The 56,539-nt window shown below is 72.2% G+C and carries 58 protein-coding genes (2 of these 58 only partly in view); 29 read left to right on the top strand and 29 right to left on the bottom strand.

All coding sequences use genetic code 11. The features are described from left to right. The 3 genes from ACI78Z_RS08250 to ACI78Z_RS08240 all read right to left on the bottom strand — a co-directional run. Positions 1-796: the 5' portion of a hypothetical protein gene (locus ACI78Z_RS08250; protein WP_457036041.1), read on the bottom strand. 533 nt of this gene lie to the left of the window's left edge; only the first 796 of its 1,329 coding nucleotides appear in the window; the start codon lies at positions 794-796; the stop codon falls past the left edge of the window. Continuing rightward, entirely contained in the window at positions 793-1,506 is a 714-nt protein-coding gene (locus ACI78Z_RS08245) for a hypothetical protein (RefSeq protein ID WP_457036040.1), read from the bottom strand. The genes ACI78Z_RS08250 and ACI78Z_RS08245 overlap by 4 nt, the downstream gene beginning before the upstream one ends. 172 nt (positions 1,507-1,678) lie before the next feature. Next, entirely contained in the window at positions 1,679-2,053 is a 375-nt protein-coding gene (locus ACI78Z_RS08240; protein ID WP_457036039.1) for a hypothetical protein, read from the bottom strand. Positions 2,054-2,245: 192 nt separating this feature from the next. Here ACI78Z_RS08240 and ACI78Z_RS08235 point away from each other — a divergent pair, with 192 nt between their 5' ends. The 4 genes from ACI78Z_RS08235 to ACI78Z_RS08220 all read left to right on the top strand — a co-directional run bounded on the left by ACI78Z_RS08235 (position 2,246) and on the right by ACI78Z_RS08220 (position 5,800). Beyond that, positions 2,246-2,881: a hypothetical protein gene (locus ACI78Z_RS08235; protein ID WP_457036038.1), complete on the top strand. Its 636-nt coding sequence runs from the start codon at positions 2,246-2,248 to the stop codon at positions 2,879-2,881. 30 nt (positions 2,882-2,911) lie between these two features. Continuing rightward, on the top strand, positions 2,912-4,321 hold the full coding sequence (locus ACI78Z_RS08230; RefSeq protein ID WP_457036037.1) for an ADP-ribosylglycohydrolase family protein: 1,410 nt from the start codon (positions 2,912-2,914) through the stop codon (positions 4,319-4,321). Positions 4,322-4,392: 71 nt separating this feature from the next. Then, positions 4,393-4,812 carry a DUF898 family protein gene (locus ACI78Z_RS08225; RefSeq protein ID WP_457036036.1) on the top strand — a complete coding sequence of 140 codons (420 nt, stop codon included), beginning with the start codon at positions 4,393-4,395 and terminating at the stop codon, positions 4,810-4,812. Positions 4,813-4,900: 88 nt separating this feature from the next. Then, positions 4,901-5,800 (top strand): carbohydrate kinase family protein, encoded by a 900-nt coding sequence (locus tag ACI78Z_RS08220; RefSeq protein WP_457036035.1) that lies wholly within the window; start codon positions 4,901-4,903, stop codon positions 5,798-5,800. A gap of 18 nt (positions 5,801-5,818) precedes the next feature. On the opposite strand, the gene ACI78Z_RS08215 is transcribed toward ACI78Z_RS08220, so the two are convergent. Both ACI78Z_RS08215 and ACI78Z_RS08210 read right to left on the bottom strand, forming a co-directional pair. Beyond that, positions 5,819-7,501, bottom strand: coding sequence for an FAD-dependent oxidoreductase (locus ACI78Z_RS08215; RefSeq protein ID WP_457036034.1), 1,683 nt, complete (start codon positions 7,499-7,501; stop codon positions 5,819-5,821). A 32-nt stretch (positions 7,502-7,533) separates the two neighbouring features. Next, complete coding sequence (locus ACI78Z_RS08210; RefSeq protein WP_457036033.1) at positions 7,534-7,848, bottom strand: DUF3303 domain-containing protein; 315 nt, start codon at positions 7,846-7,848, stop codon at positions 7,534-7,536. 136 nt (positions 7,849-7,984) lie between these two features. On the opposite strand from ACI78Z_RS08210, the gene ACI78Z_RS08205 reads away from it, so the two are divergent. Then, positions 7,985-8,503: an HAD domain-containing protein gene (locus tag ACI78Z_RS08205; RefSeq protein ID WP_457036032.1), complete on the top strand. Its 519-nt coding sequence runs from the start codon at positions 7,985-7,987 to the stop codon at positions 8,501-8,503. Between the two features lie 37 nt (positions 8,504-8,540). On the opposite strand, the gene ACI78Z_RS08200 is transcribed toward ACI78Z_RS08205, so the two are convergent. The 11 genes from ACI78Z_RS08200 to ACI78Z_RS08150 form a co-directional block, all read right to left on the bottom strand. Beyond that, a complete protein-coding gene (locus ACI78Z_RS08200; RefSeq protein WP_457036031.1) occupies positions 8,541-9,344 on the bottom strand; it encodes a class I SAM-dependent DNA methyltransferase in 804 nt (267 codons plus the stop codon). Positions 9,345-9,372: 28 nt separating this feature from the next. After that, positions 9,373-9,687, bottom strand: a complete 315-nt coding sequence (locus ACI78Z_RS08195; protein WP_457036030.1) for a DUF3303 domain-containing protein — start codon at positions 9,685-9,687, stop codon at positions 9,373-9,375. A 244-nt stretch (positions 9,688-9,931) separates the two neighbouring features. After that, the gene (locus ACI78Z_RS08190; protein WP_457036029.1) at positions 9,932-10,435 is read right to left on the bottom strand and encodes a hypothetical protein; all 504 of its coding nucleotides are present in this window, start codon (positions 10,433-10,435) and stop codon (positions 9,932-9,934) included. A 193-nt stretch (positions 10,436-10,628) separates the two neighbouring features. Further along, positions 10,629-13,481 (bottom strand): TIR domain-containing protein, encoded by a 2,853-nt coding sequence (locus tag ACI78Z_RS08185; RefSeq protein WP_457036028.1) that lies wholly within the window; start codon positions 13,479-13,481, stop codon positions 10,629-10,631. A gap of 215 nt (positions 13,482-13,696) precedes the next feature. Further along, complete coding sequence (locus ACI78Z_RS08180; protein WP_457036027.1) at positions 13,697-16,945, bottom strand: TM0106 family RecB-like putative nuclease; 3,249 nt, start codon at positions 16,943-16,945, stop codon at positions 13,697-13,699. A gap of 211 nt (positions 16,946-17,156) precedes the next feature. Further along, positions 17,157-17,948, bottom strand: a complete 792-nt coding sequence (locus tag ACI78Z_RS08175) for a hypothetical protein (RefSeq protein WP_457036026.1) — start codon at positions 17,946-17,948, stop codon at positions 17,157-17,159. Positions 17,949-18,631: 683 nt separating this feature from the next. Continuing rightward, complete coding sequence (locus ACI78Z_RS08170) at positions 18,632-19,306, bottom strand: hypothetical protein (RefSeq protein ID WP_457036025.1); 675 nt, start codon at positions 19,304-19,306, stop codon at positions 18,632-18,634. A gap of 66 nt (positions 19,307-19,372) precedes the next feature. Continuing rightward, entirely contained in the window at positions 19,373-19,768 is a 396-nt protein-coding gene (locus ACI78Z_RS08165) for a VOC family protein (RefSeq protein ID WP_457036024.1), read from the bottom strand. 285 nt (positions 19,769-20,053) lie between these two features. Beyond that, positions 20,054-21,133, bottom strand: coding sequence for an extracellular catalytic domain type 2 short-chain-length polyhydroxyalkanoate depolymerase (locus tag ACI78Z_RS08160; RefSeq protein WP_457036023.1), 1,080 nt, complete (start codon positions 21,131-21,133; stop codon positions 20,054-20,056). A 168-nt stretch (positions 21,134-21,301) separates the two neighbouring features. After that, positions 21,302-21,778, bottom strand: a complete 477-nt coding sequence (locus ACI78Z_RS08155) for a nitroreductase/quinone reductase family protein (RefSeq protein ID WP_457036022.1) — start codon at positions 21,776-21,778, stop codon at positions 21,302-21,304. Positions 21,779-22,009: 231 nt separating this feature from the next. After that, complete coding sequence (locus ACI78Z_RS08150; RefSeq protein ID WP_457036021.1) at positions 22,010-22,396, bottom strand: nuclear transport factor 2 family protein; 387 nt, start codon at positions 22,394-22,396, stop codon at positions 22,010-22,012. A gap of 323 nt (positions 22,397-22,719) precedes the next feature. Between ACI78Z_RS08150 and ACI78Z_RS08145 the strand changes: the two genes are divergently transcribed. From ACI78Z_RS08145 to ACI78Z_RS08135, 3 genes are all read left to right on the top strand, one after another. Beyond that, positions 22,720-25,182 carry a lysylphosphatidylglycerol synthase domain-containing protein gene (locus ACI78Z_RS08145; protein WP_457036020.1) on the top strand — a complete coding sequence of 821 codons (2,463 nt, stop codon included), beginning with the start codon at positions 22,720-22,722 and terminating at the stop codon, positions 25,180-25,182. A gap of 59 nt (positions 25,183-25,241) precedes the next feature. Next, positions 25,242-25,685 carry a cupin domain-containing protein gene (locus ACI78Z_RS08140; RefSeq protein WP_457036019.1) on the top strand — a complete coding sequence of 148 codons (444 nt, stop codon included), beginning with the start codon at positions 25,242-25,244 and terminating at the stop codon, positions 25,683-25,685. Positions 25,686-25,748: 63 nt separating this feature from the next. After that, positions 25,749-26,204, top strand: a complete 456-nt coding sequence (locus ACI78Z_RS08135; RefSeq protein ID WP_457036018.1) for a cupin domain-containing protein — start codon at positions 25,749-25,751, stop codon at positions 26,202-26,204. A 63-nt stretch (positions 26,205-26,267) separates the two neighbouring features. Here ACI78Z_RS08135 and ACI78Z_RS08130 read toward each other — a convergent pair whose 3' ends face one another. Then, positions 26,268-26,660: a type II toxin-antitoxin system VapC family toxin gene (locus ACI78Z_RS08130; RefSeq protein WP_457036017.1), complete on the bottom strand. Its 393-nt coding sequence runs from the start codon at positions 26,658-26,660 to the stop codon at positions 26,268-26,270. After that, positions 26,657-26,893, bottom strand: a complete 237-nt coding sequence (locus tag ACI78Z_RS08125; RefSeq protein ID WP_457036016.1) for a FitA-like ribbon-helix-helix domain-containing protein — start codon at positions 26,891-26,893, stop codon at positions 26,657-26,659. The genes ACI78Z_RS08130 and ACI78Z_RS08125 overlap by 4 nt, the downstream gene beginning before the upstream one ends. Before the next feature lie 183 nt (positions 26,894-27,076). Here ACI78Z_RS08125 and ACI78Z_RS08120 point away from each other — a divergent pair, with 183 nt between their 5' ends. From ACI78Z_RS08120 to ACI78Z_RS08085, 8 genes are all read left to right on the top strand, one after another. Further along, positions 27,077-27,322 carry a hypothetical protein gene (locus ACI78Z_RS08120; RefSeq protein ID WP_457036045.1) on the top strand — a complete coding sequence of 82 codons (246 nt, stop codon included), beginning with the start codon at positions 27,077-27,079 and terminating at the stop codon, positions 27,320-27,322. 219 nt (positions 27,323-27,541) lie between these two features. Next, positions 27,542-27,847: a cupin domain-containing protein gene (locus ACI78Z_RS08115; protein ID WP_457036015.1), complete on the top strand. Its 306-nt coding sequence runs from the start codon at positions 27,542-27,544 to the stop codon at positions 27,845-27,847. A gap of 47 nt (positions 27,848-27,894) precedes the next feature. Further along, on the top strand, positions 27,895-28,563 hold the full coding sequence (locus ACI78Z_RS08110; RefSeq protein ID WP_457036014.1) for a helix-turn-helix domain-containing protein: 669 nt from the start codon (positions 27,895-27,897) through the stop codon (positions 28,561-28,563). 145 nt (positions 28,564-28,708) lie between these two features. Further along, on the top strand, positions 28,709-29,326 hold the full coding sequence (locus ACI78Z_RS08105; protein WP_457036013.1) for a hypothetical protein: 618 nt from the start codon (positions 28,709-28,711) through the stop codon (positions 29,324-29,326). A gap of 75 nt (positions 29,327-29,401) precedes the next feature. Next, the gene (locus ACI78Z_RS08100; RefSeq protein ID WP_457036012.1) at positions 29,402-30,301 is read left to right on the top strand and encodes a phosphorothioated DNA-binding restriction endonuclease; all 900 of its coding nucleotides are present in this window, start codon (positions 29,402-29,404) and stop codon (positions 30,299-30,301) included. Between the two features lie 201 nt (positions 30,302-30,502). After that, a complete protein-coding gene (locus ACI78Z_RS08095) occupies positions 30,503-31,099 on the top strand; it encodes a hypothetical protein (RefSeq protein ID WP_457036011.1) in 597 nt (198 codons plus the stop codon). Between the two features lie 127 nt (positions 31,100-31,226). Next, on the top strand, positions 31,227-31,511 hold the full coding sequence (locus ACI78Z_RS08090; protein WP_457036044.1) for a ribbon-helix-helix domain-containing protein: 285 nt from the start codon (positions 31,227-31,229) through the stop codon (positions 31,509-31,511). Between the two features lie 69 nt (positions 31,512-31,580). Continuing rightward, positions 31,581-31,832, top strand: coding sequence for a type II toxin-antitoxin system PemK/MazF family toxin (locus tag ACI78Z_RS08085; protein WP_457036010.1), 252 nt, complete (start codon positions 31,581-31,583; stop codon positions 31,830-31,832). 38 nt (positions 31,833-31,870) lie between these two features. Here ACI78Z_RS08085 and ACI78Z_RS08080 read toward each other — a convergent pair whose 3' ends face one another. The 3 genes from ACI78Z_RS08080 to ACI78Z_RS08070 form a co-directional block, all read right to left on the bottom strand. Then, a complete protein-coding gene (locus ACI78Z_RS08080; RefSeq protein WP_457036009.1) occupies positions 31,871-32,389 on the bottom strand; it encodes an HNH endonuclease in 519 nt (172 codons plus the stop codon). Between the two features lie 58 nt (positions 32,390-32,447). Beyond that, entirely contained in the window at positions 32,448-33,368 is a 921-nt protein-coding gene (locus ACI78Z_RS08075) for a PGN_0703 family putative restriction endonuclease (RefSeq protein WP_457036008.1), read from the bottom strand. A gap of 61 nt (positions 33,369-33,429) precedes the next feature. Continuing rightward, a complete protein-coding gene (locus ACI78Z_RS08070) occupies positions 33,430-34,449 on the bottom strand; it encodes a DUF3048 domain-containing protein (RefSeq protein WP_457036007.1) in 1,020 nt (339 codons plus the stop codon). A 343-nt stretch (positions 34,450-34,792) separates the two neighbouring features. Between ACI78Z_RS08070 and ACI78Z_RS08065 the strand changes: the two genes are divergently transcribed. Continuing rightward, complete coding sequence (locus ACI78Z_RS08065; RefSeq protein WP_457036006.1) at positions 34,793-35,074, top strand: type II toxin-antitoxin system Phd/YefM family antitoxin; 282 nt, start codon at positions 34,793-34,795, stop codon at positions 35,072-35,074. Continuing rightward, positions 35,071-35,475 (top strand): type II toxin-antitoxin system VapC family toxin, encoded by a 405-nt coding sequence (locus tag ACI78Z_RS08060; protein ID WP_457036005.1) that lies wholly within the window; start codon positions 35,071-35,073, stop codon positions 35,473-35,475. Before ACI78Z_RS08065 ends, ACI78Z_RS08060 begins: the two co-directional genes overlap by 4 nt. A gap of 316 nt (positions 35,476-35,791) precedes the next feature. Here the strand turns inward: ACI78Z_RS08060 and ACI78Z_RS08055 are convergent, their stop codons facing one another. Beyond that, positions 35,792-36,229 (bottom strand): hypothetical protein, encoded by a 438-nt coding sequence (locus ACI78Z_RS08055; RefSeq protein ID WP_457036004.1) that lies wholly within the window; start codon positions 36,227-36,229, stop codon positions 35,792-35,794. A gap of 311 nt (positions 36,230-36,540) precedes the next feature. After that, the gene (locus ACI78Z_RS08050; protein ID WP_457036003.1) at positions 36,541-37,221 is read right to left on the bottom strand and encodes an NUDIX domain-containing protein; all 681 of its coding nucleotides are present in this window, start codon (positions 37,219-37,221) and stop codon (positions 36,541-36,543) included. A gap of 213 nt (positions 37,222-37,434) precedes the next feature. On the opposite strand from ACI78Z_RS08050, the gene ACI78Z_RS08045 reads away from it, so the two are divergent. The 5 genes from ACI78Z_RS08045 to ACI78Z_RS08025 all read left to right on the top strand — a co-directional run bounded on the left by ACI78Z_RS08045 (position 37,435) and on the right by ACI78Z_RS08025 (position 43,272). After that, complete coding sequence (locus ACI78Z_RS08045; protein WP_457036002.1) at positions 37,435-37,854, top strand: DUF898 family protein; 420 nt, start codon at positions 37,435-37,437, stop codon at positions 37,852-37,854. Positions 37,855-37,903: 49 nt separating this feature from the next. Then, positions 37,904-39,142, top strand: coding sequence for a hypothetical protein (locus tag ACI78Z_RS08040; protein ID WP_457036001.1), 1,239 nt, complete (start codon positions 37,904-37,906; stop codon positions 39,140-39,142). Beyond that, positions 39,139-39,798: an HD domain-containing protein gene (locus tag ACI78Z_RS08035; RefSeq protein WP_457036000.1), complete on the top strand. Its 660-nt coding sequence runs from the start codon at positions 39,139-39,141 to the stop codon at positions 39,796-39,798. Before ACI78Z_RS08040 ends, ACI78Z_RS08035 begins: the two co-directional genes overlap by 4 nt. 121 nt (positions 39,799-39,919) lie before the next feature. Next, complete coding sequence (locus ACI78Z_RS08030; protein WP_457035999.1) at positions 39,920-40,678, top strand: hypothetical protein; 759 nt, start codon at positions 39,920-39,922, stop codon at positions 40,676-40,678. A gap of 377 nt (positions 40,679-41,055) precedes the next feature. Next, on the top strand, positions 41,056-43,272 hold the full coding sequence (locus tag ACI78Z_RS08025; protein ID WP_457035998.1) for a PGN_0703 family putative restriction endonuclease: 2,217 nt from the start codon (positions 41,056-41,058) through the stop codon (positions 43,270-43,272). Between the two features lie 252 nt (positions 43,273-43,524). Here the strand turns inward: ACI78Z_RS08025 and ACI78Z_RS08020 are convergent, their stop codons facing one another. Then, on the bottom strand, positions 43,525-44,496 hold the full coding sequence (locus ACI78Z_RS08020; RefSeq protein WP_457035997.1) for a hypothetical protein: 972 nt from the start codon (positions 44,494-44,496) through the stop codon (positions 43,525-43,527). Continuing rightward, on the bottom strand, positions 44,493-44,816 hold the full coding sequence (locus ACI78Z_RS08015) for a hypothetical protein (protein ID WP_457035996.1): 324 nt from the start codon (positions 44,814-44,816) through the stop codon (positions 44,493-44,495). The genes ACI78Z_RS08020 and ACI78Z_RS08015 overlap by 4 nt, the downstream gene beginning before the upstream one ends. A 242-nt stretch (positions 44,817-45,058) precedes the next feature. Here ACI78Z_RS08015 and ACI78Z_RS08010 point away from each other — a divergent pair, with 242 nt between their 5' ends. After that, positions 45,059-48,166 carry a DUF3427 domain-containing protein gene (locus tag ACI78Z_RS08010; protein ID WP_457035995.1) on the top strand — a complete coding sequence of 1,036 codons (3,108 nt, stop codon included), beginning with the start codon at positions 45,059-45,061 and terminating at the stop codon, positions 48,164-48,166. A gap of 112 nt (positions 48,167-48,278) precedes the next feature. Beyond that, entirely contained in the window at positions 48,279-48,878 is a 600-nt protein-coding gene (locus ACI78Z_RS08005; RefSeq protein ID WP_457035994.1) for a VUT family protein, read from the top strand. On the opposite strand, the gene queD is transcribed toward ACI78Z_RS08005, so the two are convergent. From queD to queC, 3 genes are read right to left on the bottom strand one after another with little or no spacing between them, the layout of a single operon-like run. Continuing rightward, positions 48,875-49,243 carry a 6-carboxytetrahydropterin synthase QueD gene (gene queD, locus ACI78Z_RS08000; RefSeq protein WP_457035993.1) on the bottom strand — a complete coding sequence of 123 codons (369 nt, stop codon included), beginning with the start codon at positions 49,241-49,243 and terminating at the stop codon, positions 48,875-48,877. The genes ACI78Z_RS08005 and queD overlap by 4 nt on opposite strands. Then, positions 49,240-49,872, bottom strand: coding sequence for a 7-carboxy-7-deazaguanine synthase (gene queE, locus ACI78Z_RS07995; protein ID WP_457035992.1), 633 nt, complete (start codon positions 49,870-49,872; stop codon positions 49,240-49,242). Before queE ends, queD begins: the two co-directional genes overlap by 4 nt. Beyond that, on the bottom strand, positions 49,869-50,561 hold the full coding sequence (gene queC, locus ACI78Z_RS07990; protein WP_457035991.1) for a 7-cyano-7-deazaguanine synthase QueC: 693 nt from the start codon (positions 50,559-50,561) through the stop codon (positions 49,869-49,871). The genes queE and queC overlap by 4 nt, the downstream gene beginning before the upstream one ends. Before the next feature lie 115 nt (positions 50,562-50,676). Here queC and ACI78Z_RS07985 point away from each other — a divergent pair, with 115 nt between their 5' ends. Genes ACI78Z_RS07985 through dbpB (ACI78Z_RS07970) form a run of 4 tightly spaced genes read left to right on the top strand, consistent with a single transcriptional unit; the run spans position 50,677 to position 55,047 of the window. Then, on the top strand, positions 50,677-51,594 hold the full coding sequence (locus ACI78Z_RS07985; protein ID WP_457035990.1) for a hypothetical protein: 918 nt from the start codon (positions 50,677-50,679) through the stop codon (positions 51,592-51,594). Then, a complete protein-coding gene (dbpB, locus tag ACI78Z_RS07980; protein ID WP_457035989.1) occupies positions 51,591-52,730 on the top strand; it encodes a DGQHR domain-containing protein DpdB in 1,140 nt (379 codons plus the stop codon). Before ACI78Z_RS07985 ends, dbpB (ACI78Z_RS07980) begins: the two co-directional genes overlap by 4 nt. After that, entirely contained in the window at positions 52,727-53,959 is a 1,233-nt protein-coding gene (dpdA, locus tag ACI78Z_RS07975; protein ID WP_457035988.1) for a tRNA-guanine transglycosylase DpdA, read from the top strand. Before dbpB (ACI78Z_RS07980) ends, dpdA begins: the two co-directional genes overlap by 4 nt. Continuing rightward, on the top strand, positions 53,959-55,047 hold the full coding sequence (dbpB, locus tag ACI78Z_RS07970) for a DGQHR domain-containing protein DpdB (protein ID WP_457035987.1): 1,089 nt from the start codon (positions 53,959-53,961) through the stop codon (positions 55,045-55,047). The genes dpdA and dbpB (ACI78Z_RS07970) overlap by 1 nt, the downstream gene beginning before the upstream one ends. A 117-nt stretch (positions 55,048-55,164) precedes the next feature. Here the strand turns inward: dbpB (ACI78Z_RS07970) and dpdD are convergent, their stop codons facing one another. Then, positions 55,165-56,539 carry the 3' portion of a protein DpdD gene (gene dpdD / locus ACI78Z_RS07965; RefSeq protein ID WP_457035986.1) on the bottom strand. 392 nt of this gene lie beyond the right edge of the window, so 1,375 of the gene's 1,767 nt are visible here — the last part of the coding sequence; the start codon falls outside the window, past its right edge; it ends in the stop codon at positions 55,165-55,167.

The raw sequence follows: 56,539 nt of genomic DNA, 5'->3' as shown, positions 1-56,539 counted from the left end.
GCAGCGCCTCGTGAGAAGCGGCGGCCGCGTCGGCCGCCGTGTCGGCGCCGAAGATGTCCGCCGGCTGGGACGACGGCGTAGCCACCTGGGAGCGGAAGTAGGTGGCCACCCCGCCGAGGAGGACCCACGCGCCGATCATGAAGCCGAGTGCGACCCGACCGGAGCCGCCGCGTGCCTGGCGGAGGTCCTTGAGCGCCCGGCCCGCAGCGTGCATGAGGCCGACGGAGACCGCGGCGAAGGCGACGGTCAGGGTCCAGACGATCCAGTCCTGGGATGCAGTGAAGCCGGCGAGGGTCAACCGGAAGGTGACGAGGTCCCCTGCGGCGGCCAGCAGGATCAGCAAGACCATGACCACGGAATGACCCCGCGACGGGACCAGACCCTCGAGTGCGTCCACGGTCGGCCGGGGGCGGCTGCGGCGCTCCCGCTTCTCGACCGACTGCGCGTCGGCCGGGCCGAGGACGCGCTTCTCGGCGATCGAGAGCTCCCGCCGTGTGCGGTCGAGACGCTCAGCGACGACGTCCGCCGCGAACCGGGCTTCCTCGGCCTCCGCCTCGAGCCGGCTGACCTCCGCCTGGGCGGCGGCGATCCGCTCGGTGCGGTCGGTGAGGACCTGCGCGCGCTGCTTGGTGCGCAGCCCCTCCAGCCAGCCGTCGAGGACGTCGCCGTTGCCGGCGTCCAGCGCTCCGGCCTGGGCCAGCGCGGCGACCTGCGCGACCACCTCGTCCCGGTTGGTGCGCGGCGCGAGGAAGGGGAGGCGGATGTCCTCGGGGTCGCGCTTCCAGGTCCAGCTCATGCGGAGGCTCCAGACGGTGCGGGGGCGGGCAGCGGGATCTCGGGCGCGGCCCAGGCGGGCAGGTCGCACAGCTCGGTGTCCCAGAGGCGGACGAGTTCCTCGCGCTGCGGGTGGCGGCGGAGCAGGGCACGCCGGTAGACGGCGGCCTTGCGGTGGGTCAGCTCCCGGGCACGCACGACGTGCGAGCGGGCCACGTCGGCGCGGGCCTGGACGGCGGCGCGCAGGTGGGCCTGCTCGGCGAGCACGTCGTCCAGCCGGCGCTGGGTCTCGGCCTGCGCGGCGCGGGCGGCGGCCACCGAGCGCTGGTGGGTGACGGCGCGGCGCTCGCGGGTCGCGGACTCCGGCAGGTTCTCCTCGCCGGGGTAGCGGCGGGCGAGCCACGCGGGCGCGGGCGGCTGCGCCACCCGCTCGACGTCCGCGGCCTGGCGCTCGAGGGTGGCACGCAGGGTGCGCAGCTCCGCGTCGATCTGCCCGAGCCGGACGTCGGCCGGGTCGGTGTCGACGAGGCAGGCCGTGCGCTGGCGCTCGCAGGCCTCGCCGTACTCGGCGACGAGCTCGGCCAGGACCGGCGTCGAGGCGACGCCGACCCCGACCGGCAGGCCGGCCCGGCGGTCGGCGCGGGCGTACCAGCGCAGGCGCAGCCGGGTGCTCCACGGGATGCGGAGGGTCCGGTATCGACGGTCGATGCGCTGGGCACCGGTCAGGGCCACGCTCCACTCCCCCTGTCGAGCCTGTGCGGGGACGGGCTGTGGTGCGGCGTCCCCTCCTCCCGGGTGGACGTCGACCGGTGGTCGGTGACGCCGCGTCACGGGAGGCGATCGGACGTTAATGGGGGGTTGCTCGTCGGGGACCGTCGTGGCGGGGCCGCCTCACCCCATGTGGTCAGGCGGAGCGGCAGGGGTGCGGTGGGTGGTCGGCCGGCTGCAGGGAGAAGACGGAGGCGGCGTCCCGCGGCCAGGTGCGCAGGAAGAGCAGGCCGTAGCGCTCGTTGAGCAGCGCGTCGGGTCCGGTGGCGCCGGCGAGGTCGAGCAGGCGGCCGGGATCGTGGTTGCGGTAGCGCCGCAGTCCCTGGCCACAGGCGACGGTGAGCACGTCATCGACGGCGCCCATGACGACGACCGGCGTCCAGGCGCTGTCGGGGCTGTTGTCGCAGAGCAGCACGTGCGTGGGGTGGACGCCGTGGCCGGCGGCGTGGCTGGTGCAGCGGGCCGTCCGGCTGGTGCTCGCGGCGGTCGGCTCGAACTCCCGATCGGTCACGGCCTGCTCCTGTCCTGCGGTGCCCCCGGTCGCTCGCACCGGCTGGGGACAGCACAGCACCGGACGGTTGCGCCGCGCGCGCCGGAGACGCCGTCGTCCCCCGCTCGCGTGGGTGACAGCCGACCCCGGTGACACAGCGTCATGCGCTGCCGCGCGTGCAGCCTCGGGGCACCCGGCGGGTACGGCGTCGACGTGGACGGGCGCACGCTGCTGCTGGGGGACTGGACGCCGGTGATCCGGGACGGCATCGACGTCCTGCGGCTGGTGGTCTTCGTCGGGGCCGGGGTGTACGCGGCCGACGGCCGATGGGGCTCGGCCGCCCTGCTCGCCGCGCTGGGCAGCGTCACCCTCGTCGCACGGCTGGTGAACCTGCCGCGGCTCTACGACCTGGCCCTGACCCTGGGCATGGCCCTGCAGGGGTTCGGCGAGACGCTGGGCCTGTACGACCGGTTCCTCCGCTTCGACGACCTGGTCCACTTCACGCTGCCGATGCTCACCGCCCCGGTGGTCTACATCGCCCTGGCCCGGGCGGACGTCGTCCCGGACCCCCGCGACGAGACGCACCTGCAGCACTACGTGGGCATCGGCGTGGTGACCGCGGCGCTCGGCATCGCGATCGGAGCGCTGTGGGAGCTGTTCGAGTGGCGGTCCGACGCCTGGTTCGGGACGGCCCTGTCGGAGGACAACGACGACACCAACGGCGACCTCTTCCGCGACACCCTCGGATCGCTCGTCGGCGCTGCGCTGCTGGTCGTGTGGGCCCGGTTCGGCTGGGGATCCGTGCGGCGCATCCCCGGGGTCAACACGCACGAGGAGGTCAGCGCCTGACGGGTGGGACCGGCGCAGCAGGATGCCGGTGTGACCCCGCGCATCCACCGCTCCTCCCGCGCCGCCGGCGCGCTGGTCGGCTCGGCCGTCGGCGACGCCCTCGGCGCGCCCTTCGAGTTCGGTCCGCCCGGGCGGTTCACCGCCCGCTTCCCCACCCCGGCCCGGGGCGCGCGCACGGAGATGTGCGGCGGCGGGTCGCTCGGGTGGGAGCCCGGGGAGTTCACCGACGACACCCAGATGGCGCTGCTGGTCGCCACCTCGCTGGTCGATCGGGGTGGCCTGGACGAGGCCGACCTGTTCGACCGGTTCCGCACCTGGGCCGCCGCCGACCCGCCGGACATCGGCACCCAGACCCGCGCCGTCCTCGGCTGCGGCCTGCCCTGGGACACCGCCGCCGCCGCGCACTCCGCGCGCACCGGGCACGCGGCCGGCAACGGCTCGCTGGTGCGCACGACACCCGCCGCCATCCGGTTCGCCCGCGACGGCCGCGCGGCCACCATGGACGCCGCCCGCCGCATCTCCGCGCTCACCCACGGCGGCCCGGCGGCCGGCGAGGGCTGCGCGGTCTTCCACGAACTGGTGCGCGTCGCCCTCGACGGCGGCGACCCGCTGGCCGCCGTCCCCGCGGCGCTGGAGTGCGTGGCCGACGAGCACCGCGCGCGGTGGGCGACCGTGCTGGCACCGGACTGGACGCCGGAGCAGGCGACCGAGTCCAACGGCGCGGTGTGGCCGACGCTCGGCCAGGCCGTGTGGGCGCTGCGGCGCAGCCGGGACGTCGCCGAGGTGCTGCGGCTGGTCATCGACCTGGGCGGGGACACCGACACCGTGGCCGCGGTCGCCGGTGGGCTGGCCGGGGCGGTGCACGGGATGGGCGGCATCCCGATCCGGTGGGCGTCCGCCGTCCACGGTCGCGTGCCGGGGCACGGTGAGCGGGTCTGGCGGCTGGCCGACCTGCAGCAGCTCGCGGCCGCGCTGGACGGCGGTGCTCAGCAGAGCTACGACCCCGGGGTGATCCCGCGGATCGGCCCGCGCCAGGTGCTGCCCGGCATCTGGGCGGGCAACCTCGACGGCGCCCGCTCCAGCGACACCAACTTCGCCGTCATCTCGCTGTGCCGGCTCGGCGACCCGTTCCCCCACCGGACACACCGCATGGCCTACATCGCCGACAACGACTCCAACGCCGACCTCGACGGCATGCTGGCCGACGTCCTCGACGACATGGCCGCGCTGCGCGCCGAGGGGCACCGGCTGCTGGTGCACTGCCACGGCGGCGCCTCCCGCACCGGGCTGGTGCTGCGCGCCTGGCTGGTCCGCGAGGAGGGGATGACGGCGGCGGAGGCGACGGCATACGTCGCCGAGCGCTGGCCGCACCTCGGTCTCTGGAACGACAGCTTCACCGCCGCACTCGAACGCCTGGAAGGTGCGACGTACCGGAACTGAAGGGTGCGACTTCGTACCAGGACTGCCGATGGAGGCCTCGACCCGTACCGTCGACACCGAGGGAGACAGTCATGGCCAAGTCAGGCAGGTTCCGCTTCGACGGCGGCGCAGCCACCTACGTGGGAACCGCTCTCCTGGGCGTTCTCATCACCGTCTGCACGATCGGCTTCTGCTACCCCTTCGCCCTCGTGCTCCGCGAGCGTTGGCGGGCCAAGCACAGTTACATCGATGGTTTCCCGCTGGTGTTCACCGGGTCCGCCACAGCGCTCTTCGGCAACTGGATCAAGTGGCTCCTGCTCACCTTCATCACCCTCGGCATCTACCTGCTCTGGGTCGGTCCGCGGATCGCGCGCTGGAAGTGGGAGCACACCGACTTCGATCGCAGCCGGACGCCGCTCCCGCTGACCGCCGTCCTGCCGGCCATCCCCACTCAGCAGGTTGCTGGCCTGCCCATGCCGGGCTACGCGCCGCTCCCGCCGGCGCAGCGCTGAGCACCAGGCGGGTGGGGTGGCGTGTTCGGCGTCTCCCACCCGCCTCCAGCGCGAGCAGAGCCACCGATCGGCGAGCACCCTGTCCTCCGTGACTGGGCCGCAGTGGCCGCGCCGGGCCGGCCGGGGTCCCGTGGTGGCGGTGGGCAAGCTGGTGGTCGACCAGGTGCTCGAGCTGTCCGCGCCCCTGGTCGTCGGCGGGCAGCAGCGGGTGGTGCGGACGACGGCAGCGGGCGGCGCGCCGGCCAACGTGACGGCGACCCTGGCGCGGCTGGGTGTGCCGTCCCGGCTCGCCGGCTGGGCAGGTGCGGACCCGCTCGCCGACGGTTTGCTGGCCGGCCTGGCCGAGCGCGGCGTCGAGCTGGCGGTGGTGCGTCGCGGCCGGGCGCCGCTGTCGACGGTGCTGGTGCACCCGGACGGCGAGCGGACCCTGCTCACCGACCGCGGGGAGGGCGGGCTGGAGCCGGCCGACGTCCGCGCGGAGTGGTGCACCGGCGCCTCCGTCGTCCACCTGGACGGCTACGACCTGCTGCGCTTCCCCGACGCGGTGCGGGCCGCTGCCTCGGCGGCGCACGACTCCGGGGTGCCGGTCAGCGGAGACGTCGCGGCGGCGACCCGGATCGAGCGCCACGGCGTCGCCGCGTACGTCGACCTGCTCACCGCGCTGCGGCCGGACCTGCTCTCCTGCAACGCCGCCGAGGCCGCGGTCCTCGGGCTGGACGGCGACCTGCCGGCCTGGGCGCCGGAGCTGATGCTGGTGCACGCGGGCTCCCGGCCGACCCGGGTGTCGACCCGGGCGGGGACGTGGGCGGTGCCGGTCGAGCCGCTGCCGGAGGGTCGGCTGCGCGACACGACCGGCTGCGGGGACGCGTTCGTGGCCGGGGTGCTGGCCGGCTGGCGGGCCGGGGCGCCCGTGCTGGACGCCGTCCGGACCGGTCACGCGGCGGCCGCGGTGGTCGCCGCGGTGGTCGGTGGCCGGCCGCCGCCCTGACCGCACCGGCCGAGGGGGTCAGGTCGCGAGCAGCTGGTGGACGAACCGGATCGCGATCGAGCCCTCCCCCACCGCCGACGCGACGCGCTTGACCGACCCGTGCCGGACGTCCCCGGCCGCCAGCACCCCCGGGATGCTGGTCTCCAGCGGCACCGGCGGGCGCCCGAAGGCCCGCAGCGCGTCGTCGCTCAGATCGGAACCGGTCATGACGAAGCCGTCGGCGTCCCGCTCGACGATCGGGGGCAGCCACTCCGTGTGCGGCGTGGCGCCGATCATCAGGAAGAGCGCGTAGGCGCTGACCCGCTCCAGCTCGCCGCTCGCCCGGTGGTGCAGCACCAGGTGGTCCAGCCAGCCGTCGCCGCCGCCGCCGCCGACGACCTCGGTGCCGGTCCGGACCTCGATGTTCGGCGTCTCCTCGACCGCGCGGACCAGGTAGTGCGACATCCCGGCGGCCAGCGACGCGGCGCGCACCACGAGGGTCACCCGCTTGGCCCAGCGGGCCAGGTGCAGAGCCGCCTGCCCGGCGGAGTTGGCACCGCCGACGACGTACACGTCCTCGCCGGACACCAGCGGCGCCTCGGATGCGGCGGCGCCGTAGAAGACGCCGGCACCGTGCAGCGCCTCCAGGGACTCGACGCCGAGCCGGCGGTAGCTGGCGCCCGTCGCCAGGACGACGGCACGACCGGCCGCAACCCCGCCGTGCGCGAGCTCCAGGACCGTCGCGTCGCGCTCGCGTCGCATGGTGGTGACCCGCTGCATGAAGGCGAACCGGGCGCCGAAGACCCACGCCTGCTCGTACGCCCGGCGGGCGAGGTTGCCGCCGGTGATGCCCCGCGGGAAGCCGAGGTAGTTGCGGATCGAGGAGCTCGCCGTGGCCTGGCCGCCGAGGCCCCCCGAGTCGATGAGCAGGGTGCGCAGCCCCTCGGAGGCGCCGTACACACCCGCGGACAGGCCCGCGGGCCCGCTGCCCACGATGACGAGGTCGTAGAGGTCGCCGTCCGGTTCGACCGTCGTCCCGGCGGCCCGGGCGATCTCGACGTCGCTGGGGTCCTCGAGCACCGACCCGTCGGGCATCACCATCACCGGGAACCGGCAGTCGCCCACACCGTCCAGGAGGCGCTGTCCCTCGTCCGAGTCGGCCAGGTGGAACCGGTGGGGCATGGCGCAGCGGCCGAGCACGTCGCGCAGCTCGTAGGCCCGGCCGGCCCAGGTCTCCCCGATGACCTCGACCGTGTGCGGAGCGGAGCGCTGCGACTCGGCCCACTCGAGCAGGAAACCGGCGACGGCCTGGTGGAACGCCTCGTCCCGCGGCGGTGCCGGGCGGACCAGCCAGTGGTCGATGCGCCCGCGCGCGATCGACTCGAGGACCCCGTCGGCGGTGTCGGGGTCCCCGACGTGGGCGAAGGGGACCAGCAGCGCTCGCTCGGCGTGCGGGAACAGGCGGCGCACCTCGGCCAGGAGCATGGTCCCGGGTGCGTCGCCGAGCACCTCACCGGCGAGCACGAGGGCGACCTGCTCGCCGTCCGCCGCCAGCTGCTCCAGCGTGGCGAGCGCCTCGTCGGCCGAGCGCAGGCAGCAGACGCGGTAGTCGCGCTCGTACCGGCTGCGCAGCTCCCCCTCGAGGTCGGCCAGCCGGTCCGGGTCGTCGTCCACCGCCACCAGCAGCGGCCGGCTCGCACCGGGCCGCTCGGATCGCCGCACGGTCATCGACCGTACGAAGGGGACGACGCCCGTCACCAGGCTCGAAGGTCCCTGCCCGCCCTGCACCACCCGCTGTCGCGCGTCCGGGCGGCGACGGCGTCCGTTCCCTCGACCACCTGCTCGACCACGACGGAGTGGGGCCCGTAGGCGGCGGCGAGCTGCTCCAGGTCGGCCGGCTCGTCGGTGTCGACGACGGCGTACCCGCCGCGCCCGACGCTGCCGACGAACACGTGGAAGGTGAGGCTCCTCGGCAACACCCCCATCGACTCCAGGACCCGCTCCTGCGCGGTGTGGCGGTCCGCGACCGATCCGGTCGGCCGTTCCCGCCAGGTGACGACGTACCTCATGTGGTTCTCCCCCTCGGCTCCCCGCCCAGGCTTCCGAGAGACGGAGCGCTGCCGGAAGGGGACGACGCCCCTGGACGAACGACGGTCGCGCTGGGCGAGGCGTGTCCTCCGACCGCGAACGGCTGGAGGATCGGGCATGGCCTCGACCGGCGACCGCCCGATCCTGCTGCTGGACGTCGACGGGGTGCTCAACGCGGCCCGCCTGGACCTGCCCGAGGGCTGGGAGCGGGGCGTCTTCAACGGGTACGTGCTGTCCTGGGACCCGACGGTCACCGCGCGGCTGCGGGAGCTGCACGAGTCCGGTCGGGTGGAGATCCAGTGGCTGACCACCTGGACGACGGACGCCGACCGGCTGCTGGCCGAGCCGATGGGGCTCCCCCGCGGGCTGGTGACCCACGCCCGCGCCGACGCGGTCCCGACCGGGTTCGCCGGGTCGTTCGGTGGCCGCGCGGGCTGGTGGAAGCTGGCCGCCGCCCGCGCGGTCGCCGAGGCCGAGCCGGACCGGCGGATCGTGTGGATCGACGACGACCTGGCCGCGCAGGCGGCCGACACCGGGGACTGGCTGGCCGCCCATCCGCACGTGCTGGTGGTCGCCCCGGACCTCTTCGTCGGGCTCACGCACGCGCAGCTGGACGAGATCGAGGCGTGGCTGTGACCCGACGTCCGCGGCGGACGATCCCGGACCCGGTGAGCTACCGGAGGGGCTGCTCGGCTGCGGCGCCCCTGCGATCGGCGACCGCCACCACCAGGGGTTGGTGGTAGCCGCTCTGCTCGGGCAGCAGCCACTCGGCCGACGCGAACCCCCGGTGCGTCAGCACGTCGGACAACCGGTCGCGGCGGAGGGCCCGGTACCGGGTCTCGTGCGCCGACACCGCCCAGGTCCCCGCAGCCCGCTCCCGGAAGGTGAACAGCGTGATGTCGAGGTGCTCGGCATCCGCCGACCACCGCCAGCTCTGACCGGCCCCGTGGCGGGACCCGGGTGCACCGTGGAGCGCGATGGGCACACCCGCGGGACGGGTCCGCCGCAGGTCGTCGTAGTCCCGGATGCTGGCGACGAGGACCCCTCCGTCGTCCAGGCAGGCCCGGATGCCGTCCACGGCACGCTCGAGGTCCGGGTCGGTGAGCAGGTGCGGCAGCGCGTTGTCGCAGGACACCACCGCCTCGAACGTCCCCGTCACCGCCGTCCGGACGTCGCGGACGTCGGCGCAGGCCAGGGTCACGGCGAGGCCGCGGGTCTCCGCCTCCCGCCGGGCCCGCTCGACGGCGCGCCGGCTCAGGTCGGTGCCGGTGGTCCGGTATCCCAGCGCGGCCAGGGGCAGCGCCTGCGTGCCGACTCCGCAGGTGCAGTCCAGCACGGTGGCCGGCGGTCGCACGCCCCGGGCGGCGAGCACCCGGGCGATGACCTCGCCGTGCCACTGCGCCGCCGCCCACCAGTCGGGGAACAGCAGGTGGTACTCCGCCGCCAGGGCGTCGTAGAACTCCTCGGGGCCGGTCACCGCGCCGGCCCCGGACGGTCGTCGCTCGCTAATCGCTCTGCAGGGAGTCGCGGTACTCGACCCCCCGGGTCTGGGCGGCGACGGCGTCCATCACGTTCATCACCGGTTCGACGGTGAAGGAGAAGGGCGCGTAGACGGTGGTGAGGTACTCGAGGTCGGCCGGCTCGTCGGTCTCGATGACGGCGTACCCGCCGAACTCGCCGAGGCGGACGAGGAACTGGTGGAAGGTGATGCTCGCCGGCATCTCCATCGCGGAGAAGATCTCGAGGATCCGGTCCTGCGCTGCCTCGTACTCGGCGACCGAGCCGGCCGGCCGCTCCCGCCAGGTGACGACGTACTTCATGTGCGCTCTCCCCCTCCGACGCCCTGAGAGGTGGCGAGGCTCCCGAGGACCGGAGCGGCACCGCAAGGAGGACGACGACCCCGAGCGGACGGTCGTCGCCATCTCGACGAGTCGACACAGCGCGTCCACCCGTCGATCCCGCTCCGGCGTCGGGACCGGCGCTGCCGGGTCGCTCGGCGATCCCCTCGACGTCGGCTGCGCCGGCCGCCACGTCCGTGCGACGTCGCCACGCCGCCGGATGGCGTCACTGGAGCACGTGCGGCGCACCAGGTGACGGGAGGTCCTCCTCCGAGGTCCAGGTCCAGATCGTCTCCGCCACGCCTGACGGGCAGCACGTCGGGTCGGGATCCCGGTAGTAGTACTCGGTCACGACCAGCGCGTGCTGCCTCCACTCCGACACGGACAGGGACGTGGGCCGCTGGCCGGCGTCCTGGACCTGAGGCGTCAGGATGCCGAGGCTCACCAGCTCTCCCGCGCGACTGCCGTACACGACCAGCCCGTACTCGAGGGTGCCGGCCCCCGTTCCTCCACCGTTGTCGCAGTACAGCGCCAGCGCGGCTTCGTCGGCGTCGTCTCCCAGGAGGTCGCCGTGGGACACCTCCAAGGCCGCGACGGTCACCGGGCCCCAGGTCCCGGACGTCGTCCTCGCCATCCCACCGCTCAGCGGGGTGGGGGTCGGTATGCCGCAGAACCCGGGCGGCAACGGGGCTCCGTCCCAGTCCACCTGGTGCAGGTCGCCCACCGCCACGCCGAGGTCCTCGGCGCCCGGTGCGTCCTCGGCGCTGGACGTGTTCCCGGCAGTCGCCGAGGCAACCGGGACCTCCGGCTGTCGAGGGGCTGGTGCGATTTTCGGTCCCGGGGTCGGCGCAGCGCAGGCGCCGACCGCCCACAGCAGCACCGTGGTGCCGAGGATGCCTCGCGTTGCCGGTCCCACGGTGCACCTAGCCACGACTCGAGCAGGGCGGGTCGTACGGGATGTCGGCGGGGAGGTGTTCCTGCCACTGGACCTCCGAGATGCTCTCCGACGCAGCGCACAACTGGCCGAGCAACCGTGGGACGTCGACGTCCCAGATCTGCATGTCGCCGTCGGTGGCCGCCGCGAGCAGGGTCCCGTCGGGGCTGAACGAGACCGCCGCGCCGTTGTAGACCCCGCCGGCCTCCAGGGTGGTCATCGGCGCCAGCGCAGCGGTCCGCTCCGGGCGCGCCCACAGGCGCACGGCGTCCACGCCGGCGCTGGCGAGGACGCCGCCGTCGGGGCTCAGTGCCACACCGGTGATGGCACCGGTGTGGGCGGCGCGGGACCCGAGCCACCGAGGGTGTGCGGGCGACGTGATGTCCCACGCCGCGAGCGAACCGCGGATGCCTCCGGCGATCAGGACGCCGTTCCGATCGTCGACCACGACCGCCTGGAGGTCCTCGTCCGGCCTGGACACCCGTGAGAGGACCCGAGGGGAGCCGGGATCCCGGACGTCCCAGAGCGTGGCTCCGCCTTCCCCGTCGAGCGTCACGAGCGTGCTACCCGTGCCGGCGAAGGCGGCGCCGTGCGGCGCGGCACGGGTCCCGGGCAGCTGGGCGAGGGTCCGTGCGGAGCGGTCCTCGACCGACCACAGGGACACGGCGCCCAACTGGCCGCCCACCGCGAGCACTGCGCCGTCCGGACTGAAGACGGCAAGGTCCGCCGGCTCCGCCACGGTCGTCCCATCGCTGAGGGAGCGAGGCGCCGACGGGTCGGCGGCGTCCCACAGGACGACGGGAGCCCCGCTCGCGATGACCGGTGAGCCGGGCTGGTACGCGTACGCGGCGCCGCCACCGACGGCCAGGGTCGGGAGCGCGGCACCGGGGCGGGGGTACCGGGGGTCGTCGAGGAGCCACGAATGGGCGGGGAAGCCGGCGATGACGGAGTGCCCGTCGGGCGCCCAGGCGGGCACGGCCTGGCGGCCGCCGTCGATACGGCTCGTCGCGCCGGCACGGGTCGCTCCCTGCACCGGCCAGATCCGGATCACCGACCGGCTGGTGGCGCCGGTGTCGAGGGGCGGAGCCACGGGGTCGTCGCTCACGGCCACGAGCTGCCGGGACCGGGACCCGAAGGCGACCGCACGGATCCCGGCGCTGACTCCGCGCAGGCGCTCCCCGAGGACGGGCCGGGTGAGGTCCGCCAGGTCCCAGAGCTGGGCGACCCCGGAGGAGGTCCCGACCGCCAGGACCCTCCCGTCATCGGAGAAGGCGAGGCTGTCGACACCGAACGACTCGCCACTGACCGAGTGCCGCAGCACGGGGTGCATCGGATCGGCGATGTCCCAGAGTTCGACGTCCCCCACCGGGCCGGCGAGCGCCAGGGTCTGCCTGTCGGCGGTCACCGCCGCGTACGGACTGGACGCGAGCGGCGTCACGATCACCTCGACGGGGAGGGACGCCGTGTCCACGCCACTGCCCGTCACCCTGGTCGGCGACATCAGCGTGCCGTCGTCCAGCAGCACCACACCGTCGTTCCCGTCCCCGGCCGGCACGGTCGCCAGCTCGACCGGGTTGGTCGGGTCCGCGACGTCGTAGAGCGTCGTGGCCGTGGACGCGTGCACGGCGAGGACGTCACCGTCCGGCGCGTACGCCACGCGTTGCACGCGTGGATCGGGCACCCGGAGCTCGCCCAGCAGGTGCGCCTCGGCAGCGCTGGAGACGTCGAAGATGCCGACCCGGCCGGGTCCGATCGTGGCCGCCATCCCACTCCCGGCAGGGGCGAACGCGACGTCTCCTCCCTCGGGGACCGGGTCCCGCACGGTCGTCAGCAGGCGACCGCTGTCGGTGTCGTACAACCTCAACGCGCGGCCGGAGAGGACGGCGATCAGGGGGCGGGTGGCATGCACGGCCACCGCGGGCGCGTACCCCTCGACCATGAGCTCCCGGGACATGCGCGGTGAGCGGATGAGCGCCCCGACGGACTCCTCCGTGCTGGTGAGCCGGTGGGCCTCGAGGAGGAGCTGCCGGGCCAGCGACGGGCGTTCGTCCTCGATGCTCGCGCTCTGTGCGACCAGCTGGCGCGACGTCGCCGTGAAGCGCTCCTCGATCGCTACGTTCCTCCGGTCGACGGCCACGACGGTCGCGGCGATCGCCGTGGTGAGGAGCACGAGGAGTGTCGCGATGACCGCGGTGACCACCTGACGCGTCCGCCGGCTCCGCCTGAGGTGCTCCCCGACGACCCGGTCCTTCGGCACCTCCTGGATGGACGCGAGCAGCTGCGCCGCGGCGTCGGTCAGCCGGGGATCACGGCGGTCCACGTCCTCCAGTCCGGCCATCCACCGCAGGTCCACCCAGAGCGGCTCGTCCTCGAACGCCGACCGCCACGACCCGCGCAGGGCAGCCGGCGCGCCGGCCGAGGACGCCTGCGCCCCCTCTCCCCAGTCCATGTGGCCGTCGAGGACGGCGAGGTGCAGGTGGTCGGTGCCCCGGTGCCGCAGCCACCACGTGACCTCCTCGTCCACCCAGCGGGACTCCCGGGAGGCCGTGGACGTCAGCAGGACGAGAGCGCGTGAGCTCGCCAGCGCCGACTCGATCGCGGACCGCAGGGATCCGCTCCCGGCCAGCGTGGCGGTGTCGAGGAACACGCGTCTGCCCCGCGCCCGGTACCACGGTGTGGCGAACCGCTCCACGGCCTGCTTGAGCCGCTTCGCCGCGTCCGCGTCCGCGCGGCTGTAGGAGATGAACGCGTCGTACTCGAACCGGTCGTTGACCGGTCCGGCACGCCGGTCCTCGACCGGGCGGCTCCCGGGTGCCCTGCCGTCACGGGCGACGTCGACCACCGTGGCTCTCCCCCCGAAGCCCCACACCGGACGGGGCGTCCGCCGGGTCCACGCGCCGGGCGGCCGCACGCCCGGGAGGTGGTTGGTGCATCACCTCTGCCGACATGGGGCCTCGCCGTTCCAGGAGACCCGCGGAGGCTCTCCGGTGCCGACCGCGATCGCGTCCCACGGTGCCGCAGGAGCGTCACCGAACCGTCACGGGCGCAACGGGCTGGTCATGCGACGACGGTCGCCATCTCGACGAGCCGGCAGAGGGCGTTGACCTGACGCAGCTGCTCCGGCGTCCGGACGGCGGCGTCCAGCAGCTCCTCGCTCATCACCACGACGGCCAGCGCCTTGGCGCGGGACACCGCGACGTTGAGCCGGTGCAGGTCGTAGAGGAACGAGACGCCGCGCGGCGCGTCCTCGGCGCTGGTCGACGTCATCGAGTAGACGACGACCGGCGCCTCCTGCCCCTGGAACCTGTCCACGGTGCCGACCCGCGCGCCGTCCGGCAGCGCCCGCCGGATCAGCGCGACCTGGTTGTTGTACGGCGCGACGACGAGCACGTCATCCGGACCGATCGTGGACCGCTCCCCCGCCGCGTCGGTCCAGCCGACGCCCTGCAGCGAGTGCCACAGCTGCGCCACCGCAGCCGCCTCGTCCGGGGACGCCGCCATCGACGGCTGCACGTGCTCGACGAACCGGACGGCGAGCCCGCTGGCCCGGCCGTCCACCGCGATCCGCTCCCGGCCGGCCGCCGACTCCAGCCGCCCCTCATACGCAAGGTCGGACACGAACGCGGTCAGCGCCGGGTGCATCCGGTAGGTGCGGTCGAGGAAGACGCCGCGGTCCTCGGGCACGGTCGGGTGCCCGTCGAGCAGGTGCTCCAGCGCCGAGAGCCCCGACTCCCCCGGGTGCACGGCCTGCGTCGGCTGCGCCAGCTGCTGCGGGTCGCCGAGCAGCACGAGTGAGCGGGCCGACCGCGCCACCGCCACCGCGTTGGCCAGCGAGAACTGCCCCGCCTCGTCGATCACCAGGACGTCGACCGCCTCGGCCAGGTCCGGGCGAGCCCAGAACCACGACGTCCCGCCGACCAGCGACGCCGAGCCGTCGAGCAGCCGCGAGGCCACGTCGCCGGCGTCGCGGGACCACTCCACCCCGGGCGCCCCGCACGCCTGGGACTCCTCGCACTTCTGCAGCGCCGGCCGGCCGACGGCGCTGAGCACGTTGCCGATGACCGCGTGGGACTGCGCCGTGACCCCGACCTTCTTGCCGGCGTCGAGCAGCGCGCGGATCAGCCTGGACGCCGCCCGCGTCTTGCCGCTGCCGGGCGGCCCCTGGACGGCGAGCACCTCGCCGGTCAGGGACGACCCGAGCCGGACGACGGCGTCGCCGGCCTCCTCCCCCGGCAGCCGGCGGGTGTCCGCCGGGACCACGCGGTCGAGCAGCCGCTGCCCGAGACAGGACTGCCCCGCCAGGACGGCGTCCGCGGTGGCCGCGATCGCCGCGCGCAGCTGCTCGTCGTTCAAGGGCCCCTCCGGCCCCAGCCCGCGCGGGCCCACCGGCGCCCTGGTGCTCTTCACGACCACCCGCCCGGCGACCGCGTCGAGCTCGCGCACCTCGCCGATCCGCACCCGGCTGTCGACGTCGAAGGCGGGCTTGCCGACCGAGAGCTTGGCGTCCTGCGGCGGGAAGGTGAACTCGTAGAGCCTGCTGCGCTTCTCGGTGCCGACCTCGACCGCGGCGGACAGCCCGCCGAGCGCGGTGCGGTCCTCGACGAGCTGGTCGTCGTCCAGGTCGCCGCGGCTGAAGAACTCCCACCAGCCGGGCCGGGCCTCGCGGCGGTGCCACTGCACCAGGTCGCCGAGCAGGTCGTGCCCGCGGTCCTGCAGCTGCTCGACCAGCGCCAGCTCCGCGACCTCGGCGTCCGACCGCGGCGCCGGGACCGCGATCTCGGCCACCCCCGGGCGGGGCTGCGGACCGTGCAGCGCCACCAGCTCGGCCCGCTCGCTCTCCAGCCAGTCGTGCAGCTCGCGGGTGGAGTCGACGTCGTCCTTGTTGTAGTCCTCGATCGACCGCAGCCGGGCCGGGTCGCGGTCGATGAGCCACTTCTCGTACTCGACGACGCTGCTCATCGCGTCGGCGACGTCGCCGGTGTGCGCGCGCCCGTAGAACGCCTCGACCTTCTTGATCGAGTACGACTCCCTGCTGATCCGCATCGACTGGCGGACGACGGGATAGAGGTCGACGAACCGCTCGGCCCGCAGCAGCTGGTCCAGCTCGGCCTCGCGGACGCCGTACCGGCCGGTGAGCCGCTTGAGCGCGCTGACCTCGTAGGCGGCGTAGTGGTAGACGTGCATGCCGGGGTCGGCGCGCCAGGCGTCGACGATGCGGTCGACGAGGTCCTCGACCATGCGCCGCTCCTCGGCGGCGTCGTGCGCCCAGAGGGCGGTGAAGGCGCCTCCCCGGTTCCCCAGGCCGGCGAGGTACTCCAGCCCCTCGCCGTCGCCGGCGAGCGGGTCGCCCTCGAAGTCGAGGTAGAGGTCGCCGGGGCTGGGCTCGGGGAGGCGCAGGAGCCCTTGCGCGGTCTGCGGGGTCAGCAGCGTGCGGGTGGGGGCGCCGGCCGCGCGGCCGCGGAGCTGCTCGCGGGCCTGCTCGCGCAGCCGCTCACGGGTGCCCCGGCTGATGCCCGTGGTCCTGAGGACGTCGTCGGGTGCGTCGGCGAGCTGCTCGAGCGTGGCGATGCCGGCAGCGATGAGGGCGGCGCGCTGGTCGCGGCGCATGCCGGCGACGAGGCTGAGGTCGTCGCCGGTGCGCAACTCGGCCTCGCACCTCGGCGCCCAGGTGCACTGGTCGCAGTGGGCGACCGGGATCGGCGCGGTGGGCGCCGGGTGCTCGATGAAGCCCTCCAGCCGGGCGCGGGCGCGGCGGGCGTAGGCGGCGACGTCGACCAGCCGCCACGGCCGGGTCTCGCCGTCGCCGGTGACGACGCAGATGCGCTCGGGCTCACGGCCCTGGAGCGTGGCGAGCCGGTCGGCGTAGGTGGCCATCTGCAGCAGTGCGGGCACCTTGATGCGGCGGGCGAGCTTGGCGTCGGCGACCTCGTAGGACCAGTCGCCGAGGTCGGACGGCTGTCCCACGCGCAGGAGGAAGTCGGCCTGGCCGCCCCAGGTGCCGTCGAACAGCGTCGCCTGGTGGACGACGTCGACGCCGGCCCGCATCGCCTCGAGCGTGGCGGCCTCGTTCCTGAGGCCCTGCAGCCGGACGACCTCGAGCCCCTGCTCCTCCAGCGACTCCAGGTAGCGCAGTTCGTGCGCGATGCCGAGGTCGGCGACGAGCACCGTCTGGTCGCTGGCGCCCTCGGCCGGCGGGTCGAGCCGGCGCTCGGCGACCTGCAGGTTGAGCGCGGTGAGGTGGTGGCACTCCTGGTGCCGGGTGAGGTCACTCGGGCTGAGGACCAGCCGGCCGTCGACGCGGTACAACGTCCCCCCGTGGTGCTGAGTGCAGAGCCTCAGGGACCCTGCCACGGACGACGCCGTCCCGGGACCTCCCGCGCCGAGGAACCGCTCGCACGCGCACCACAGGTGGCGTCATCTCGTGATCGCGACCGGGCGCGTCCCGAACCCGCCTCGCGACCTGCACGTAGGGTCCCGGCGTCGCGCGGTAGCGGCCGCGCGCGCTGAGGTGGTGCGCCTACGGCTGCGGTGGGCCCACGAACTCCAGACGCACCGACTCGGACTCCGTCAGGATGACGACGGCGTCCTCTCCGGCGTTCCACCCCTTGGGCAGCAGGAAGTAGCGCTCCCCCGAGCGCAGCAGCAGTCGCAGTCCTGTGTAGCGGAAGAGGTACCGGTAGTTCTCGCCGGTGAGTTCCTGGACCTCGATGCCGGTGCCGGTCCCGCCGAGGCCGAGTCGCTGTCCGCTGTACACGGAGACGTCCGCCCTGAACGGGATCTCCTCCGTCAGTTGCTGGGCCGCTCTCTCACCGGCGCGGTCTGCGTAGGAGCCCAGGACCCAGAAGAGGCCTCCCACGATGAGTCCGGCCATGGCAACGAGTTGGGCTTCTCGCCAGATGTCCAGGTCACCACCGCGCTCCGACCCGAGCAGCACCGAATAGGCGAGGAGCGCCACGCCCACCGTGATGGACAGCGGGATCCCGGGTAGCGATGGAGGGAAGGACACCTCCTCGCTGGACCGAGCGACGGCGGCCGCGACGAGCAGCGCGAGTCCGGCAGAGCTCACCAGGCGCCGGACACCTCGCCGGTAGCGAGCGGGTCTGCCCTGGAGGAACCCGATCAGCCAGGCGTGGAGGTGGAGCGCGACGACCACCAGGAAGCCGAACACCATGATCGGCCAGTACGCGGCCCGGATGCTGCGCAGCGCGTAGTCCGCGGTGGTGAAGTCGACCAGCGACGTGTCCAGGCCGAAGTACTCGAGGTAGGCCTGCGTGCGCACCCAGCCGAAGTAGTAGGCGAGGGCGGTCACGGCGCCCAGCTGGCCGACCGCGAGGACGACCGCAGCGCGGAGTCGCTGCCCGACGGTCAGTGAGCTGCCCGCATGACCGGCCGCCGCGGCGGACGTCGCGCCTGCGCCGGAACCGGCCGCCTGCGGTCCTCCACCGGCAGCCGCCGAGACAGCTCCGTCACGTCTCGTGTCACCCATGTCAGCTTCCTGGCTGCCTGACCCCCCGGAACGGATGCCTCGTCCGACGTCCGCGGAGGGCGGTGGAGTGCTAGGAACCCGTGTCCTCCGGCTCCGTCGGCGGGGGTGGCTCGGTCGGCGGCGTCGGCGCAGGCGGCTCCGTCGGCTCCGTCGGCGGAGGCGGGGGCACCTCGGGCGCCGGCGGCTCCGTCGGCTCCGGCTCCGTCGGCTCGGTCGGGAACAAGCTGACCCGCGGCGGCAGGGGGTCGCCCCCAGGAGTCTCGGGCTCGATCGTCGGCGGCGGCTCGGGGTCGGGGATGTCGTTCCCCGACCCCGCACAGGCGGTCAGCGCCAGTGCGGGGACCAGCACAGCCTCGGCGCAGAGCCGAGTGCCCTTGCCCATGCTGTGTGCTACCACACCCGGTCACCGCTCGGTCGCCGATCGATCGCGCGCTGTCGGTGAGCCGTGGGTCCGGTGACAGCGAGGAGGGGTCGGCCCCGGCGTCGGAGGTCGGGACGCCGAGGGGTCACTGACCCGGGCACGGGCGGAGGCCGAGGGTCGACTGCCCGGCCGCCACGGGTGTGATCAGCTCCTGCAGGCGGGCGGTCTCGTCGGTCGGGAACCCGTCGGCCTGCCAATCCGGGAGCTGGTCGACGATCTGACGCGCGTACCCCTGCACCACCGGGGGTGGCGGCCCCTGCTGGACGTCGAGGCACGACGCGGTCCCGGCCGGCACGGGGGGCGCTGGGACCAGGCCGGTCATCGTGCGGAACAGGGCCAGCCGGCTCGCGGTGGCGTACCGGGGGTCGAGCGCCTCACCGCTGACCACGATGGACAGCACCTGCAGGGCCGACCGCTGGCGCACGCCCTCGTCCCCCGACAGGAGACCCTGCAGCCCCTCGCGCAGCAGCGGGCCGGCCGGTCCGGCAGCGTCCGGTCGCCCCGTCAGGTCCGCGATGAGGCCGTCCACCGTCTGCGGCGGGGCCGGCGCCGACTCCTCGACGGGAGAGGGTTCGGACGGGGACGCCGGCGTCGAGGTCGCACTGCCGGTCGGGGCCGCGCTCGTCGGGCGGTCGCCGTCCGCTGCTGCCAGGGCCACCACGCTGCTCACACCCAGGACCGCGGCGGCGGTGGCGATGGCCGCCTCCCAGCGGGTCCGCCGGCGGCGTGGGGCAGGAACCGCGCGATCGAGCTGCCGCACCCACCTGAGGGTACGGGGACGGGGGTGCGTCCGGGCGACCTCAGTGACGGTCCGGTGACCGCAGGGCTAGAACGCGTCTCCGGTCCGCCAGGCCATCTCCTGCAGGGTCAGGGTGTTGCCGTCGGGGTCGGTGAGCCAGGCGTACCTGACCCCGCCGCCGACGTCCACCACCTCCCCGACGTCGACGCCGCGTCCCAGGAGGTCGGCACGGGCCTGCTCGATGTCCGCGACCACCAGGTGCAGGCCCCTGATCGCGCCGGGCGTCATGTCGTCATAGGCCGGCAGGCCGGTGCCCATGCCGATCGAGCACGCCGAACCCGGCGGCGTCAGTTGCACCACCCGCACCCCGTCTGCGGGCCGCACGTCGACGTCCTCGACGAACCCTAGCCGTTCGACGTAGAAGGCCTTGGCACGGTCGACGTCGCCCACCGGGATCGGCACCAGTTCCAGCTTCATGTCCATCGACCTCTCCTTTCTCGCACGCGGCCGTCGCCCCGCTCGTGATGCGGCGCCGGTGGGACCGTGCCGCCTGCTGCATGAGACGTTCGTGCGCGGCGTGGGTCATCGGTGACAGCGCCTCGACTCGGGCGCGTGGCTGCCGTCGCAGCACAACGCCGGCACAGGCGCAGTGACCAGCGAGTCGGACGCCGGCCTCGCAGCCACTGGACGAGGGAGGAGATCCTGGGCGGGAGTCCGGCCGTGTCCGGTGGACGACCCGACGTCCCGCCCCCCGGCGCACCGGAGGGCTCAGCCGCCGAGGGCGCTGATCATGTTCATCACGGTGGCCACCTGCGGGCCGCGCTTGGTCGCGTAGTCGACGTCCCCGGGGCCGAGGTAGCCCCACCAGTCCCAGCACCCCTTGGGGTTGCCGAGCAAGGCGTCCGGGCGGGCCTGCGGGTAGAGGACGACGAAGCGGTTGGTGTCGGCGTAGGCGTTGAGGTTGGACCGGTCGACGAAGGTGCGGCCGATCTGCTCCGCGGTCTGCTGGCAGCCGTGCAGGGCCACCACGACCGTGCACCCGGCGTTCGGCCGGGTGCAGTCACGAGGCGTGTACAGGTAGCCGGTCGAGCCCATGCCGATCGCCGCGGCACCGGTGCGGGTGACGTCGCCGACGCCGGGGGACGGCGGGACCGCGTAGGGGTCCTGGGAGAACTCGGTGACCGTGCCGCGGGGCCTGCCGGTGTTCGGGGCCTGGACCGAGCCGAACATCACCCGCAGCGACTCGGCCTGCGCGTCGTAGGGCGAGCAGTCGTTGATGTAGGGCGCCCCGGTGGCGCCGCACGCGACCGGCCCGAGCGGGCTGACCCAGCCGTGGCCGGCCGCGATGGCCGACTGGTAGGCCAGCGGCGTCCCGTAGTGGCGGTAGTAGGCGGCCAGGTCGTCGGCGACCGGGCGCTCCACCGTCGGGTCCTGGGTGCCGTGGAAGAGCCAGGTCGGCATGGTGGCGAGGTTCGCCGTGGGGTCGATCTTCCCGTCGCGCTCGTACTCGGCGGTCTTGGCGTACTGCAGCGACAGGTCGCGCGGCAGGGTCGAGTCGGCGCAGGCGTAGAGCGCGACGGCGACGTTGCCCATGGCGCACCAGTAGGGGCCGGCGGCGACGACGGCCGCGCCGTCGAAGCGGCTGGAGTACGCCACCTGGAGCTGGGTGGCCATGAACCCGCCGGAGGAGATGCCGGTGACGTAGGTGCCGCTGAGCGCCAGCCGGGGCAGCGCGGTGGGTGCCGCACCGTGCGCGGCCTGGCCGACGGTCAGGCCGGCGACGGCGAGGACGAAGGCGGTCACCAGGACGACGATGCGCCGGTGCAGTCCTGCTCGCGGACGGGTCACGGTTCCTCCAGCTCTGCTCACCGGCCCGTGACGGTGCTCACAGCGGGTCGCGCTCAAACCCCCGGTCGGGACCTCCCGGGACCGCGGCACAGGCTCCTCGTGACCAAGCGCCCGACCACACGGGAGGCCAGCGCCTTCCCGGCACCCGAGCGGTGGCCGCGACCGTGGTCACCGCCGCAGGTTGATCACCACCAGCGGTCCCGTTCCGCGGCGCGCCGACCGCGGCCAGCGCGTCGCGTAGGTCTGCCGGGCAGATCGCCACTCCGGACCGTCGGGATCCACCACTCGTGCCGTGCCCTCGCGCAGTCGACCGGCAACGCGCACGGTCACCGGCCGCGGCGTGCGGAAGTTGCGCCACCAGGTGGAGTGCTGCCAGTGCTGAGGCCGCACCACGAGGTGGTCGCCGGCGCCGGCGTACTGCACCGGCAGCACGTACTGCCGCCCGGTACGCCGCCCGGTGTAGCGCAGTTCGATCGCGGAGCCGCTCAGCAGCCGGTGCGCGCGCGACCGCAACACGGCCAGCACGACGGCATTGCCCTGCGGCAACCTCATGCGCTTCCGGGCGCGGCGCGACCACTGCCCGCTCCGCTGGTCGAGAGCCGCGATCAGTCGGTGCGCTCCGGTGGTGTCCGGCTGCCTGGCCATGCTCTCCTCCTCAGCTGTCCGTCTTCCCTCGGCCGTATCCGCTCGCGGGCTCCGGTGCCCACCGCTACGCCCGGGCCGGGGAGTCATCGATGGTGCGGAACGGACGTGCGCTGCGGTCTCCTCGCTCGACGGAGGACGTCGCAGGCCCCGCGGATACCGGCACTCGGTCAGCGCCGAGGGGTACGGCTGAGCACGCCGTCCGCTGCGGTCCGACGACAGGAGCTCTCGGGTTCAGGAGGCGGGCGCGGCCCGCCACTGGGCCCGCCAGTCCGGAGGCTCCCACGCCTCTCCGATGTAGATGGTCTCGCAGGACACCTCGTCCCCGCGGAACTCGTAGATGGCGGGGCCGTAGTTCCACGGCCCACCGTCGTGACGAGCCCGGACCTCCACCACCCAGAAGTCGTCCCGGCCCCGTACGCGGAGGACCTCCAACTCGACCTCCGCCGGGTGGATGCGCCGCCACTCCCGGAAGTTCTCCACGCCCTCGAACCGCTCCCCGGACTGAGGGAACTCCAGGACGGCGTCCTCGTGGTAGATCTCGCTCGCCCTGTCCTCGTCGCCGGCCCCGCTGTAGCGGATGTAGTGCTCCAGCGTCGCGCGGACGGCCTTCTCGTCCATGGCCCCTGATGCTCCTCGGCGCCGGCTCGCGCGTCGACGGGCGCGGACGGGCGTGGCCGCCACCGGCCGGCTGCGCCGGACCGGCGCCTGACCCCTCGCCGCTGGACGCCCGCTCCGTGCGCCCATGGCGGGGCACTCCCGTTGCCCGGGACGTCCGCCCGCGGCCCCGGACGCACCTCGCCCACCGGGCAACCGGTGCCCGAGCGGGTCCCGCCGCAGGGCATCCGCCCCTACCCTCGTTGCCCGCCGAGTCCGTGCACCGGGCCGCCCACTCAGGTCGAGCGACCAGGGCCCGGGAAGCGTGGCCGGGAGGGGTGGACGACATGGAGCGGACCACAGGGACGGCGCTCCCGAGCCCTCGCCCGCCCCGCGCGACGGCTCCCACGGTCACCCCGGCGCGCGCTGCCGCTCCGGTCGCCGGGAGCCACACCGAGGAGGAGGTCACCGGCTACGAGCGGTCCCCGAGCGACGTCCTCCGCACTGTCGTGTTCGCCGTCCTCGCGCTGCTGCTCGTCGGCCTCGCCCGCTGGGCGCGTGACGAGTTCACCGCGCTGGACGAGGACCTCGTCGCGCGGTTGTCGTTCCTGACGCCGACGGTCGGCCGGATCCTGGCCGGCGCGGTGACCCTGCTGGTCCTCGCGTCGCTCGTCGGAGCCTGGGCGACCCCGCTGGTGACGCGCCGCTCCCGGCTGCTGGGGCACCTGCTGGTCAGCGGCGTCCTCGCGGTCCTGCTGCTGGTGGGGGCCGGGTGGTTGATCGACCGGGGGGACACCGACGCCCTGGTGGCCGAGGTCGCGCGGCGCGGCGGCGTCGACAGCACGCTGACCGTGGACGGCGTCGCGGTGATGGCGGCGTCGTTCACGGTCCTGGCGCCGTTCGTGTCCCGGCGATGGCGGCGCGCCGGGGCCCGCCTGCTGGCGCTGGTCGTCCTGCTGCGGCTGCTGGTGCCGATCGCGCACCCGGGCACGCTGGCGGTCGCGCTGGTCCTCGGCGCCCTGGCCGGCTCCGGGACGCTGCTGCTGCTCGGCCGCCCCAGCCTGCGGCCGACCTCCGGCGCGGTCGCCGCCGCGCTGACCGGCAGCGGCCTGCCGCCGGCCGAGCTGGAGCCGGCGGTGGTCGACGCCCGCGGCTCGGTGCCCTACGTCGCCACCCTGCAGGACGGCGACCGGGTGTTCACCAAGGTCATGGGCGCGGACAACCGCGCCGCGGACCTGCTGTTCCGCGCCTACCGCTTCCTCCGGCTCAAGGACGTCGGGGACGAACGACCGTTCTCCTCGCTGCGCCGGACCGTGGAGCACGAGGCGCTGGTGTCCCTGCTCGTCCGGGATGCCGGTGCGCGGACCCCCCGGCTGCGGGCCATCGCCCCCGTGGGCTCCGACTCCTTCCTGCTGTCCTACGACCTCGTCGACGGCAAGACCCTCGACCGGCTGCCGCCCGAGGCCGTCACCCCGCCGGTGCTGTCCGGGATCTGGGAGCAGGTCGCCGTCCTCCGCCGGCACTCCGTCGCCCACCGCGACCTCCGCCGCGCGAACATCCTGCTCGACAGCACGGGCACCCCGTGGCTCATCGACTTCGGGTTCAGCGAGGTCGCCGCCTCCCCCGCGCTCCTCGACGCGGACGTCGCCCAGCTCCTCGTCGCGCTGGCCCTGGACGTCGGCGTCGACCCGGCCGTCGACGCGGCGATCGACCGGCTGGGACCCGAGGCCGTGGCCGCCGCGCTCCCCCGGCTGCAGCCGAACAGCCTCAGCGGCGCCACGCGGGACGCGCTCAAGCACCGCAAGGACCTCGTCCCCCAGATCCGGGCTGCCGTGTGCCGGCGGAGCGGGGTCCCGGAGCCGAGGCTCGCGGACCTGGAGCGCATCCACCTCAAGACGGTGCTCACGATCGTCCTGCTGGCCGTCGCCACCTACCTCCTCGCGCCGCAGCTCGGCGACGTGGGCGGCATGGTCGCGCGGGTGCGGGACGCCGACTGGGTGTGGCTGCCGTGGATCCTGGCGGTGTCCGCGCTGACCTACGCGGGCGCCACGCTGAGCATCGTGGGTGCCGTCCCGGCCCGGCTGTGCCTGCCGACCACGTTCGTCGCCCAGCTCGCGTCCTCGTTCGCCAGCAAGCTGGCACCGGCCGGCGTCGGGGGGATGGCCCTGAACGTGCGGTACCTGCAGCGGAGCGGCGTCGACCTGCCGGTGGCCACGTCCGGGGTCGGCCTGAGCTACGCGGCCGGTTCGGTCGTGCACGTCTTCCTCATGGTGGTCTTCGCCGTCTGGGCCGGGCAGTCGGCCTTCGGCTCCCTCCGGCTGCCGCGCCCGGAGGTCGTGCTGTGGGGGGTGCTGGCGGTCCTCGGGCTGGCCGCCGCCGCGCTCGCCGTCCCCGCCGTGCGCCGGCTCGTGGTCGGGAAGGCGGTCCCGCTGCTGCGCCGGTCGGTGGACGGCGTCGGCTCCGCCCTGCGCCGCCCCGGGAAGCTGGCGCTGCTGCTGGGCGGCGCCGCCGTGATCACCCTCGGCTACCTGGTCTGCCTCTACCTCTCCACGCGCGCCTTCGGCGGGGGCCTGGACCTGGCGACCGTGGGCGCCATCTACCTGGCCGGAGCCGCCGTCGCGGCCGCCGCTCCCACGCCCGGCGGCCTCGGCGCGCTGGAGGCCGCGCTGATCGCCGGGCTGGTCGCCGCCGGGATGGACCACACGGTCGCCGTCCCGGCGGTCTTCCTCTACCGGCTCGCCACGTTCTGGCTGCCGATCCTGCCCGGCTGGGCCGCCTTCGCCTGGCTGCGGAGGTCCGACCACGTGTAGGAGGGACGACGATGGACGGCTCAGCGCCGCGCGTCCTCAGGGCCGGCGACGGTGCGGCCATGGGGGACCCTGCCGGGGTGCGCGACCGGTTCATGATCGACGGCGCGGACGCCGGCGGCCGGTTCGCCCTCGTCCAGCACCTGTTCGGGCCCAGGGCGCTGGCCGCCCCGCTGCACCGACACCACCGGGAGGACGAGTACATGTACGTCCTCTACGGGCGCATCGGCGCGGTCCTGGGGGACGACGAGGTGGTCGGCGAGCCGGGTGACCTGGTGTTCAAGCCGCGCAACCAGTGGCACACGTTCTGGAACGCGGGCGACGAGCCGGCCGCGGTGCTCGAGCTCATCTCCCCCGCCGGGCTGGAGCAGTTCTTCCGCTGGCTCGACGGCCTGACCGAGCCGCCGACCGCCGAGCAGCTCGCCGAGATGGCCGCGCCCTACGAGTGCGACGCCGACCCGGAGGGCACGCAGCGCATCCTCGAACGGCACGGGCTGACGTTCTGACGGATCCCGGCGGGACCACTGCGGGCCCGAGGTGGCGTCCCGGGCTCTCCTCGAGGAGGAGCCATGGATGACAGCGCAGCCGCCCCCGCCCGAGGCCGTGACCGGTTCCTGATCGACGGGGAGGACACCGGCGGCCGGTTCGCCATCGTCCGGCACGTGTTCGCACCCCGGTCGCTGGCCGCCCCGCTGCACCGGCACCACCGGGAGGACGAGTTCACCTACGTCCTGTCCGGGCGGGTGGGCGCCGTCCTCGGGGACGCCGAGGTGGTCGCCGGACCCGGCGACGTGATCGTCAAGCCACGCGACCAGTGGCACACCTACTGGAACGCCCGAGACGAGCCGGCCGCGGTGCTGGACCTCGTCTCCCCGGCCGGGCTCGAGCAGTTCTTCCGCCGGCTGGATGCCCTGACCGAACGAGCGACGCCGGAGCAGCTCGTCGCGCTCGCCGCCGCCTACGGGTGCGACGCCGACTTCGAGGCAACGCAGCGCATTGCCGATCGGCACGGCTTGACGTCCTGACCGGCCAGGGACTGATCCGCCGCGCCGCTCGCCGCCCGGCCGCGTCCCGTCGCGGCTCAGCGGTCAGGTGTCCGGAAGGTGCACCCGTGGACCCGATGCGTCGGCGAGCCTCCGGTCGAGAGTCCACAGCGGGGCGCCCAGCTCCTCGGCGAGGGCCACGAAGGCGGCGTCGTAGGCGGTCAGCGTGGGGTGCAGCTCCCAGACGCGGTCGCCCAACGGCTCGAAGGGGAAGGTCGTCACGGGCAGCTGCACGAGGTCGCGGTGCGCCAGTGCGGCGGCATCCCGCCCGAGCTGCCGGGCGAGGACCGCGCGCCGGAGCACGTTCGACACCTCCACGTACAGGTGGGCCGGCGCCGCCAGGACGTTGCTCCGGAGGCCGGCGCGCGCCCACGCCCCGTCGGGGCCGTCGTCCACCAACGCGGCGACCACCGCGGAGGAGTCGACGACGATGGTCACGTGCGGTCGTGGTCGCGCAGGTCGAGGATCTCCGCTGCCGGCAGCCTGGTGCCCGTCGCCCGGACCCGGTGCTCCACCCGGTCCCACAGGTCGGCGGGGCTGGGCCGCCGGGCCAGCTCGATCAGCTGGGCGCGGACGTACTCCTGCAACGACTGACCGGCGCGGGCCGCGCGGGCAGCCAGCTCGTCGCGGATCTCGTCAGGGACGTCGCGGACGGTCATCGACACCGGCATGCATGCAGATTAGCAGCACCGGCAGCGAAGTGCAGCTCTCTCTCGCCCGGCCGACGTCTGTCCACCCTCCGCGGCGGTAGCCCGGCGGACCGCCTCGACCAGACTGCCGACGATGGACGTCGAGGCCTTCTCCCTCCCGCTGGGTGACCACCGGTTCGCGCCCACCCGGGCCACCGAGAGCCCCTGGGACTCCACCGCCCAGCACGGCGGACCGCCGTCCGGGCCCACCTCGCCGCCGACACCGCCAACGGCATCTCCGCCGAACTGCCCATCGACGGCTGGTGGTCCATCCCGCCGGGCATGAGCACCCATCTGACCCGCGAGCCCGACGGCGAGTGGGGGCACCTGGCCTGCCGCACGCAGATCGCCGCCGATGGCATCGGGCTGTGCCTCGGGACGCTCTCCGACGCCCGCGGCTCGATCGGCTAGGTGTCCCAGCCGCTGCTCGTCCAGGCCCGCTGACCGGCATGGAGTTCGTCCACGCGCTGGTCGCCCGGCAGCTCGCCGACTACCGGGCCGGGACACCGGGCACGTCCTTCGCCGACCCCCTCGAGAATCCCGCTCGGACTCGACCACGCCTGCCGGGGTGCAGGACGAGGCGGCGGCGCTGCGCGCCCCGGCGAAGCGGGTGGTCGGCTACCAGGTCGGGTGCACGGGGCCGGGAACCCGCGCGCAGAGACCGCCATCCACGTGGTGCACGGCAACCCGGTCTTGTTCTCGGCCGAGAACGGTGAGGAGGTGCAGCTGGCCGCCGAGGCCGGGGACCACGTCTTCGTCCCCCCGCACACGCCGCACCGCGAGGAGAACCCGACGGACGAGGAGGCCGTCGTCGCCATCGCCCGCAGCAGCCAGGAGGCGATCAACGATGAGCGGATCGCCGGCAGCGGATCGTCGGCACGCTGCGGGGGCGCTGCACGGCCCCGGACGCGGCAGGCGGGGTCCGCCGGGCGCTGACGGCGATTCGACTTGATGGACAGCGTCGTTCTGACGACATTGTCCGTATGGCTCTGGTGACGACGCAGCAGGCCGCGGAACGGATCGGCGCGTCCGTCCGGCACGTGCAGCGCCTGGTCGCCGCCGGGGACCTGGTGGCGATCGGCCCCGACCGCATCGACGCGGAGTCGGTGGCCCAGTGGATGGCACAGCGCCAGGGCAGTCGGCTGCGCGCGTGGGAGGAGCCGACCGCCTGGGCCGCCGTCGCCCTGCTCGAGGGCGGGCAGGCCCCGTGGCTGGGTCAGGCCCAGCGGTCACGCCTCCGATCGGTGCTCCCCGGCATCTCCGGGGCCGAGCTCGGCGCTCGGGCCCGCAATCGGGCCACGGTCCACCGGTACCACGCGCATCCGAGGGCGCTCGACCGCCTCGCCCGCGAGGTCGTCGCCTCCGGGGCGACCCAGGGCATCGGCGGGTTGACCGCCACCCCGGGTCGGCTCGACGGGTACGTCGACCGGTCCGCCGTTCAGCGGCTGGTGGAGCGGTACCGGCTGGAGACCGACCCCGCCGGCAGCGTCACCCTGCGGGCGACGGGCACGCCGATGGTCCTGGTGGCGGAGCTGGCGCACGGACGCCGGCGCGTACTGGCCGGGCTCGACCTCGCCGGATCGACGGATGCGCGCGAGCGCTCGACCGGCCACCGCCTCCTCGAGCGGGCACAGGGGGAGCTGCGTGGCTGAGGTGCTGCGACCACCGACACCGGTCGGTGGCTGGGGTCGCCCGTGGCCGGATGTCGCGGATCTGGCCGCAATCGTCCCGCCTGCGGCGTGGACGCTGATCGGCGGGCTGATGGTCCAGTTGCACGCCGTCGCTGCGGGTCTCCCGGTGGTACGTCCCACGGACGACGTCGACGTCCTGCTGCACGTCGAGTCCGGTCGGGGCCGCGCCGCGCAGGTCGCCACCGCTCTGGAGGCCCTAGGGTACCGGCTCAGACCCAGCATCGATCCCCGCTCGGGGACCGCACACCGGTTCGTGCGCGATGGCGCGGCGGTCGACCTCGTGACGTCCCGACCCGACCACTCCGTCGTCGACGTGGTCGCCGCCGACCACGCGCCGCCGCGACTGCTGGAGCGCTTCCGTGGGTACGACCTGGTGCAGGTGACGGGTGGCACCCAGGCCTTGCGCCGGACCGTGCTCGCCGAGCTGCAGATCACCGGGACGGCGCGGACGACGATCAGCGTGCCCGACCCGTTCGGCGCTCTGATCCTCAAGGCGGCCGCACACAAGGCGGACACCCGTGACCGTGAGCGCCACCTGACCGACGCCGCGGTGCTGCTGGCCTGCGTCGATCCCTTCGAGGACCGCATCCCCTCAGGGAGCGATCGGTCGCGGCTCCTCCATCTACGCACGCACCAGGCAGACCCGACGGCCCCGGCATGGCTGCTGCTGCCCCCAGAGGCCCAGCGCAACGGTCAGGCCGCCCTCGACCTGCTCTGCGCCTGAGCGGTCGGTCGCTCCCGGCAACCCGCGCATCGTGTCCCGTCCGGGCGGCACGGCCCCGTGAGGAACAGTGAGGCCGTGCCACCGAGCTCCCGGGGTGTACAGCAAGCCCTGGAACGGCTTGCCTCGCTCCGGCAACACCAGCAGGACGGGCGCCGCTCACCGCACAAGCCGCTGCTGGTGTTGCTCGCGCTGGGTCGGCTGGCCACGACCGGTTCGAGCAGTCTGGCCTGGTCAGAGGCAGAGGATCGGTTGGCCGACCTGATCGAGGAGTTCGGCCCGACGTCGAAGACCGGCCGCGCGCAGAGCGCCGCGTATCCCTTCACCCACCTCCGGTCCGACGGTGTGTGGACGCTCGACCATGACGTGCCCATGGACCGGATCGGCCCGCTGAGGGAGGGCGTCACCGGCCGGCTGGAGGCATCGCTCGAGACGGCGTTGCGCGACCGTCCCGAACTGCTCGACGAAGGGGCACGAGGTCTGGTCGAGAGTCACTTCCCGGGCACCGTCGCACCCGACGTCCTGGTGGCGGTCGGCCTGGACCCGGAGCTGCTGGAGGGTGGCGGAGCGCCGCGCCGGGACCGGCGGCGCAGCAGTGCGTGGCCGGCGGCCGTGATCGAGGCCTGGGACCGGCAGTGTGCCTTCTGCGGGTTCGACGGTGCTGCCGGCGGGGCGGTGGTCGGGATCGAGGCGGCGCACGTCCGCTGGTTCAAGCTCGGCGACCCCGACGACCTCGACAACGGCCTCGCGCTCTGCTCGCTGCACCACAAGCTCTTCGACCGCGGGATGCTCGGGCTGGACGACGACCTCGCCGTCGTGGTGTCCCAGCGGTTCTCCGCCCGCACGCCGCAGGGCCGGGCTCTGTACGACCTGCACGGGCGGCGGCTGCGGCCACGTCCGGGCACTCCCCCACCGGCGGAGCGGCACGTGCTCTGGCACCGCCAGCAGGTGTTCCACGGGGACGCGCTCGCCAGCTGAACCTGGTGTGCAGACCCTGTGGGCGACTGGATCGACAGACACCTCGTGGACCTGCACGACTTCGTCGTCATTGACGACCCGGCCCTGATCAGTGCCGGTCCCGGCTCGTCGCACGGCCGTGGCTCCGTGCGGTGGTCGAGCGCCGCACGGCTCGGGGTCCCCGGTTCCGTGGCTCGCCGGTCCGGTCCTACGTTGGACCGCGTGCGCAGACCGCTCACCCCCGAGGACGTCGAGCAGCTGTACGCCCGAGCCCGGACGCCGGAGCAGCACCGTGCCGCCGCCGAGAAGCTCGACGCCTGGGCGGAGGAGGCCCATCCCGACGACCGGGATGTCACCCCCGCCGCCCTGCTGGTGAGCGCCGGCGAGCACCTCACCGAGGCCGGGGATCTCGAGGCCGCGGTGGCCGCGTTCCGCCGGGCCGTCGCGGCCGGGCAGCACGTGCCACCCGACGTCCGCTGCTACCTGCACGGCGGGCTGCTCAGGCTGGGCGACGTCGAAGCCGCACGTCAGATCGCCGAGGAGCTGCGCCACGAGCGCCCGGTCGACGGGGACGTCTACCTGTTCCTCGGCGAGAACCACGAGCTCACCGGCGACCTCCGCGAGGCACACCGCTGGCTGACCATGGGTGCACGACGGGCACTGAGCGACGTCGAGGACGGGGACGACCGGGCGGCGGAGGACGCCGCGGGTCTGCTGATGGCCCGGCTGCGCGTACGCCGCACGCTCGGCCTCCCGCTCGACGAGTACGACGCACTCGTCGCCTCCGCGCTGCTGGACGAGCGCGCCACCGCCGACTGACCACGACGAGGTCGGCGGCCCTGCGCCGCCCTTCCTCGCGCACGGGGGCGACCGGCACGCGGACAGAACGCAGCTGCCGAGGGCGCCGCAGCCGACCACGACCTGGACGCCTGGCCGAGCATCCTGGATCTCCACGAGGTACCTCGCGCATCCCGCAGCGGTACCGTCAGCCGGGGCGAGCACGCAGATCGCCGTCCGGCTCCCCGAGGAGCTCGTGGAGTTCATCGACCGACTGGTGTCCGAGGGCCGTGCTCCGTCCCGCGCCGCCGTCGTCACCCAGGCGCTCCAGCGGGAGCGGCGTCGCGAGATCGCGGCTCGCGACGCGGCCATCCTGGCCGCCGCCGCGAAAGACGACGACCTGGACGAACTCGCCGAGCACGTCGCCCGGACGCCGCTCCACGAGCTCGACTGATGCGTCCGATCCATCTCGCTCGCCTGGACAAGACCCCCCCCCGACGTCCTGGTGCTGACCCGCGAACCCGTGCGCCCGCACCTCTCCCGGATCACCGTCGCGCCGATCACCAGCACCATCCGCGGCCTGTCCACAGAGGTGCCCGTCGGGCCGGTCAACAGCCTGGGCCATCCGAGCGTCGTGAGCTGCGACGACGTCGTCACCGTGTCGATGTCGACGCTCGGCCGGCTAATCGGTCGACTGCTCCCGGAGCAGGAAGTCGCCCTCACCGCGGCTGTGCAGGCCGCATTCGACCTCGAGGACCTGCCCAGTCCTCGCTGATCCGCTGTGCGCGGGGGAGGCACGGTCAGCAGGGCGCGTCAGACCTCGACAGGCTGACCGGCCGGCGCGCCGTACCGCGCCACTGCGGTCGGCGTCCCGGGAGGGAAGTAGCTCTCCCGGCGCCGGGCCAGCCGATCGAGCTCCCGGTTCCACGGCACGCGGGCGGACTTCCGCTCGTTGTGCCATTGGCAGAGGGCCTGGCCATTCACGACGTCGGTCGCCCGGCCACGGCTGTGCGGGTGGACGTGGTCGGCTTGGAGCGCTTCGGTCTTCCGGCACCGACCGAGCAGCCGCGAGTGGTGCTCACATCGATGACCTGCCCGCTCGATGAGGTCGGCCTTCTCGGCCCGGGAGAAGGTGCGACGAGGGTCCCGCCTCTGACCTCCGTGGACCATCGCGCGGCCGAGTCGGACCAGCTCTCCGAGTGTGAGCACCGCGAGGAGGCCGACCAGCCACGGGGTTGGGAGGACCTCTGCCACAACGCTCTGGAACACCTCACCGACGATGTCGCCGGGGTTGGACCCAGCCGTCTCCGGTTCCGCGACGAGTGCGCCCATGCCCATCTCAACGGGCCCAGCGAAGAGGGGCTGAAGCCGCGTCGCACGTTCGGGCGATTCAGCCGCCGACGTAACGCTGCCGGAAGCGGCCGGCCCAGTCGGCCAGCTCGGCAATCCGTTCGGCGGCCGTCGCGAGCTGCCCGTGCCCGATGGAGCGGACGTCGGTACGCATCCTCCCGCGGTCGGCTGCCACCGCCTCCACCGCTGCCCGCGCCGAGGTGTCGTCGTCCCGCGCCAGGACGACCGTGACGGCCTCGTCGAACACCGGGGCGCCGGTCGAGCCACCGCGGCGGACGCTCTCGGTCAGCAGCACGTTGCGCAACAGCTGCCGGGTGGCGTGGTCCCGGAGCCGGTCGTAGGCGCCCTCCGCCATACCGAAGTCCTCGCAATGCGCGCGGTACTTGACGTCCGTCCGCTCGCGGTTCGGGTCCCGGCTGAAGTTGTCGACGTACTTGGTCTCCACCGCGACGAGCAGGCCGCGACCGTCGCCGAGTCGCGCGGAGACGACGGCGTCGAACGCCGTGCGGTCGTCCAGGTGTTCGCGCCGGTCCGGCGCCCACTCGCACTCGATGCCGTCGATCGCGCGGGACCCGACCTGCACGGGCACCAGCTCGGCGACGTCGAGGTCGAGCAGGTCGCTGAGCAGCCGGACGGCGGCGGTCCGATGCGCTCTCAAGTGGCCGAAGACGCTGAAGGCCACCGGCATGGAGCTCAACATGTTGGTGCGCAGTCGGGTCTCCTCCAGCTGCCCGCCCTCGCCCTGCACCTGGCCTGCCCGCTTCTCGGCGTAGTCGGCGGCTTCCTCGCTGAGGAAGTTGCGGCGCCAGTGCTCGGGCGGGAGGTAGTTGCCGAGGACACGGTTACCGCGACGCCCGGCCGGCAGTCGCAGGACGTGCTCCCGGTACTCGGACTGCCGCTGGCGCTCGCACCGGGTGATCCGGTCGTCCGAGGCGACGGAGGTGATGTCTTCCGTGGTCATGCCATCTCATTCAGGAGCCGAAGGCAGCCGGGTGCCCCTTCGACGTTGCGTGTCTCCGTGGTCATCCGGTGGCGACCGCGCCGCCGCTGTCGGGGACCAGCTCGACCCAGGTGGCGCCGGGCGCGAGTGTCACCGCGGCGCCGTCCGCTGTAGTCAGCGTCATCCGGTCCCCGGCCCCCGGCTTGGACCAGGTGGCCTCGACCGTGTGTCCGCCGGAGGCGACGAGCGCCCGGCCGGTGCCGGTCAGGATGGTCTCCGGGACGGGGTTGCCGGCCGGGTCGCGGGCCTCGGTCGCGACGACGTCGACGCGCAGGACGACGACGTTGGTGGCGCCGATCCGCCGGCCGTCCGCCTCGACCGCCGGGGTACCCCCCTCACTGCGCAGCCAACGACCGTCCGCGGCGTTCCAGGTCCACCGGGGGTGGCTGACCCCGGACAGCGTGAGCTCCAGGGTGGCCACCGGCCGCCCCCCGGCAACGGCAGTGGGTCGTTCGCCGGCCGCGGAGTGGTCGAACTGGGCGCCGGGTGAGGCCCGGTGGGCGGCGTCGGCCTGGTCGACGAGGGTCTGCGGCACCGCGTACACGTTGTGCGGCGCCGCCCGGGTCGACGTCCGGTGGAAGCCGTCGGCTCCGGAGTCCTGGCTGAGCGCCTGCAGTCCCGCGTCCTGGGCGGCGGTGACGTAGGTCGGCACGCCACCGGAGAAAGCGAGCAGACCGCCCAGCGGCGCGGCGATCGCGGCGTCCATCGGCCGGATCGACCGCACCGGGCCGATCTCCGGTGGGAGGTCGGAGTGGTAGACGGCGACGAACCGGGTGATCCCGCCCTCGACGACCTGCTCCCACACCACGTCCGCGGCGCCCAGGCCAGTTTGCGGGCGGGCGTCGACGGAGTTCTCGATCTTCACCGCGAGCGCCGGACGGTCGCCGATCGCGTCGGCCGGGACTCCTGTCAGCGGCCAGGCGGGTGCGGACGGCGTCAGCGCGGCGATGACCGAGTCCAGGAACGGCAAGGCGGACAGGTGCTTCTCCGCCGCCGGCCACGCGACCACGCCGGCGGTCACCAGCACCACGAGCAAGGCCACTCGGAAGACGCGCCCGGACCTCGACCGGCGGCCCTTCGCCGCCTTTCCTCCCTTGACTCGGGTGCCCTTCGCGGTACGAGTGCCCTTGCTCGGCCCGGAGCGGGACCGGGGCGCGGTGGACCTGGGCACGTCGGGGCTCCTGACTCGGGAGGCGTTGCCCTTCCTGTATCGGCAGGGCCCACCGGACGCGGCACCACCATCCGCGAAGCAGCCGGACGCCTGGAACCCCAGCAGGCGGCCGGGAGCCGACTCGCCGACCTGGCGACACCGCCGGCCGCGCGCGGGAACGGCTTCCGGCCGCACTCCTGTTGAGGTACCTAGGTCATGTAGGTACATTTTCGGCATGGAGACGATCGGCCTGCGGGAGCTGAACCAGAACCCGTCTAGGGTGGTGGCGCGGGTCCGGGCCGGCGTCACCGTCGTCGTGACCGATCGCGGCCGCCCGATCCTGCGCATGGTGCCCGAGGTCGAGCGCCCGGGCTCGCTGCACGACCTCGTGGCCTCCGGGGAGGCGACCGCACCGGTCGACCAGGGAATGCCGGAGTTGATCCCCGACCTCGCTCCCGAGCTCGACAGCCTGACGGAGCTGGTGGTCGCCGACCGGCGCCGCGAGCGCGGACGTTGATCTACTTCGACACCAGCGCGTTGGTGAAGTTCATCAAGCGCGAGGCCGAGTCGGAGGCCCTGCGGAGCTGGCGCGGCCGGCTTCCCTCCGGCACCGAGTTGGCGACGAGCGAGCTGGCCGAGCTGGAGATCAGCCGCACGCTGCTGCGTGCCGGCCTGGACCACCAGCGGGTGCCGTACGTGGCAGGGCAGGCGCTGCGCGGCCTCTACGTCCTCGACCTCAGCCGTGCGGTCCTGGCCAGAGCGAAGGGCTACCGGCTCCGCGAGCTCGGTTCGCTGGACGCCCTCCACCTGGCCACGGCCGAGCCCTTCGGATCGGAGCTGACCGACTTCGTCACCTACGACTCCGAGCTGGCCGCCGCGGCGACCGAGGTGGGTCTCCTCGTGACGTCGCCGTCCTGACGGGTGCGCCGGGCAGACCCAGCTTCCGCCGGCGCGAGGTGCCCAGGGCGCCCGTCGTGAGACGCCGGAGTTGCCGCAGCGCGGTGTACGAGGTGAACGCGACGCGGTCGAGGCCGGTCGCCAGGGGAACAGCCGTTTCGGCGGCCGGCGCACGCCGTCGACGTCCACCCGGTGTTCGAACACGTCGTCGGGACTCATGCCGCGGAGAGCCGACCGCACCGTGGCGGCGTCGAAGGTGTGACGTGCACCGTCCACGACGAACTCCATGCCCCTCTCCAGCCCTCCGTCGATTTCGTGAGGCGGAGGACCAACGGTGTCATGCCTCGATGTCGAAGAAGGCCGATGCACACGGTCGACAGGCACTCGCGGCACCGACGAACGACTCGGGTGCGTGCGCGCGGCGGCAGGTGCGGCACCAGCGGAACGACCGGCGCCGGCGCGCGGCGATGGCCTCCGCCACCTCGGCGATGACCTCGGGCGACCACAGCAGGTCGTCCCGGCCGAACCGGCCCCCATCCGTCGGCTGGAGATCTGCGCGTTCCTCGCCCCACGAGGTCAGCGGGCGGGCCAGCACGAACCCGAGGTCGTCGACGCCGACGGCGACCTGCGCCGGCTCACCGCTGACTAACCACTCCAACCCGTCGTCGACGGCGGGGGTTCTCCCGTCGCCACCCGGTACCGAGGGCGCGGACGACGTCGGCGTGCCGGACGCCCAGCAGATCCGCCAACGCCTGCTCATCAGCGGTCGGGTCACCCTCGCGCCCCCACTCGAGCCCGCACGAGCGGCAGGAGAGAACCGGCTCCTCCCCCGGCACCAGGCAGCCGCCGAGCGCGACCAGGCCGCGCTCGGCGAGCCGGAGATCCTCGACCGCGGGCAGACCCCAACGCAGCGGGACCGAGTCCTCCCGCCCGCACCGGGGGCAGACACGCCCCACCTGGACGCCGACCGGTTCCGTCATGCCACTCCCCGTCTCGCTGACCGTTCCCGTGACGGCCGGGCGCGAATGGTGGCACGCGCCACCGACAGGAGTGCCCGGCGCCGACGGACGGCCGATGCCCGTCGGGTCAGCCGGCCGATACGGACGTCCGGCGGTAGAGCTGGGCCGGCTTGCCGACCGTCCCCGCCGACCTCCGCTGCGTCTCCTCGAGCATCGGCAGCATCGCCCGGCGAAAGGTGTCGGCCGAGTAGCCGAGCCCACCGGCGACGGCGTCGTGCAGGCGGAACAGCTCGCGCATCGTGAACGGCTCGTCGAGCAACCGGTCCGGGTCTGGTCGTTCCCGGTAGGCGGCCCGCATGTCGGCCGCGGCCCGCCGGACGATCTCGTCGTGGTCGAACAGCAACCCACGCACCTCGTCGACCGGCCGCGCGGCCACACCTTCGGGCCGCGCCCCGAGCACCGGTGCGACCGCTCGCCAGGGGAGCGCGGCGACGTGGGCAACGGACAGCACCCAACCGCGGTCGTCACGGTCCGGGTCGTCGAAGACGTGCAGTTGGCGCGGAGCGACCTCCGGTGTCAGGCCGACCTTCTCCCGCAGGGACCGCTGGACGGCGCCGGCGAGGGTCTCCCTCTCGTGCAGGAACGTGCCGGGCAGCGCCCACTCCTCCGTGCGCGACTCATCCGCCCGGCGGACGAGGAGCACCGAGAGCTGCGGGTCGGCGTCCGGGACGGTCAGGACAGCGGTGTCGACGGCGACCGACGGCCGCGGGTAGTCGACGAGGCGCTTGCCCGAACTGTCGCGGTACACGGAGTGGACATTAGCGCAGAATCCGTCTAACCTTGGGTTGGCGCAGGGATGAGCTAATTGAAGGGAGTGGCCGTGGTGACCGACCAGACCGCGTCTGACCGACTCGCGGGAGCCCGATGACGTCGACGGTGCGATCGGGACGAGCCGGTTCCGCTGAGTCGGGGCCCTGCCGATGGACGTGGGTCCATCACCGTCTCTCCACGGGAGTACGTCATGTCCAGGTCCGGCAGGTTCCGCTTCGACGGCGGCGCGGCCACCTACGTGGGGACCGCTCTCCTCGGCGTCCTCATCACCGTCTGCACCTTCGGCGTCTGCTCCCCGTTCGCGCTGGTCCTCAAGGAGCGGTGGCGGGCCAAGCACAGCTACATCGACGGCTTCCCGCTGGTCTTCACCGGCTCGGCCGTCGGGCTGTTCGGCAACTGGATCAAGTGGCTGCTGCTGAGCTTCATCACGCTCGGCATCTACCTGTTCTGGGTCGGCCCGCGGATCGCCGAGTGGAAGTGGGAGCACACCGACTCCGACCGCAGCCGCACCCCGCTGCCGCTGACCGACGTCCGCCCGGCCATTCCGGTGCAGCAGGTCGGCGGGCTGCCGATGCCGGGCTCCGCGCCGGCCCCGTACGCACAGCACTGAGACGACCGCCGGGGTGGGGGCCCGTCTCCCCCGGCGCGAAAGGAGACCCGTGGATCTGGAGATCGTCCGGCAGCAGGTGCTCGCCCGCGTGGAGAAGCACGACGACGAGGACGTCGCGGTCCGAGTCGAACTCGGCGAGGACATGTACGTGACAATCAGCAGCCGCAACCCGCTGACCTACTTCACGCAGTTCATCCGGCTCCGTTCCGACGGCACGGTCGAGCTCCCGACCCCGGACGACGGCTTCACGCTCGACTTGAAGTCGAGGACGGTGGGGACGGCGGCGACTCCGGCCGAGGCCGTCGACCTCGTCGTCGACGAGGCCGAGCAGGCTGTCGACCGGCTGCGGGAGAAGCAGGCACGGGCGGCGGAGCGGGCCCGTCCGAGCGGGCAACCCGTGGTCTCGGCCGAGGACCTGGCGGAGGCATGCGCCCTGTGGCAGGGCGGACAGAACGGAGGGTCCTCGCCGATCCGCGGTGCGGCGCGGGTACTGACCGGCATCCACCACTACTTCCGCGCCGAGTTCATCACCGGCTACGAGACCGCCGCCCGGTCCCAGCGCGAGACGCTCGACGCCGGCATTGCCCTGCTGCGGGCGGTCAACGCGGCGCCGCACCTGGACGCCGACGGGTGGAACGTGCAGGTCGGCCTGCCACTGCGGACCTTCGCCGGGCGGGGGATCACGTCCAAGTCGGACGAGGACCCCCAGATCGAGCGGGAGCTGCGCACCGGGCGGCTCGAGATGCCGCTCTGGGGCGTCTCGCTGAGTCGAGAAGTGGCCGACAGCTTCGGCACCCGCTTCCTCTTCGAGCTGGTCGGGGCGTTCCCGGCCGTGCCGGCGTGGATCGCATCCGACCTCAAGGCAGAGGAGCAGGAGCTGGTGACTGGCGGCCGCTACAAGGTCGTGTCGCAGGAGCAGCGCGGCGAGACGACGCACGTCCGGCTGCGCTGGATCGGCGCGAGCGGAGGTCGCGTCGGGGCGGACGAACTGCTGCTCGCCGCCCTGGGTGCCGTCCCCGGCGTGGTGCACAGCTCGCTGACCCGGTCGGCCGGTTCCGAGGAGCTGGAGTTGCGGCTCGGCGGCGAGAACTGGGCGACCGTGACCCGTTCATCGGGCTCGAACCAGGTCGAGGTCGTCCGCTACTGGGCACTCGACCCCGACTGGGGCGCCAAGGGCGACGACGTGTACGCGCACGACGCCGCCATCCGTGCGGCGTCCCGGCGGACCACCGTGCCGGCGAACGTCGACGCGATCGCCGCCGTGCTGAGAGAGAAGGAGAACGCGTGACTGCAACTTTGGAGGACCGGCGGCAGCTGGGCAGCGGGCCGTTGAGCGAGCGTTTCGACGAGGCGTTGCTGTTCGCCTCCCGGCACCACCGGGAACAGCTGCGCAAGGGCTCGCGGGTGCCGTACATGACGCACCTGCTGAGCGTCAGCGCGCTGGTGATGGAGCACGGCGGCAGCGAGGACCAGGCGATCGCCGCGCTGCTGCACGACGCGGTCGAGGACGCGCGGCCGGGTACCGGCGGCGAGGTGCTGGCCGAGATCCGGTCGCGGTTCGGGGGCGCCGTCGCCGACATCGTGTACGCCTGCTCGGACGGCCTGGACGCCAATGGCAACCGGAACGGGACGTGGGCCGAACGCAAGATCCCGTACGTGGCCGGCCTCGCCCACAAGCCGCTCGACGCACTCCTGGTGACGGCGGCGGACAAGGCGCACAACGGGCTGTGCATCGCCGCCGACGTGCGCCGGTACGGGCAGGACTTCTGGTCGACGTTCAACGCGAGCCGGGACGAGCTGCTCTGGTACTACACGAGCGTGGAGCGGGCGGTCGCCGAGCGACTGCCGGGCAGCTCGATCGCCGACGCCCTGCACCGCGCCGTGGATGAGCTGCTCGCCGCAGCGGCGGTCGAGCGGTTCGCCGTCCCAGCTGAGATGCCTTGAGCGGCGACTCCGGATCTGCCGTCACCCCCTCGGGTGATCCTCCGACGGCGGGCTCCCTGAGCTGTTGGCCCTGTCGTAGTCGTGTGATCACTTCGACTTCCCAGCACTCACAGGAGGTCAGGTGGCCAGGTCGATCGGGGATTGGTTCGCGGACCACGCACGCGAGCTGCCGGATGATGCGCCGGACGACGAAGTCGTCGAGCGGCAGGCACCCTGGGACCTGCAGGCGGCAGAACTGTCGACCACCCGGTCGGCTCGGCGTGATGCTGGGCTGACCGGCAAGAAGACAACACGGATGTCACGGTCGGGAACCGGCGGCCACAGGGCAGCCGCCGAGACCCCCGCTCGCAACAGCGGCACAGCGTCGGCTCTACAAGCCGCGACTTCGGTCCCGAAGTCCGTGCGCAAGAAGATCCTCGCGGCCGCCCGCCTGAACCCACGAGCCGACGTCAGGAGCCTGGCGGCCTCCCTCACGAGGGCGGGCACTCCGGTCAGCCCGCCACAGGTCGCGGCCATTCTCAAGAGGCCGTTGCCAATAGCCAGCGCCAGAGGCCCCGCGCCGAAGACGAAGCCGGTTCCTCGAAAGGTCGCTTCAGAGATCCGCCGTGTCGCGCACGCCAACCCGCAGATGGGTCACAAGAGACTCGCCGCACTCTTGCGCGCGCATGGGATCGACGTGACCAAGGCCCAGGTCGCCGAGGTGCTGACTCGCCGCTGGCGCTTGCCCTCACGGGACGGACGTGCCACCAAGGGCACGAAGCCGGCCATGGTGATCAAGGTCAACGCGGGCGCTCAGACGAGTCGGACGCTCCACGAGACCCCGTTGTGCCCGTCCTGCGGTATGCGGCTCAGCGTCCTTGCGATGTGCCGTTGCTCGTGACCTCGTCCGCAAGCGGGGGCGGTCAACGCTTGCGCGCACCCTGCTCTCCAACTGCGCGAGCACCCGCGCCCACTCACACCCCGCTCGGATGTCGGGAGGAACTCTCGGATCCGCTCCAGCAGCACTGGCTAATTGATCGGCGACGGCGCATTCCTCGTCCGCCCAGCGGCGAAGTGGTCCGCACAGCGCCGGTCTAGCAGGTGGTGCATCGAGTCCAGACGTCAGCACCCGGGCACCTCGTGAGCACCCGCGCGTCCCATCCGTCCCGCTGCGAAGTCGCGCCCCGGACACCCCATTGGAGGACGACGGCGCAGGGCCGGACCACCTACATTCCGGCAGTTCGTCGGCCCCAGACCGCACCTTGTGAGGAACCGACCGTGACGCGTGGCGACCTCGAACGCACCTCCTTCAACCGGGAGGTCGCGCCCACCATCGCGGCGGCCATGGGCATCCCAGAGCGCTCATCCGACGGCCGGTCGGACCGGTTCGCCTACTTCGCCGACGAGACCCGCTTCCTCGTCGTCGCCGGACCGCAGGAGGGCGACGCCGCCCAGCTGGCGCTGGCGTACGGCATGACCTGGGCCGGCGACCGCCGGCTCGTCCTGGCCCTTCCCCACGGCCACTGCACGGCCACTGCACAGCGCATCCCGTGGTTCACCGACGCGCGCCGTCCCGAGCTGTGGCTGCACGACGGGGCCACCGTCCGGCCGGCACCCGTGCTCGACCGGACGGCAGCCGTCGCCGCCCTCGGCGCGCGCCTGGAGGACGGCGACGTCCGCACGGACTTCGCCGCCGCATCGACCGCCCTGCACCTCGGCGCCCGTGCGGGTGCTGTCGGCCTGCTCGTCGACTGGGCGACCCGGGACCCCCGGCTGGACTCCGCACACCGGCAGAACGAGCGCGCGTGGCACTGCTCAGGACAGCGGGTGCTGTCCGTCCGCGGTCGGCGGGGTGGGCTGCGTGTCCTGGCCGGCATCCACGGCAGCACCGACGACCGCGCACCCCTCGCCCTGGAACTCGACCACGGCACCCGGCTCACCGACGAGCAGCTCGCGGAGGTGCGGGGTGCGGTGGAGGCGGGGATCGTCCGGCGCCTCCAGCCGGGCGAGGGGTCGCTGCACCGTCCCGACGAGCACTGGCTGCAGGCGGTCCTGCGACGCAGTCCCCACCTCGTCGGCATCGAGCAGCCGGCGCTCCGCGAGGTGCCGGCCTGGCGTCCGCGCGACACTCCTGCACGGTGGAGCCGCGGGTACGTCGACCTGCTGGGGCTCGACGGTCACGGTGACCTGCGCGTCGTCGAGACCAAGCTGGCCAGCAACGACGACGCCCTTCTCGTGCTCCAGGGCCTCGACTACCTCACCTGGGCGCACGCCTACCGCGACGTGCTCGCGGACCGGCTCGGGGCCTCACCGGCGGCCCGCCTGGTCCTCGACCTGGTCGTCGGTGCCGACGCGGATGGCCAGGTCGCCCTGTCCCGGTACAGCGCCGCCCTGCTGGCCGCTCTCGCCGACGACGTCGCCTGGTCGGTGCAGGCCGTGACCGACTGGTTCGGCCCGGACGTGAGCCCGTCCGTGGTGTCCCCCGCCGAGCGCACCGTGCCCGCCGAGTGGACGGAGCCCGCCAGGACGGGTGACAACGCCTTCCGCACCGCCTGCCGCGCCACCGCCGTCCGCTGGAAGGAGCGGACCGCCGCGCTGCCGGATGACGCTCGTCGCCCGGCGCCGTACTGGGGCGGCCCGTCGTCCGTTCCGCTGAACTTCTGCCTGCCGGTCGAGCACGCCGCGGCCAACCTGCTGCCCGACGTCCGCGAGGAGGCGCTGTCCCTCTTCGCCGAGCTGGGCATCCCGTGGCACCGGGGCCACGGCGGCGGGCCCGGCAACCACCTGCTGTCCTCGCAGGTGCAGTGCGTCAACGCGCTGGCCCGTATGGTCCGCGACCCCGCTCGACTGCAAAAGGCGTTCGGCAGGGTCCTCGACATCGGGGAGGTGCTGCCCATCGAGCCGGGACGTCACCTGACGTTCGAGTTCATCGGCTCGGCCGACGTCCTGGGCGAGGCGCGGGGCGGCAACCGCACCCGCGGTGCGCAGAACACCAGTGTCGACGCGGCCTTCCTGTACCGGACGTCCGAGGGCGAGACCGAGCTGGCGCTCGTCGAGTGGAAGTACACCGAGGACTACCGGCGCGGGCGCCCGGCTGACCCGGTGAAGGACGCCGTGCGGCGGCAGCGCTACCACCACCTGTGGGCGGCGGACGACGGTCCGCTGCGCACCGACGTCGTCCCGTTCGAGGACATGCTGGCGGAGCCCTTCTACCAGCTGATGCGCCAGCAGCTCCTCGCGCACGGACTCGAGGCGCGCGGGGAGCTGGGCGCCTCGGCGGTACGGGTCGTGCACGTCCTGCCACCGGCCAACAGCGCCTACCAAGCCAGCCTCACCCGGGACGGCCACCGCCAGGCAGGCACGACCGTCGACGAGGTCTGGACGCGGCTGCTGCGCCGGCCCGACCGGTTCCAGCATCTGAACCCGGCCGTCTTCTGTGACCCGGCGGTCACCTCGGACGAGTACGTCGCCCGCTACTCGGCGGACGTTGCATGAGTGACCTGACCAAACCCCCGGGCCAGGGGACCCACAGAGAGAGCACCGACGTCCGCTGGCGTCTTACCCGCATCGAGAGTCCGTGCCGCTTCAACAACCGTCATCGACACACCAGTGGGAGCCACTACGGCTCGAACTCCGGGAGCACAGCTCAGCGGACCGACTGATCACTCTCCGCCCGAGGACTTCAGCACCATGGACGACGAAGACGCGAGGAACCCACAGGGCACATCTGAATGGCGATGACGCCACCTAACACGCATGAGCGCGCTCGGCGAGCGCCTTGGCCAGCGTGCGTTGGCGAGCCAGGTCCTCTCGCGCCTCCTTCTGGATGAGGTAGCGGCGGCGGGCCAGGCGGACACCCACACTCGTCACCGGGCGGAGGATCACGACCCCAGTGGCCGTCTCGACGGCCAGTCCGGCGGCGTGTGCAGCCACGAGCGTGACGCCCTCCTCAGCGAGGATGGACTTGATCTCGTTGACGGAGGCGCCGCCACGTTGCGCCTGGAGGGCGCGTAGGGCAACGATGCTGAGCCCGGTGGCCGGGAGCCACTCGCGCACGAGGCTTCCCGCGTCGAGGGACCCGGCCGCCTGCTGCAGCGTCGCGGTCAAGTCGGCGTTCTGGACCCCCGCGTCGATGACGTCCATCCCTCGCGCAGCCGCCGCCTCCGCAACCTCGCTGGTCGCGATGACGTGGCCGATGTCGGGATACCTGTCGAAGTGCTCCGCCAGGTAGTCGACGGATCCAGTGGCCTTCATCTGCACGACGCCGACGACCTCGTCGTCCCGGAGCAGTTCGGCGTCCCACCCTGGCTGGTTGAGCTTCTCGGCGAGCGCGAGACCGTCAGCGCCCTCCGGTAGATCTAGCACCCCGGCTTCGGCCCGGTGCTCCACGACGTCCTCGAACAACGTCCCCTTGACACCGTTCACGAATCCGCCAGCCGAGGCGCTGTCCACGGGAGCGACGAGGAAGCCCAACGCGCGGGGGTTCCAGTTCTCTGCCCACCCGAGCCGCTCCAGCGCCTCGACGATCTCCGGTGGCCACTCGTCCTCAGCCGCGGCCAGGTAGCCGTCGACCGCCAGTCCGGCCGTGGCCCACGTCTCCGGCGGGATCCTCCGCAGGTCAGCCACCCTGCGACTGACGACGTCCCAGGGAAGCGCCGTTGCCCCCAGGCGCTCCAGTCGCTCCTTCAGCGCATCCAGTCGCTCGGCCAGCGGGATCACTCGGCGCCCTCGAGGACGGCGACGCGCGCGCGGAGGTCCTCGATGAGGCCCTGCTGCAGCGTGAGCACCTCGAGCATCTGCTCGAGGAGGGCGCGCTGCTCCTTCCACAACTCGTCCTGCGTGGCGAACTCGTGTACCTGTCCGCCAACATGGGCCGCGACCTTGAGCGCCTCGGACGTGGTCTTCTTGCCCTGCTCGAAGACGGGTGCGAGCTTCTTGCCCACCTCCGTGTCCGCGACCCGCTCCCCCGCTGTGACTGCGACGCTTCTCAGCCGCCCCAGGAAGTCGAAGCCCTCGCTCGTCTGCACCTCGGTGACCACACCGCTCTCCTGTCCTCAGTCCTCGCCTTCCGAGGACATCGACGAGTGACCGGCCACATGAAGCCGACACACGGCGTGGTCATCCGTTCGGGAGGGCCTGACGCAAAGCGACGGCAACCCAAGAAGGACCACCGTGGCATGCCGGCACCATCCGGTGTGGCCGCGCGGTTCCCCGGCTGCTGTGCGCGCTTCTTGCGAGTGGCACCGTTAGCTCGCGGTGGCGTTCCAGTTACGGTCCGTCCGTGGGAGATCTGACACCCGGGGTCTACGAACACCTGCTGACGGAGGCACTGAACGGTCGATTGGCCGACACGGACGCCGACCTCGTCTTCCTTGGCGAGCTCGACCCGGTCGACGCGCACGAGACGCTGACCCGGCACATCGCCGAATTGGCCTCCCGAGCCCTGCGGAACGCCGGCGGCAGTGACCGGACCGCGGTCAGCCGACAGGTCGCACTGGCCAACGACATGGTCAAGGCCATCACCGCACTGGCGCCGGACGCGGCCGCTCCCGAGGACGCCGTCGTCGAGCCGCCGCGCACACTGCTCGCCATCGCCCAGCCCTCCCCCACGCCGGGCCCGGCGACCTTCCCAGGGCGGCCGGCCGTCCCGATGTCCACCAGTGCCCTGCTCGTCAACGGCCGCGGCCAGCCGCGCATCGGCTTCGAAGTCGCCCGCGAGCTTGCTTCCGCGGACTCCGTCGACCTGCTGTGCGCCTTCATCAAGTGGCAGGGCCTGCGGGTCATCGAGAAGCAGCTGACCGAGCTGCGCGAGCGCGGCGGCCGGTTGCGCGTCATCACCACCACGTACATGGGCGCCACCGACCAGCGCGCTCTCGATCGCCTGGTCGAGCAGGGTGCCGAGGTGAAGGTCTCCTACGAGACCCGGACGACGCGGCTGCACGCCAAGGCCTGGCTGTTCCGTCGCGCCACCGGCCTGTCGACGGCGTACGTCGGCTCGTCGAACCTGTCCCGCACCGCTCTGACCGACGGTCTTGAGTGGAACGTGCGGCTGTCCAACGTCGAGCAGGCGCACCTGCTCACCACGTTCGCTGAGACCTTCGACAGCTACTGGCTCGACCCGTCGTTCGAGACCTACGAGCCGCACCGCGATGGCGACCGCCTCCGCGCAGCGCTGGCGGCGGAGCGCGGCGGCCCGTCCGACCTGCCCATCGAGATCACCACGCTCGACGTCCGCCCCTTCGGCTACCAGCGCGAGATCCTCGAGGCGCTCGACGCCGAACGGACCGTCCACAACCGCTGGCGCAACCTCGTCGTGATGGCAACCGGCACCGGCAAGACGGTCGTCTCCGCGCTGGACTACCGGCGGCTCCGTGAGAGCGGCATGGTCGACCGCCTGCTGTTCGTCGCCCATCGCGAGGAGCTGCTGACCCAGAGCCTGTCGACGTTCCGCCACGTCCTCCGCCAGGGCGACTTCGGCGAGCTGTTCGTCGGCGGCCAGCGGCCCCGCGAGTGGCGGCACGTCTTCGGCTCCGTGCAGTCGCTCAACCAGCTCGACCTCGACGAGCTCGACCCCGCGCACTTCGACGTCGTCATCGTCGACGAGTTCCACCACGCCGAGGCGAGCACTTACCGGCGGCTGCTCGAGCACCTCAAGCCGACCGTCCTGCTCGGTCTGACGGCGACGCCCGAGCGAGCCGACGGCGCCGACGTGCGCACCTGGTTCGACGGACGCACCGCCGTTGAGCTGCGGCTGTGGGAGGCGCTCGAGCAGAACCTCCTGGCTCCGTTCCAGTACTTCGGCATCCACGACGACGTCGCACTCGACCAGTTGCGGTGGAAGCGCGGCCGCGGGTACGACACCACCGAGCTGACCAATGTCTACACCGGCGACGACCACCGTGTCCGGCTCGTCCTGCAGGCGGTGAAGGACAAGATCGAGGACCCCGGCCGGATGCGAGCGCTGGGCTTCTGCGTGAGCGTCCAGCACGCGCAGTACATGGCCGACCGGTTCACCCGCGCCGGCATCCCGAGCCGCGCGGTGACGTCGACGTCGACTCGCGAGGAGCGGGCGGCGGCGCTGGCCGCTTTGCGCGACCGGACGGTCAACGTCCTCTTCGCCGTCGACCTGTTCAACGAAGGCCTCGACATCCCGACCGTCGACACCGTGTTGTTCCTCCGGCCCACGGAGAGCGCGACCGTGTTCCTCCAGCAGCTGGGTCGCGGTCTGCGGCTGGCCGAGGACAAGGCCTGTCTGACGGTCCTCGACTTCATCGGCGCCCAGCACAAGGAGTTCCGCTTCGACCTGCGCTTCCGCGCGCTGACCGGCAGCTCGCGGCGAGGCGTGCAGCGGGACGTTGAGCAGGGCTTCCCCACCCTCCCTGCCGGCTGTCACATCGAGCTCGACCGCGTGGCGCAGCGGATCGTCCTCGACAACATCAAGCAGTCGCTGAGCGTGTCGTGGAAGGGGCTGGTCAACGAGGCAAAGCGCGAGCAGTCGCCGTCGCTGGCCGACTTCCTCGAGGAGACGGGCGTTGAACTCGAGGACCTCTACCGCGGCAACGGTCGCAGCTGGCTGGACCTGCAGCGCGCCGCCGGCTGGGTCGACGACGTACCTGGCCCGGACGACGCTGCCCTGGGTGCCGCGCTCGGCCGGATGCTGCACCTCGACGACCTGGAGCGGCTGCGCTTTTTCCAGTCGTTGCACCAATCCGATGCGGGCGCGCACAGCCGGGCTCGGCTGAGGCGGCTGGCCGCGATGATGCACTTCTCGCTGTTCGGCTCGCGGACGCCGTTCAGCAGCATCGAGGAGTCGCTGGCACGACTGCTGGTCAACCAGGGCCGCATCGAGGAGCTGGTTGAGCTCAGCGGCGTGCTGCACGGGCGCATCCACCGGGTGGCCCGACCGCTCACCGAGGCCGGCGATCGCCCGCTGCACGTCCATGCGCGTTACAGCCGCGACGAGGCACTGGCAGCCTTCGGACTCGAGGACCTCAACGGCACATGGGGCTCGGGCGTGAAGTGGGTGCCCGGGGACCAAGCGGACGTCTTCTTTGTGACCCTGCAGAAAACGGAGGCGCACTTCTCCCCTACCACGATGTACGCCGACCACGCCATCACGCCGACGCTGTTCCAGTGGGAGTCGCAGAACGCGACGGCCGAGCGGTCGACGACGGGGCAGCGCTACGTCAACCACCAGCAACTGGGCACGTCCGTGCATCTGTTCGTTCGCGAGTCGAAGACGGCGGACGGCACGCTCGGCACGCCGCCCTACCTCTACGCCGGGCCGATGTCCTACGTGTCCCACACCGGCGAGCGCCCGATGCGCATCCTCTGGCGACTCGACTACGCCCTGCCGGCCGACGTCTTCCACGCCGCGAGGGTCGCTTGAAGGTTGGATCGTCCTTGCAACAGAGCGGACCGCGACCTGTTCCCCACTGCTGTTACGGGGATAACGGGACGTCCTGCCCTCGGCCGTCAGAGGCGGGTGAGAGCCTCCAGGCATGAGCGCCGCCGCTTCGCCCTTGAATCGCCGATTTCTCAGCGCGGTCCTGGCACTGGGACTGTTGAGTACCGTCGTCGGCGCCAACTGGCTCGTGTCCACCTTCGGCGTCATCCCTGCAGGGTTCGGCCTGATGGTGCCCGCCGGCACCTATGCGGCCGGCCTTGCTCTCGGGCTGCGCGACGGCCTGGACCGACTCGGCGGGTTCACCTGGGTCCTGCCCACCATCGCCCTGGGCGTCATCCTGTCCGCGCTGCTCGCCGGCCCTGGCATCGCGGGCGCGTCAGCCGCAGCGTTTGCACTCGGGGAGTTGACCGACCTGTTCGTCTGGCGTCGCCTGCGACGGTCTGGCTGGCGCCGGGCGCTCATTGCCTCCAACGCCGTTGGAGCAGTCGTCGACACCTGCGTCTTCCTGCCCCTGGCCGGCATCCCTCTGACCATGACCAATGTCGGGGGCCAGGTCCTGGTCAAGGCCGTCTACGTGACGGCGAGCATCCTGGTCGTCGTGGAGATCGCCCGGCGCGCCGTTGCGGTTGCCGGACGTACCGCGGCGGGCGGTGAACGACGGAGCGAGCGACTCGCTCCCAGCGGCTCGGCCTAGACCGAGGTCGCTCCCTGGTAGACCACGCCGGAGTTCGCCGTCTCGCTCACACTGACGCTGTACAGGTCGGGCAGGACATCGATCAGATGCTCCCAGAGCCATTGAGCGAGCAACTCACTCGTTGGGTTGTCCAGCCCGGGGACGTCGTTGAGCACCTTGTGATCGAGCTCCGCCTCGAGGGGACGGAACGCCTCTTTGATGTCCCCGAAGTCGCGGACCCAGCCCGCAACGGGATCGACTTCCCCGCGGAGACGGATCTCGACCGTGTAGGTGTGCCCGTGCATGTTGCCGCACTTGTGGCCGGCCGGGACCTTGGGCAGGTAGTGCGCGGCATCGAAGGAGAAGGTGCGCCACAACTCGGTCATGGGATCCTCAAGTACTTGTGGGTCTGCAGGCTCAGGGACCACTGGGGGTTGCTCAGGCAGTAGGCGACCGCTCGGGCGGTGTTCTCCTCGACGCGCTGGTCATCAAGCGGTTGCAGACGGAACGAGCGGAAGTCGAGCGACTCGAAGGTCTCGGGTAGCGCCCGGGGCTGGGGAAAGACCAGTTTCAGCTCGTCACCGCTCGTGACGACCAGGTCAGCGCCTGCCTTGGGGCTGACACAAATCCAGTCGAGCCCCCGGGGAGGGCGCTGCGTGCCGTTGGTCTCCACGGCGATCTCGAAGCCGCGGTCGTGCAGCGCGTCGACGGCAGCCTCGTCGAGTTGCAGGAGCGGTTCGCCACCGGTGCAGACGACGAAGGGGCGCCCACCGCCGGGCCACCGTCGGGCGACCGCGTCCGCCAGTGCGTCCGCGCTGACGTATTTGCCCCCGCCTTCGCCATCAACGCCGACGAAGTCGGTGTCACAGAACTGGCACACGGCCCGGTGCCTGTCCCGCTCCAGACCGGTCCACAGGTTGCAGCGGGAGAAGCGGCAGAAGACGGCGGGACGTCCCGCGTGCGCGCCCTCTCCTTGCAGCGTGTAGAAGATCTCTTTGATGAAGTACGTCTTCATCGGGGCCAGTACGGCGTGGGGTCCACCAGGCCGGCTTCGGCGAAGCCGCGCAGGCGCAGGGTGCAGGAGTCGCACTCGCCGCAGGACCCGCGTTCATCGGCTCGGTAGCAACTGACCGTCATGGAGTAGTCGACACCCAGCCGGGTGCCCTCCCGGACGATGTCCGCCTTGGTCATGGTCATCAGGGGTGCGTGCACGGAGATGTGCTGGCGCCCCTCGACCGCGGCGGCGGTGGCCAGGTTGGCCAGACGCTCGAAGGCCTCGATGAACTCAGGCCTGCAGTCCGGGTAGCCGCTGTAGTCGAGGGCGTTGACGCCGATGAAGATGTCCTCGGCGCCCAGCACCTCGGCATAACCCAGGGCACAGGCGAGAAAGACCGTGTTGCGGGCAGGCACGTAGGTCGACGGGATGCCCTCGCCGATGTCGTCGTGCGTTCGGCCGATCGGCACCTCCATCGCGTCGTCTGTCAAAGAACTCCCACCGAAGGCGCTCAGCCCGACGTGGAGCACCTCGTGCCGTTTCACGCCCATCGCGGCTGCGACGGCGCGAGCCGATGCCAGTTCCACCTCGTGCTTCTGCCCGTAGTCGAAGCTCAACGCGAACGGCTCGAAGCCTCGGTCCCTGGCGATCGCCAGGACCGTCGTCGAGTCGAGTCCTCCGCTGAGCAGGACCACCGCCGGCTTGCTCATGCTCACCTCCTTGGTCGCAGCGACCCTAGGCGGACAGCATGCAGGCCGCTGCAGTTGACACGCCAGCAGGGTGCCTCATGCGCACCGCAACTGCAGCTCGGTCTAGATTGCCCGTGTGCAGCAACTGTGCGGGACGCGAGCCAAGGGGCGCCTCACAATCGTCGTCTCCTGCACGGCCACGAAACGGGTGGCTGCCGCGGACGACACCATGGTCCGGCACCTGAACGATGGTCCGGGCAGGGTGCACACGTGGGTCGAGCGACTCGACAGCCAGCCAGCGACCGATCGCGTCCCCCTGCGCGGTCTGTACGGCGGCCCGATGTGGCAGTCCGCACTCGACCTCGAGTCGCGAGCTCAGCATCTCGGCTACACAGTCGATCTGTGGGTCGCCTCAGCCGGCCTGGGCCTGGCTCCGGTGGACAGCAGCGCTCCGGCCTATGAGGCCAGCTTCTCGGCCGGCCCGGATCAGGTCGCGGAGGATCGCCACGGCCGCCGTTCCTGGTGGCTGGGGCTCCGGACGAGGACCTTCCTGGGCCGCACCGCGGCCGACCTGCGTCTCGTGCGGGAGGAAGCAGACCAGTTCCTGCTCGCTCTGTCGCCCAGCTACCTCCAGCCGCTCGGTGAGGAACTTCTGGCCCTCGCCGGCGACGAGGGCGTGGCGGTCGTCTCGAGCCATCGACCGACGCCGCAGTCCCCCGTCTCCAGCTACGGACTGCGGCAGAGGCTGGGCGGGACACAGGTCACCCTGAACGCCCGTGCCGCTGCCAAGTACCTCGAGTTGGCGGGTGGGACCCCCATCGGGAGTTCGACCGCACACCTGCGCTGGGAGGAGTGGGCGGTCGGCAACCGACTGTCGGAGGCAGCGCCCCGTCCGCCGTTGACGGACGACGAGGTGCGCACCTTCATCCGCGAGAGCCTGCAGGTCCGCCCGACGGCCCGGACCCCTCTGCTGACCGAACTGCGCCGGTCAGGGTCGGCGTGCGAGCAGTCTCGCTTCGCACGTCTGTATCGAGAAGTCCAGGAGGAGCAGTGACGGCTCCCGAGAACGTCCTGCAGCGACGCGCACTCTCCGTACAGCAACCGTCGGGGACACCCGTCTTCCTCTTCACCGTCACTGCGGCGGAACTGCTCCAGGTCGCGGACATCAGTCGCATCTCACGCGACGAAGAAGGCCAACTCATCGGCTACCAGCGCCCCGAGGTCCGCCGGCACGTCAACCAGATTGTCGAGTACCTCGACGGGGACTCCGTGCTCTTCCCCCACGCCGTCATCGTCGCCCTGCCCTCGACGGTCAAGTTCCGTCAGAGCCGCGGCCCCGGGACGCATGACGGGCTGGCCGCGGCAGGGACTCTCGAGATCCCGCTGCCCAAGCCCGGCGAGTCACGGCCCGGATGGCTAGTAGACGGACAGCAGCGCGCGCTAGCGCTGACACGGACGAAGCGACAGGACCTCCCCGTTCCGGTCACTGCCTTCATCGCCGACGACATCGAGGTCCAGCGAGACCAGTTCCTCCGCGTGAACAACGTCCAACCGCTCCCCCGCGGACTCGTGACCGAACTGCTGCCCGAGGTCTGGACCTCTCTCTCGCCCAAGATGAGCGCGAAGCGCATTCCCAGCGCCCTCGTCGATCTACTGAACAGGCAACCGGCCTCCCCGTTCCACGGCCTCATCAAGCGGGCCTCGACTCCGGACACCGAGAAGCCCCAGGCTGTCGTGACCGACACCGTCCTGGTCAGCGCGATCGAGGAGAGCCTCAACTCCTCCGCGGGCGCCCTGTACCCGTACCGCAACATGGCGACGGCCGAGACCGACATCGACGGGATCTACCGCCTGCTCCTGTGCTACTGGCGTGCGGTCCGCGCGACCTTCCCCGACGCCTGGGGCCTTCCCCCGACGCAGTCCAGGCTCATGCATGGCACCGGCCTGCGGGCCATGGCCCGACTGATGGACCGGGTCATGCTGACCATCGACCCCACTCACAAGGACGCCGAGCAAGCCGTGCGCCAGGAGCTCGGCAAGGTCGCTCCGTACTGTCGGTGGACCGCAGGAGAGTGGGACGACCTCGGCGTCGCCTGGGACGCCCTCCAGAACATCCAGAGAGACATCCGCATGCTGAGCAACTACCTCGTTCGCCTGTACATCCAGGAGTCCCAGAAGGCACGGGCGTGAGGTTCTTCTTTCCCGACAGCCAGGACCAGATCAGTCCGTCCTTCGACTTCCGCACCGAGGAGTACTCGCCGTTCCGGGTCCGGCAACGGGACGACCGCTACGCGCACGAGGTGCTCGATCCTCCGCCGTACGACGGCCTCCTCGTCAGCAAGGCGATCGTTGATGGGAGCACCCGAGGAGCTGGCAAGTACTCCGAAGCCCAGCGCTCGCGGCTCTACCGATACGGCGTCCGAGAGTTTTTCCGCCTGCCGGTGAACGCCCCTACCCTCGGGGACTGCGGCGCCTTCAACTACGTGAACGAGCCAGAACCCCCTTACTCGGTGACCGAGGTCGCCGACTTCTATGAGTCGATCGGGTTCGCGGCCGGGGTCTCGGTGGACCACGTGGTCCTGGCATACGACAGGCGACTCGACCTCCAGCATGGACATGAGGACTGGCAGGAGCGACGCCGGATATCGTTGCGCTACGCGCAGACTTTTCTCGATGAGTGTCGCGACCGCGGTGAACCCTTCGTACCCGTCGGCGCCGCCCAGGGATGGGATCCGACGAGCTACACCGACAGCGTCGGCCAACTCCAGGACATGGGTTACAAGCGCATCGCACTGGGCGGCATGGTCCCCTTGAAGACGCCAGACATCCTGGCCTCCCTGGCGGCCGTCGACGAGATCAGGAATGCCGACGTCGAACTCCACCTGCTAGGGATCACCCGACTGGAGTCCATGTCCGAGTTCGCCCAATACGGGGTCACGAGTTTCGACAGCACGGCACCGTTTCGGCAAGCCTTCATGGACGACCGGAACAACTATCACGTACGCAACGGTGAGCATTACGTTGCCATTCGAGTACCACAGGTAGACGCGAACCCCACAGTCAAGCGACGCGTCCTCGCCGGCGAGATCGACCAACGCGAAGCGGTCCAGGCAGAACGCCGTTGCCTCGAGGCCCTGCGCGCCGCCGGCACGAATGCCGCGTACAACAATGAGGCCCTGGACGCCTTGAACCAGTACGAGCAGATCATCGGTGTCCGACGCAGTTATCTGTCTGAGTACACGGACACCCTCGCCGACCGGCCGTGGGAACGGTGCAACTGCAGCCTCTGCGAAGCACATGGCATCGAGATCGCGATATTCCGTGGCACGGAACGCAACAAGCGCCGCGGATTCCACAACCTGTCCGTCCTGTGCTCGCAGGTACGCGAGTTGCCACAGAAGACGAAGGAGGCCGTGTGATGGCCGATCGTTACGACCTCCGACTCCCCTGCATCAGGCTGATGCAGGGGGAACGCGCCCTGTACTCGTTCGCCGTCGACGGCAAACGACTCGGGGACTTCGCTGCGGTGGCTCGCGTCGGACGAGACGAGGACGCGGGACTGCAGGGCTACCAACGTCCCGAGGTCCTCAAGCACATCCGGGGCATCCAGAGGTACCTGGAGAAGCCCGGCGCCCTACTGCCGAACGCGATCGTTGTCGCGTTCGATGACAGTGTGCGATTCGAGGCGATCGACGCGGACTCCTCCGCTGTCACCTACGCGGCGATGGGGACCCTCGTTATCCCGGTGGACGAATCGCAGGACGACGGGCACAAGCCCGGATGGATCGTCGATGGCCAGCAACGGACCGCTGCGATCCGTGAGTCTGAAGTGGACGAGTTCCCCGTGTGCGTCATCTCCTTCGTCGCCAACGAGGAAGAACAGCGCGCGCAGTTCATCCTGGTCAACAACACCCGCCCACTACCCAAGGGGCTCATCCACGAACTTCTGCCGGCCACACAGGACGAGTTGCCCTTGCCCTTGATGCGCCGCCGGCTCGCCGCCGAGGTCGTCTACCGCCTCAACGTAGACTCGGACTCCCCGTTCCACGAGATGATCGCCACGCCAACCCAACCCAAGGGGATCATCAAGGACAACGCCGTCCTCCGGATGGTGGAGAACAGCGTCTACAACGGCGCTCTCTACGCCTATCGCTATGCGGACACCGGCGAAGGTAATGTCGGGGCGATGGTCAGTCACCTCAAAACCTTTTGGAGCACCGTTGAGGCCACGTTCCCCGACGCATGGAGGTTGCCGCCGCGGAACTCAAGGCTCACTCACGGGGCCGGCATTGCCGCTCTCGGCTACGTCATGGACCACCTTACCGAAGGGGTTCCCTTGGCCGAGGTAGGCCAGGCCAGTAGCACAATTGGCAAGTTGGCCGGGTCCGCCTGGACGACTGGGGAGTGGGCGTTCCCGACGGGGCCGCGCCGCTGGAACCAGATTCAGAACACGCCGAACGACATACGCCTCCTCACCAACTTCCTGATGACCCAACTCTCAATCTGACCGGCCGTCGGATCACCCAGTACGACCCTCGCAGGACGCCCCGGTGGGAGCCGAAGCAAGCCACTTGGACCGGTTCATAGTGGAAAAGATGACTGTGCGGCATACGGCCCACCCCTCTCAATCCGTTAGTTCGGCGATGCCCGCTTCAACCGCGCGCATCATCGACGCAGACCCGGATCCGTCCGCGTATCGGATTAGCGCCCTATTTGCAGCACCAGTAATGAAGCCGGTAGCCGCGTGGGCCGCCCGCCGCGTAGCCATGACGATCAAGTCGGCGTTTCGGGCGTGCTGACGCAAGGCTGGACTGCCGACCTTGTCAGAGGAGGTATGCACGCCGACGCCGGGCCACTGCAGTTCGACCGCCTTCTCTACGCGCGCAAGGCATCCCTCGTCGAGGCTGTACAGCAGCAACTGACCGCGAAGCGCCCGGCCGCTGGTTTCATCCGTGCTGTCGGCTTCCCGGTCATTCCATGTGAAGTCAAGTTCGACGTCGGCGGCGATGAGTGATGCCAGGCGTCTAAGAGCTGGTGAGAGCCTGTGCCGTAGATGGTGGAGTGGGGACAGCAGGGCCGCGACGAATGCTGCCCGCGTGTCGGGGTCGCTGTTAGGGCCGGAGGCGACGACATCGGCGATGTCAAGGACGCGGGCGGCGGTGCTAGTCGCAACCCACTGCGAGGCATACGAGCGGAGGTCCTCGAGCGTTCCCCGGTACAGCGCGACCGGTGGCGCTGCGCGAAGGACGATCTCCAGAAGGGCGCAGATTGCACCGAGGTCATTGGGGCTGAAGCGTTCCGCGACAAGATAGTGGCTTAGAAGAGCAGCAGCCGTTCTCACTGCTGGGTGGTTCGGGTCATCGGTGTCGAGGAATGTGGCCACGCTCGAGAGGAGCGAGTCAGTGGCGATCTGTGGGAGCGCGTCGATTGCGTCGGCGAGTTCTGCGTCGATACTCCACGCCGGCGCCCAATTCTCGACCTGCTCGACTGTTAGGTCGCCCCCTTGAGGTGCGTCGAGTTGGTCGGTCCAGGCGAGCCAAGAGTCGATCGTTGGTGGCTGGTCGACGGTGCTGGCGTCTGCACTCGTGTCGCTTACCGCAACTTCGGCTGTGACATCGGATTCCGCCTCCACCACTGCCGTCTGCTCGGCAGCCGGCGCAGCCTGAACGTGCTCGTGTAGCCCGCTGAGCATGTCCGAGTTGATGGCGCCGGTCGCCGCGAGTGCCATCCCGAGGCCTGCGTCGCCGCGCGCTACGGCGGCGATGGCGCCGACGGTGATCGCGTCAGGATCGTTTGCGTTGGCGAGTCGAGTGTCGACGAGCATGGCGACGTCGGGTTCGGCTGTGCTCAGCGCCGCGACGGCGTCCGGCAGGTTTTCGGCGGTCAGGGGAAGGGCGAGGTTGGCTCTGGCCCAGGCTGCGAGGACTGCTTCCCGAACGAGTAGGGGTGGTTCGGAGTAGACGATCGTGGGCAACGATCCGTGCGCGAGCAGGGCGCGG

The sequence above is a fragment of the Geodermatophilus sp. SYSU D01176 genome, from assembly GCF_054050015.1.
This window is presented reverse-complemented; position numbering and strand designations above follow the sequence as displayed.

Bases quoted from the DNA above. Each gene is read 5' to 3' on its own strand.
- ACI78Z_RS08225 (WP_457036036.1), top strand. From the start codon at position 4,393: ATGGCCAAGTCAGGCAGGTTCCGCTTCGACGGCGGCGCAGCCACCTAC.
- ACI78Z_RS08210 (WP_457036033.1), bottom strand. From the start codon at position 7,848: ATGAGGTACGTCGTCACCTGGCGGGAACGGCCGACCGGATCGGTCGCG.
- ACI78Z_RS08205 (WP_457036032.1), top strand. From the start codon at position 7,985: ATGGCCTCGACCGGCGACCGCCCGATCCTGCTGCTGGACGTCGACGGG.
- ACI78Z_RS08195 (WP_457036030.1), bottom strand. From the start codon at position 9,687: ATGAAGTACGTCGTCACCTGGCGGGAGCGGCCGGCCGGCTCGGTCGCC.
- ACI78Z_RS08165 (WP_457036024.1), bottom strand. From the start codon at position 19,768: ATGGACATGAAGCTGGAACTGGTGCCGATCCCGGTGGGCGACGTCGAC.
- ACI78Z_RS08155 (WP_457036022.1), bottom strand. From the start codon at position 21,778: ATGGCCAGGCAGCCGGACACCACCGGAGCGCACCGACTGATCGCGGCT.
- ACI78Z_RS08150 (WP_457036021.1), bottom strand. From the start codon at position 22,396: ATGGACGAGAAGGCCGTCCGCGCGACGCTGGAGCACTACATCCGCTAC.
- ACI78Z_RS08145 (WP_457036020.1), top strand. From the start codon at position 22,720: ATGGAGCGGACCACAGGGACGGCGCTCCCGAGCCCTCGCCCGCCCCGC.
- ACI78Z_RS08140 (WP_457036019.1), top strand. From the start codon at position 25,242: ATGGGGGACCCTGCCGGGGTGCGCGACCGGTTCATGATCGACGGCGCG.
- ACI78Z_RS08135 (WP_457036018.1), top strand. From the start codon at position 25,749: ATGGATGACAGCGCAGCCGCCCCCGCCCGAGGCCGTGACCGGTTCCTG.
- ACI78Z_RS08125 (WP_457036016.1), bottom strand. From the start codon at position 26,893: ATGCCGGTGTCGATGACCGTCCGCGACGTCCCTGACGAGATCCGCGAC.
- ACI78Z_RS08110 (WP_457036014.1), top strand. From the start codon at position 27,895: ATGGCTCTGGTGACGACGCAGCAGGCCGCGGAACGGATCGGCGCGTCC.
- ACI78Z_RS08080 (WP_457036009.1), bottom strand. From the start codon at position 32,389: ATGGGCGCACTCGTCGCGGAACCGGAGACGGCTGGGTCCAACCCCGGC.
- ACI78Z_RS08075 (WP_457036008.1), bottom strand. From the start codon at position 33,368: ATGACCACGGAAGACATCACCTCCGTCGCCTCGGACGACCGGATCACC.
- ACI78Z_RS08065 (WP_457036006.1), top strand. From the start codon at position 34,793: ATGGAGACGATCGGCCTGCGGGAGCTGAACCAGAACCCGTCTAGGGTG.
- ACI78Z_RS08045 (WP_457036002.1), top strand. From the start codon at position 37,435: ATGTCCAGGTCCGGCAGGTTCCGCTTCGACGGCGGCGCGGCCACCTAC.
- ACI78Z_RS08005 (WP_457035994.1), top strand. From the start codon at position 48,279: ATGAGCGCCGCCGCTTCGCCCTTGAATCGCCGATTTCTCAGCGCGGTC.
- queD (WP_457035993.1), bottom strand. From the start codon at position 49,243: ATGACCGAGTTGTGGCGCACCTTCTCCTTCGATGCCGCGCACTACCTG.
- queE (WP_457035992.1), bottom strand. From the start codon at position 49,872: ATGAAGACGTACTTCATCAAAGAGATCTTCTACACGCTGCAAGGAGAG.
- queC (WP_457035991.1), bottom strand. From the start codon at position 50,561: ATGAGCAAGCCGGCGGTGGTCCTGCTCAGCGGAGGACTCGACTCGACG.
- dbpB (WP_457035987.1), top strand. From the start codon at position 53,959: ATGGCCGATCGTTACGACCTCCGACTCCCCTGCATCAGGCTGATGCAG.